The 43,157-nt window shown below is 67.9% G+C and carries 40 protein-coding genes; 20 read left to right on the top strand and 20 right to left on the bottom strand.

Features of this window, described 5'->3' with window-relative positions; genetic code table 11:
* On the top strand, positions 1 to 125 hold a 125-nt coding region (locus LWW96_RS09745), incomplete at its 5' end, for a transposase (protein WP_291486411.1).
* A 132-nt stretch (positions 126 to 257) separates the two neighbouring features.
* Positions 258 to 1,274 carry a tripartite tricarboxylate transporter substrate binding protein gene (locus LWW96_RS09740; protein ID WP_291486409.1) on the top strand — a complete coding sequence of 339 codons (1,017 nt, stop codon included), beginning with the start codon at positions 258 to 260 and terminating at the stop codon, positions 1,272 to 1,274.
* A 46-nt stretch (positions 1,275 to 1,320) separates the two neighbouring features.
* Here the strand turns inward: LWW96_RS09740 and LWW96_RS09735 are convergent, their stop codons facing one another.
* Positions 1,321 to 1,647 (bottom strand): DUF1840 domain-containing protein, encoded by a 327-nt coding sequence (locus tag LWW96_RS09735; protein WP_291486408.1) that lies wholly within the window; start codon positions 1,645 to 1,647, stop codon positions 1,321 to 1,323.
* The gene (locus LWW96_RS09730) at positions 1,608 to 2,945 is read right to left on the bottom strand and encodes a class I SAM-dependent methyltransferase (RefSeq protein ID WP_291486407.1); all 1,338 of its coding nucleotides are present in this window, start codon (positions 2,943 to 2,945) and stop codon (positions 1,608 to 1,610) included. Before LWW96_RS09730 ends, LWW96_RS09735 begins: the two co-directional genes overlap by 40 nt.
* A gap of 139 nt (positions 2,946 to 3,084) precedes the next feature.
* On the opposite strand from LWW96_RS09730, the gene LWW96_RS09725 reads away from it, so the two are divergent.
* Genes LWW96_RS09725 through LWW96_RS09700 form a run of 6 tightly spaced genes read left to right on the top strand, consistent with a single transcriptional unit; the run spans position 3,085 to position 10,153 of the window.
* Positions 3,085 to 5,520 carry a bifunctional salicylyl-CoA 5-hydroxylase/oxidoreductase gene (locus LWW96_RS09725; RefSeq protein ID WP_291486405.1) on the top strand — a complete coding sequence of 812 codons (2,436 nt, stop codon included), beginning with the start codon at positions 3,085 to 3,087 and terminating at the stop codon, positions 5,518 to 5,520.
* Between the two features lie 10 nt (positions 5,521 to 5,530).
* On the top strand, positions 5,531 to 6,010 hold the full coding sequence (locus tag LWW96_RS09720) for a MarR family transcriptional regulator (protein ID WP_291486402.1): 480 nt from the start codon (positions 5,531 to 5,533) through the stop codon (positions 6,008 to 6,010).
* Positions 6,007 to 6,861 (top strand): enoyl-CoA hydratase family protein, encoded by an 855-nt coding sequence (locus LWW96_RS09715; protein WP_291486400.1) that lies wholly within the window; start codon positions 6,007 to 6,009, stop codon positions 6,859 to 6,861. The genes LWW96_RS09720 and LWW96_RS09715 overlap by 4 nt, the downstream gene beginning before the upstream one ends.
* Positions 6,862 to 6,865: 4 nt before the next feature.
* Positions 6,866 to 8,062, top strand: a complete 1,197-nt coding sequence (locus LWW96_RS09710; protein ID WP_291486398.1) for an acyl-CoA dehydrogenase family protein — start codon at positions 6,866 to 6,868, stop codon at positions 8,060 to 8,062.
* Between the two features lie 4 nt (positions 8,063 to 8,066).
* Positions 8,067 to 9,743, top strand: coding sequence for an AMP-binding protein (locus LWW96_RS09705; RefSeq protein ID WP_291486396.1), 1,677 nt, complete (start codon positions 8,067 to 8,069; stop codon positions 9,741 to 9,743).
* 5 nt (positions 9,744 to 9,748) lie between these two features.
* The gene (locus LWW96_RS09700; RefSeq protein ID WP_291486410.1) at positions 9,749 to 10,153 is read left to right on the top strand and encodes a RidA family protein; all 405 of its coding nucleotides are present in this window, start codon (positions 9,749 to 9,751) and stop codon (positions 10,151 to 10,153) included.
* An 841-nt stretch (positions 10,154 to 10,994) separates the two neighbouring features.
* On the opposite strand, the gene LWW96_RS09695 is transcribed toward LWW96_RS09700, so the two are convergent.
* Positions 10,995 to 12,296: a DUF445 family protein gene (locus LWW96_RS09695; protein ID WP_291486394.1), complete on the bottom strand. Its 1,302-nt coding sequence runs from the start codon at positions 12,294 to 12,296 to the stop codon at positions 10,995 to 10,997.
* Positions 12,297 to 12,323: 27 nt separating this feature from the next.
* Positions 12,324 to 13,472, bottom strand: coding sequence for an aminotransferase class V-fold PLP-dependent enzyme (locus LWW96_RS09690; RefSeq protein ID WP_291486392.1), 1,149 nt, complete (start codon positions 13,470 to 13,472; stop codon positions 12,324 to 12,326).
* A 105-nt stretch (positions 13,473 to 13,577) separates the two neighbouring features.
* On the opposite strand from LWW96_RS09690, the gene LWW96_RS09685 reads away from it, so the two are divergent.
* Together LWW96_RS09685 and LWW96_RS09680 are read left to right on the top strand one after the other, a co-directional pair.
* Positions 13,578 to 14,396, top strand: coding sequence for an AraC family transcriptional regulator (locus LWW96_RS09685; protein ID WP_291486390.1), 819 nt, complete (start codon positions 13,578 to 13,580; stop codon positions 14,394 to 14,396).
* Between the two features lie 112 nt (positions 14,397 to 14,508).
* The gene (locus LWW96_RS09680; protein ID WP_291486388.1) at positions 14,509 to 15,120 is read left to right on the top strand and encodes a LysE family translocator; all 612 of its coding nucleotides are present in this window, start codon (positions 14,509 to 14,511) and stop codon (positions 15,118 to 15,120) included.
* A 15-nt stretch (positions 15,121 to 15,135) separates the two neighbouring features.
* Here the strand turns inward: LWW96_RS09680 and LWW96_RS09675 are convergent, their stop codons facing one another.
* On the bottom strand, positions 15,136 to 18,435 hold the full coding sequence (locus LWW96_RS09675) for a carboxyl transferase domain-containing protein (RefSeq protein WP_291486386.1): 3,300 nt from the start codon (positions 18,433 to 18,435) through the stop codon (positions 15,136 to 15,138).
* A gap of 85 nt (positions 18,436 to 18,520) precedes the next feature.
* Positions 18,521 to 20,131: an AMP-binding protein gene (locus tag LWW96_RS09670; RefSeq protein ID WP_291486384.1), complete on the bottom strand. Its 1,611-nt coding sequence runs from the start codon at positions 20,129 to 20,131 to the stop codon at positions 18,521 to 18,523.
* Positions 20,132 to 20,251: 120 nt separating this feature from the next.
* Between LWW96_RS09670 and LWW96_RS09665 the strand changes: the two genes are divergently transcribed.
* The 3 genes from LWW96_RS09665 (at position 20,252) to ltaE (ending at position 23,392) form a co-directional block, all read left to right on the top strand.
* Positions 20,252 to 20,983, top strand: coding sequence for a TetR/AcrR family transcriptional regulator (locus LWW96_RS09665; RefSeq protein WP_291486382.1), 732 nt, complete (start codon positions 20,252 to 20,254; stop codon positions 20,981 to 20,983).
* Positions 20,980 to 22,224, top strand: a complete 1,245-nt coding sequence (locus LWW96_RS09660; RefSeq protein ID WP_291486380.1) for a branched-chain amino acid ABC transporter substrate-binding protein — start codon at positions 20,980 to 20,982, stop codon at positions 22,222 to 22,224. The genes LWW96_RS09665 and LWW96_RS09660 overlap by 4 nt, the downstream gene beginning before the upstream one ends.
* Positions 22,225 to 22,324: 100 nt before the next feature.
* A complete protein-coding gene (ltaE, locus tag LWW96_RS09655) occupies positions 22,325 to 23,392 on the top strand; it encodes a low-specificity L-threonine aldolase (protein WP_291486378.1) in 1,068 nt (355 codons plus the stop codon).
* Between the two features lie 232 nt (positions 23,393 to 23,624).
* Here the strand turns inward: ltaE and LWW96_RS09650 are convergent, their stop codons facing one another.
* Positions 23,625 to 24,332, bottom strand: a complete 708-nt coding sequence (locus LWW96_RS09650) for a YggS family pyridoxal phosphate-dependent enzyme (protein ID WP_291486377.1) — start codon at positions 24,330 to 24,332, stop codon at positions 23,625 to 23,627.
* A gap of 39 nt (positions 24,333 to 24,371) precedes the next feature.
* On the opposite strand from LWW96_RS09650, the gene LWW96_RS09645 reads away from it, so the two are divergent.
* From LWW96_RS09645 to LWW96_RS09630, 4 genes are all read left to right on the top strand, one after another.
* Positions 24,372 to 25,415 (top strand): type IV pilus twitching motility protein PilT, encoded by a 1,044-nt coding sequence (locus LWW96_RS09645; protein WP_055398404.1) that lies wholly within the window; start codon positions 24,372 to 24,374, stop codon positions 25,413 to 25,415.
* A 71-nt stretch (positions 25,416 to 25,486) separates the two neighbouring features.
* A complete protein-coding gene (locus LWW96_RS09640; RefSeq protein WP_291486374.1) occupies positions 25,487 to 26,122 on the top strand; it encodes a cyclic nucleotide-binding domain-containing protein in 636 nt (211 codons plus the stop codon).
* An 85-nt stretch (positions 26,123 to 26,207) separates the two neighbouring features.
* On the top strand, positions 26,208 to 27,344 hold the full coding sequence (locus LWW96_RS09635) for a PilT/PilU family type 4a pilus ATPase (RefSeq protein ID WP_291486372.1): 1,137 nt from the start codon (positions 26,208 to 26,210) through the stop codon (positions 27,342 to 27,344).
* Between the two features lie 141 nt (positions 27,345 to 27,485).
* Positions 27,486 to 28,400, top strand: a complete 915-nt coding sequence (locus LWW96_RS09630; protein WP_291486370.1) for an NAD(P)-dependent oxidoreductase — start codon at positions 27,486 to 27,488, stop codon at positions 28,398 to 28,400.
* 213 nt (positions 28,401 to 28,613) lie between these two features.
* On the opposite strand, the gene LWW96_RS09625 is transcribed toward LWW96_RS09630, so the two are convergent.
* The 3 genes from LWW96_RS09625 to LWW96_RS09615 form a co-directional block, all read right to left on the bottom strand.
* Entirely contained in the window at positions 28,614 to 29,282 is a 669-nt protein-coding gene (locus LWW96_RS09625) for a BON domain-containing protein (RefSeq protein ID WP_291486368.1), read from the bottom strand.
* On the bottom strand, positions 29,279 to 29,881 hold the full coding sequence (locus LWW96_RS09620; protein ID WP_291486366.1) for an SIS domain-containing protein: 603 nt from the start codon (positions 29,879 to 29,881) through the stop codon (positions 29,279 to 29,281). Before LWW96_RS09620 ends, LWW96_RS09625 begins: the two co-directional genes overlap by 4 nt.
* 86 nt (positions 29,882 to 29,967) lie before the next feature.
* Entirely contained in the window at positions 29,968 to 30,384 is a 417-nt protein-coding gene (locus tag LWW96_RS09615; protein ID WP_291486364.1) for a YraN family protein, read from the bottom strand.
* Here LWW96_RS09615 and rsmI point away from each other — a divergent pair.
* Positions 30,384 to 31,319: a 16S rRNA (cytidine(1402)-2'-O)-methyltransferase gene (gene rsmI / locus LWW96_RS09610; RefSeq protein WP_291486362.1), complete on the top strand. Its 936-nt coding sequence runs from the start codon at positions 30,384 to 30,386 to the stop codon at positions 31,317 to 31,319. The genes LWW96_RS09615 and rsmI overlap by 1 nt on opposite strands.
* An 82-nt stretch (positions 31,320 to 31,401) precedes the next feature.
* On the opposite strand, the gene LWW96_RS09605 is transcribed toward rsmI, so the two are convergent.
* Positions 31,402 to 32,658 carry an Hsp70 family protein gene (locus tag LWW96_RS09605; RefSeq protein WP_291486360.1) on the bottom strand — a complete coding sequence of 419 codons (1,257 nt, stop codon included), beginning with the start codon at positions 32,656 to 32,658 and terminating at the stop codon, positions 31,402 to 31,404.
* Between the two features lie 647 nt (positions 32,659 to 33,305).
* Here LWW96_RS09605 and LWW96_RS09600 point away from each other — a divergent pair.
* The gene (locus LWW96_RS09600; RefSeq protein ID WP_291486358.1) at positions 33,306 to 34,514 is read left to right on the top strand and encodes a site-specific integrase; all 1,209 of its coding nucleotides are present in this window, start codon (positions 33,306 to 33,308) and stop codon (positions 34,512 to 34,514) included.
* Positions 34,511 to 34,765, top strand: coding sequence for an ogr/Delta-like zinc finger family protein (locus tag LWW96_RS22210; protein ID WP_366117934.1), 255 nt, complete (start codon positions 34,511 to 34,513; stop codon positions 34,763 to 34,765). The genes LWW96_RS09600 and LWW96_RS22210 overlap by 4 nt, the downstream gene beginning before the upstream one ends.
* A gap of 7 nt (positions 34,766 to 34,772) precedes the next feature.
* On the opposite strand, the gene LWW96_RS09595 is transcribed toward LWW96_RS22210, so the two are convergent.
* From LWW96_RS09595 to LWW96_RS09555, 9 genes are all read right to left on the bottom strand, one after another.
* Positions 34,773 to 35,591: a nucleotide-binding protein gene (locus LWW96_RS09595; RefSeq protein ID WP_291486356.1), complete on the bottom strand. Its 819-nt coding sequence runs from the start codon at positions 35,589 to 35,591 to the stop codon at positions 34,773 to 34,775.
* A 222-nt stretch (positions 35,592 to 35,813) separates the two neighbouring features.
* Complete coding sequence (locus tag LWW96_RS09590) at positions 35,814 to 36,599, bottom strand: DUF2971 domain-containing protein (protein ID WP_291486353.1); 786 nt, start codon at positions 36,597 to 36,599, stop codon at positions 35,814 to 35,816.
* 185 nt (positions 36,600 to 36,784) lie between these two features.
* Complete coding sequence (locus LWW96_RS09585; RefSeq protein WP_291486351.1) at positions 36,785 to 37,525, bottom strand: hypothetical protein; 741 nt, start codon at positions 37,523 to 37,525, stop codon at positions 36,785 to 36,787.
* A 23-nt stretch (positions 37,526 to 37,548) separates the two neighbouring features.
* On the bottom strand, positions 37,549 to 37,953 hold the full coding sequence (locus LWW96_RS09580; protein ID WP_291486349.1) for a hypothetical protein: 405 nt from the start codon (positions 37,951 to 37,953) through the stop codon (positions 37,549 to 37,551).
* A gap of 8 nt (positions 37,954 to 37,961) precedes the next feature.
* Positions 37,962 to 38,312, bottom strand: a complete 351-nt coding sequence (locus LWW96_RS09575) for a hypothetical protein (RefSeq protein WP_291486347.1) — start codon at positions 38,310 to 38,312, stop codon at positions 37,962 to 37,964.
* Positions 38,313 to 38,321: 9 nt separating this feature from the next.
* Positions 38,322 to 41,081 carry a hypothetical protein gene (locus LWW96_RS09570; RefSeq protein ID WP_291486344.1) on the bottom strand — a complete coding sequence of 920 codons (2,760 nt, stop codon included), beginning with the start codon at positions 41,079 to 41,081 and terminating at the stop codon, positions 38,322 to 38,324.
* A 101-nt stretch (positions 41,082 to 41,182) separates the two neighbouring features.
* Positions 41,183 to 41,914: a toprim domain-containing protein gene (locus LWW96_RS09565; protein WP_291486343.1), complete on the bottom strand. Its 732-nt coding sequence runs from the start codon at positions 41,912 to 41,914 to the stop codon at positions 41,183 to 41,185.
* Positions 41,911 to 42,603 (bottom strand): hypothetical protein, encoded by a 693-nt coding sequence (locus LWW96_RS09560; RefSeq protein WP_291486341.1) that lies wholly within the window; start codon positions 42,601 to 42,603, stop codon positions 41,911 to 41,913. Before LWW96_RS09560 ends, LWW96_RS09565 begins: the two co-directional genes overlap by 4 nt.
* A gap of 2 nt (positions 42,604 to 42,605) precedes the next feature.
* On the bottom strand, positions 42,606 to 42,830 hold the full coding sequence (locus LWW96_RS09555; protein ID WP_291486339.1) for a hypothetical protein: 225 nt from the start codon (positions 42,828 to 42,830) through the stop codon (positions 42,606 to 42,608).
* Positions 42,831 to 43,157 lie beyond the last annotated feature (327 nt).

Below are 43,157 nucleotides of genomic sequence, written 5' to 3'. Positions count from 1 at the left end.
TGCACACCGGACAGCTCGAGGGGATCAACAACCGCATCAAGGTCATCAAGCGCATGGCTTATGGCTACCGTGACTGCGAGTACTTCTTCCTCAAGATCAAGGCCGCGTTCCCCGGGAATGCGTGAAGAACCTTTTTTTTGGGTGCCGCGCGCAGAGGATGGGAGGCGGCCTTGGGGTAATCCCTCTGCACGGAACGCGACGGGCCGCGTAAAAAGCTTTGCATGCATACGAAGCCCTCCCCAAAGGAAAACCGCCCTATGACGTTCCCCACCGCCAGCCGCCGCGCGGCAACCCTGCTGCTGTGCACCGCCCTGGGTTGCGCCACGCTGCTGTCCGCTGCCCATGCCCAAACCCCCTGGCCCACCAAGCCCGTGCGCATCGTCGTGCCCTTTGCGCCGGGCGGCACCACCGACATCCTCGCGCGCGCCATGGCGCCCGAGCTGTCCAAGGCCTTTGGCCAGCAGTTCATCGTGGACAACCGCGCGGGCGCGGGCGGCAATGTGGGCGCGGAGGTGGTGGCCAAATCGCTGCCCGACGGCTACACCCTGCTCATGGGCACCGTGGGCACGCACGGCATCAACCGTGCGCTGTACGCCAAGCTGCCCTACGACCCCATCAAGGACTTCGTGCCGATCACCCTGGTGGCCGCCGTGCCCAACGTGATGGTGATGAACGCCGAAAAGGCCAAGAGCATGGGCGTGCACAACGTGCAGGATTTCATCCGCGTGGCCAAGGCCAACCCGGGCAAGCTCAACATGGCCTCCAGCGGCAACGGCACGTCCATCCACCTGGCAGGCGAGCTGTTCAAGAGCATGACGGGCACCTACATGCTGCACCTGCCCTACCGCGGCTCGGGCCCGGCCCTGATGGACATGGTGGGCGGCAATGCGGACGTGATGTTCGACAACCTGCCGTCGGCGCTGGCGCAGATCAAGGGCGGCAAGCTCACGGCATTGGCCGTGACGAGTTCCACGCGCTCCAGCGCGCTGCCCGATGTGCCCACGGTGGAAGAAGCCGGCGGCCCCACGCTCAAGGGCTATGAGGCCAGCTCCTGGTTCGGCCTGCTGGCACCGGCCGGCACGCCGCAGGACATCGTGAACCGCATCCAGCAGGAAGTGGCCAAGTCGCTCGCCACACCGGCCATGAAGGAGCGGCTGGTGGCCCAGGGTGCCATCCCGGGCGGCAACACGCCCGCCGAGTTCGCCAAGCACATCGACAGCGAACACAAGAAGTGGGCGCAGGTGGTGAAGACCTCCGGCGCCAAGGTGGACTGAAGGGCCGGGCGGCGGCAGCGCCGCCGCGCCGCCTGCGCCAAAGGCGCTACACGCCCCAGACGACGTCGACCCCGGCGGCCGCGCTGCGCTGGAGCATGTCGATGAGCGGCACGACCCGCTGGCGCAGGCGCACGGCGTCCTTGCCCGCCTCGGCCGCGTCTTCGTCGTCGCCGTCCTCGGCGGCCTGGGCTTTCAGGCGCGCCTCTTCTTCGGCCACGGCCGCCTCCAGGGCGGCAATGGCGGCCGGAATCTGCGCCACGGTCACGATGCCGCTGGCCCCGGGCGTCTTGCCCATGAGGGTGACGACCTGCCGGCCCTGGGGCTCCAGCATGATCAGGTCGGCGGCGGCGCGGGATTTGAATTTGTAGAGCATGCGGATGCGGCGTGAAGGTCAGGTCGGGAAAGCGCGCCGTACATGTAGTCGCGCGTGAACGGATAGTCCGATTGTGCCCCCACCAACGGGCCCGCGGCCGTGTCGCCGTGGGGCTTGGCGGCCAGCATCTGGTGCAGGGCCATCCAGCCGCGTTCAAAGCCCAGCGCACTGCCGGCGAGGTACAGGCGGTAGGCGCGCAGGACCTTCTCGGCGTCGCTGTCGCCGGCCGATGCCGCCAGCACGGCGCGCGCGGCGGGCAGCTGGGCCTCCAGCCCGTCCGACCACGCCCACAGGGTGCGGGCATAGTGCGGGCGCAGGTTCTCGGTATCCACCATCTCCAGGCCGGCGCGGGCCATGTCGTGCAGCACTGTGCTCACATGCAGCAGCTCGCCGCCAGGGAAGATGTACTGCTCCACGAACTCGCCCATGCCCGCGCCCAGCTGGGCGTTGTCCACGCCGCCCGCGGTGATGCCGTGGTTGAGCACCAGGCCGCCCGGGCGCAGCAGGCGCGCCACGGTGGCAAAGTAGCGCTCCATCTGCGCGCGGCCCACGTGTTCGAACATGCCGACCGAGGCAATCTTGTCAAAGGGCTGTGCCACCTGCAGCTCCCGGTAGTCGCACAGTTGCACGCGCACCCGCCCCTGCAGGCCGCGCGCCTCGATCAGCTGCTGCACGTGGGCATGCTGGTTGCGCGACAGGGTGATGCCCGTGGCGTCCACGCCGTAGTGCTCCGCCGCCCACAGGAGCAGCGCGCCCCAGCCGGCGCCGATGTCCAGGAACCGCTCGCCGGGCGCCAGGCGCAGCTTGCGGCAGATATGGTCGAGCTTGGCCTCCTGCGCCTGGGCCAGCGAAAGGTCCGGGCTGCGAAAGTAGGCGCAGGAATACACCCGGCGCGGGTCCAGCCACAAGGCATAGAACGCGTCGGACAGGTCGTAGTGGAACTGCACATGCCGCGCATCGTGCGCCAGCGTGTGCGCCGCCATGGAGCGCGCCCGCGCCAGCACGCGGTGCCACCAGCCGTGGTGCTCATCGCGGGCGGGGTCGCGTGTGAGCAGCCCCGCTGCGGCTGCCATCAGGTCGCGCATGCCGCCTTCCAGCGCCACGCGGCCCTCCACGATGGCGGCGCCCACGCGGCCGATCTCCCCCGTGGCCAGCGCCACCAGCGCCAGCCGGTCGCGAAAGCGCAGCGTCACTGCAGGGTTGGGCGCGCCCAGCTGCCGTCCGGCCGGCAGCTCCACCGCCAGCGGCACCGGCAGCGCGGCCAGCCGCCCCTCCAGGGAGTGGAGCAGGTGCTTCATGCCCGCATTGTTGGAGGGCGGCCGCGGTGGCGTCAACCACTGCAATGGCGGAGGCGGCGGCGTCCTACAAGGAAGGTCTTGCCACGGCACCGGGACGGCCCCATTGACACCACTTTGTTTAGGTCTAAACTATTTTGACATGAACATCCTCTGCATCGGCGGCGGCCCCGCAGGCCTCTACTTCGCGCTGCTGATGAAGCAGCAGAACCCCGCCCACCGCGTCACCGTGGTGGAGCGCAACCGGCCGTTCGATACCTTTGGCTGGGGCGTGGTGCTGTCGGACCAGACGCTCGCGAACCTGCGCGCGGCCGACGCGCCCACCGCCGCGCTGATCGGCGATGCGTTCAACCACTGGGACGACATTGAGGTGTTCTTCAAGGGCCGCAGCGTGCGCTCCACCGGCCACGGCTTTTGCGGCATTGGCCGCAAGCACCTGCTCAACATCCTGCAGGACCGCTGCCTGACGCTGGGCGTGGAGCTGGTGTTTGAAACCGATGTGACGGACGACCAGGCCTTGGCCGCCCAGTACAACGCCGACCTGGTGATTGCGAGCGACGGCCTCAACAGCCGCATCCGCACGCGCTATGCGGCCACCTACCAGCCCGACATCGACCTGCGCCAATGCCGCTTCGTGTGGCTGGGCACCAAGAAGAAGTTCGACGCCTTCACCTTCGCGTTCGAGCAGACCGAGCACGGCTGGTTCCAGGCCCACGCGTACCAGTTCGACGCTGACACCTCCACCTTCATCGTCGAAACGCCCGAGGCCGTGTGGAAGGCCCACGGCCTGGACCAGATGGAGCAGCCCGAAGCGATTGCGTTCTGCGAAACGCTGTTTGCGAAATACCTGGACGGCAACGCCCTCATCAGCAACGCCACGCACCTGCGCGGCTCGGCCAACTGGATCCGCTTTCCGCGCGTCATCTGCAACACCTGGGTGCACCGCGAAGCGATTGGCGGCAAGCAGGTACCCATCGTGCTGATGGGCGACGCGGCGCACACGGCGCATTTCTCGATTGGCAGCGGCACCAAGCTAGCGCTGGAAGACGCCATCGACCTCGCCAACGAGTTTGCGACCGGCTTGCCCATCGACGAGGTGCTGCAGCACTACGAGGCGCGCCGCAGCGTGGAGGTGCTCAAGATCCAGAACGCCGCGCGCAACAGCACCGAGTGGTTTGAAAACGTGGTGCGCTACACCGGCATGCCCATCGAGCAGTTCACCTACTCCTTGCTTACGCGCAGCCAGCGCATCAGCCACGAGAACCTGCGGCTGCGCGATGCCGCGTGGCTGGAGGGTTACGAGGCTTGGCTTGCGGCGGCACGCCCCGCCGCCGGGCCGCCCCAAGGCGGGGCAGCCCCCTCGGCGGGCAGCGCAACAGGCGAAGCCGTGAAGCGTGGGGGCTCCGCCCTTGCGGTGCCGCCGATGCTCACCCCATTCACTTTGAAGGGCCTCACGCTCAAGAACCGCATCGTCGTCTCCCCCATGGCCACCTACAGCGCGGTCGAAGGCGTGCCGCAGGACTTCCACCTGGTGCACCTGGGCGCGCGCGCCCTGGGCGGCGCGGCGCTGGTGATGGTGGAGATGACCAGCCCCACGCCCGAGGGCCGCATTACCCCCGCGTGCACGGGGCTGTGGAACGATGCGCAGCAAAGCGCCTTCGCACGCATCGTGCACTTTGTGCACGGCAGCAGCACGGCCAAGATCGGCCTGCAGCTGGGGCACAGCGGCCCCAAAGGCTCCACGCGCGTGGGCTGGGAAGGCACGGACGAGCCGCTGGAAACCGGCAACTGGCCCCTGCTGGCCGCCAGCTCCCTCGCCTACGGCGCGCAAAACCAGACGCCCGCCGCCATGACCCGCGCCGACATGGACCGCGTGACGGCCGCCTTTGTGGAGAGCACCCGGCGCGCCGTGGCCTGCGGCTTTGACTGGCTGGAGCTGCACTGCGCGCACGGCTACCTGCTGGCCAGCTTCTTGAGCCCCGCCACCAACCAGCGCACGGACGCCTACGGCGGCAGCCTGGAGAACCGCTGCCGCTATCCGCTGGAGGTGTTCACCGCGCTGCGCGCCGTGTGGCCCGCCGACAAACCAATGAGCGTGCGCATCTCGGCCCACGACTGGCTGCCCGATGGGAACACCGCAGACGACGCGATTGCCATCGCGCGCAGGTTCAAGGCGGCCGGTGCCGACCTGATCGACGTGTCCTCCGGCCAGACCACGCGCGATTCGCGCCCGGTGTATGGCCGCATGTACCAGACTCCGTTCGCCGACCGCATCCGCAACGAGGTGGGCATCGCCACCATGGCCGTGGGCGCCATCACCGAGGCCGACCACGCCAACAGCATCATCGCGGCTGGCCGTGCCGACCTGTGTGCCATCGCCCGCCCCCACTTGGCCGACCCGGCCTGGACGCTGCACGCCGCCGCGCAGCTCAGCCCCCAGGCCGCGGCGCAAACCGACTGGCCCGTGCAGTACTGGAGCGGCCGCGACCAGATGCTGCGCGAGGTTTCCAAGCAAAAACAGGCTGCAGCGCTTGCCAGCCCAGCGCAAACAGCTACAAAAATCGCAGCAATCGAGTAAACCCCCGCTTATGGACCTTGAAGCCCGCCTGCACGGCGCCGCCCCCAGCGAACACCCCGAGGCCCTGCGCCTGTGGCTGCGCCTCCTCACCTGCACACAGCTCATTGAAAAGCAGGTGCGCGGCCAGCTGCGCGCCCAGTTCGACACCACGCTGCCCCGCTTTGACCTGATGGCGCAGCTGGAGCGCGCGCCGGACGGCCTGAAGATGAAAGAGCTCTCGCGCCGCATGATGGTGACCAGCGGCAACATCACGGGCATCACCGACCAGCTGGTGGCCGAGGGGCTGGTCGAGCGCATGGACGTGGAGGGCGACCGGCGCGCCTACCGCGTGCGCCTCACGCCCCAAGGCCGCGAGCAGTTCAACACCATGGCGCGCCAGCACGAGCAGTGGATCGTGGAGGCCTTCGCCACCCTGGGCGAGCGCGACATCGCCACCTTGTACCGGCTGCTGGGCAAGGTGAAGGAACACACACAGGAGACCGCCGAATGAAGCACTACATCGGGGCGAGCAACCCCATGCGCGAGCAGTTCAACCCGCAGGCGAACTACGTGGCCGAGCATTTCAGCTGGAGCTTCGAAGGCGGCGTGGGCACCGTCACGCTCAACCGGCCGGACCGCAAGAACCCGCTCACCTTCCAGAGCTATGCCGAGCTGCGCGACTTCTTCCACGCGCTGCGCTTTGCCACCGACGTGAAGGCCATCGTCGTCACCGGCGCGGGCGGCAACTTCTGCTCGGGCGGCGATGTGCACGAGATCATCGGCCCGCTCACCACCATGACCATGCCCGAGCTGCTGGAGTTCACGCGCATGACGGGCGACCTGGTCAAGGCCATGCGCGCCTGCCCGCAGCCCGTGCTGGGCGCCATCGACGGCATCTGCGCCGGTGCCGGCGCGATGATGGCGCTGGCCTGCGACATGCGCTACGGCACCGAGGCCACCAAGACCGCCTTCCTCTTCACCCGCGTGGGCCTGGCCGGGGCCGACATGGGCGCCTGCGCGCTGCTGCCGCGCATGATTGGGCAGGGCCGCGCCAGCGAGCTGCTGTTCACCGGCCGCGCGATGACGGCGCACGAGGGCCTGGCCTGGGGATTTTTCAACGATCTGTATGAAAGCGCCGACCTGCTCGCCAACGTGCAGGCCACGGCGCGCGCGCTGGCCGACGGCCCCACCTTTGCCCACGGCATGACCAAGACCATGCTGAGCCAGGAATGGAGCATGACCATCGAGCAGGCCATTGAGGCCGAAGCGCAGGCGCAGGCGATCTGCATGCAGACGGAAGACTTCCGGCGTGCGTACGAGGCGTTTGCGGCCAAGCAGAAGCCGGTGTTTCAGGGAGATTAGGAAGATGCACGTCGCCACACCCCCAGCCCCGCACCCGCCCTCCACGGCGCACCTGGCCCTGCCCTTCTTCGACGATGCCCACCGCACGCTCGCCGAGGGCCTGGTGCCCTGGGCCGCCGCGCAAGAAGTCGATGAAGCCGACGACCGCGCCGCCTGCCGCGAGTGGGTGCGCCGCCTGGGTGCGGGCGGCTGGCTGCGCTATTGCGTTCCGGCGGCGCACGGCGGCGCGCTGCCGGCGTTGGACTCGCGCGCACTGGTGCTGCTGCGCGAGACACTGGCCTACCACTCGCCACTGGCGGACTTCGCGTTTGCGATGCAAGGGCTGGGCAGCGGTGCGATCACGCTGGCGGGCAACCCCGCGCAGCAGGCGCACTACCTGCGGGGCGTGGCGCGCGGGGAGCTGATTGCGGCGTTTGCGCTGTCCGAGCCCGAGGCAGGGTCGGACGTGGGCGCTATGCAAACCATAGCTTCCAGCGCTGACCCAGCAAGCGCTGCGGGCACTTTTTGCTTGAATGGCAACAAGACCTGGATCAGCAATGGGGGCATCGCCGACTTCTACTGTGTGTTCGCCAAGACCGACCCGGCCGGCGGCACGCGGGGCATCAGCGCCTTCATCATCGATGCGAACACGCCGGGCCTGGATGCCTCGCGCCACATCCACGTGATGGCGCCGCACCCGCTGGCCACGCTGCAGTTCACGGATTGCACCGTGCCCGCCCGCGCGCTGCTGGGCGAACTGCACGGCGGCTTCAAGCTGGCCATGCGCACGCTGGACATCTTCCGCGCCTCGGTGGCCGCCGCCGCCCTGGGCATGGCACGCCGTGCGCTGGCCGAGGCCGTGCACCACGCACGCCAGCGCCGGATGTTCGGCCAGACGCTCGCAGACTTCCAGCTCACGCAGGCCAAGCTGGGCGAGATGGCCGCGCTGGTGGACAGCGCCGCGCTGCTCACCTACCGCGCGGCCTGGCTGCGCGACACCGGCCAGGCGCGTGTCACCGCAGAAGCAGCCATGGCCAAGATGACCGCCACCGAAAACGCCCAGCGCGTGATCGACATGGCGCTGCAGCTGCACGGCGGGCGTGGCGTGGAGGTGGGCAGCAAGGTCGAGTCGCTGTACCGCGACATCCGCTCGCTGCGCATCTACGAAGGTGCCACCGAGGTGCAGCAGCTCATCATCGGCAAAAGCCTTTTGCAGGAGTGATTTCATGAAGTCCGCCCAGCCCGACCACTTTGTGCACGACCGCCTGCCGCCACCCGAAGCCTGGCCCACGCTGCGCTACGACCTGCCCGAACTGCAGATCGCAGACCAGGCGAATCTGGTGCATGCCCTGTTCGACCAGGCCGAGCGCGCGGGCAACATCGACCGCCCCCTGCTGCGCGGACCGCACCGCACGTACACCTACCGCGAAGCGCGCGCAGAGGCCGCGCGCATTGCCGAGGTGCTGACGCAGGACCACGGCCTGGTGCCCGGCAACCGCGTGCTGCTGCGCGGCGGCAACACGGTGGAGATGGCGCTGGCCTGGCTGGGCGTGGTCTATGCCGGGCTGATTGCGGTGGCCACCATGCCGCTGCTGCGCGCGGGCGAACTGGGCAGCATCATCGAGCGCGCCCAGCCCACGCTCGCGTTGTGCGACGGCCGCCTGCTGGCCGAGCTGCAGGCGGCGCAGGCGCAGCACCCGGTGCTGGCGGCCATCGTGCCTTTTCACACCGCGCCCGATGCGGCCGACCTGCTCCAGCGCGCGGAAGGCAAGCCCGGCACCACGCCGCCCTGCCCCACGGCGGCCGACGACATCGCGCTGATGGCCTTTACCTCGGGCACCACGGGCGCGCCCAAGGCCGCCGTGCACACGCACCGCGACGTGCTGGCGGGCTGCGAGGCCTGGCCGCGCCATGTGCTCAAGGCCACGCCGGACGACGTGGTGGCCGGCTCGCCGCCGCTGGCATTCACCTTCGGGCTGGGCGGGCTGCTGGTGTTTCCGATGTGGGCCGGGGCCAGCGTGTACTTTCCGGACCAGCCCTATACGCCCGAGACCATGGTGGTGCTGATGCGCGACGCGGGCGTCACCATCAGCTACACCGCGCCCACCTTCTACCGGCAGATGGCGCCGTTCGCCAAGAAGATCGGTCTGCCGCAGCTGCGCATCAGCGTCAGCGCGGGCGAGGGCCTGCCCGACGCCACGCGCCAGCTGTGGAAGGACGCCACGGGCATCGAGATGACCGACGGCATCGGCGCCACGGAGATGTTCCACATCTTCATCTCGTCGGCCGGCGACGCAGTGCGCCGCGGCGCTATCGGCAAGGTGGTGCCCGGCTACACCGCCAGGGTGGTGGATGACCAGGGCCACGAGGTACCGCGCGGCACCGTGGGCAAGCTCGCGGTGATCGGCCCCACGGGCTGCAAGTACCTTCAGGATGAGCGCCAGGCCAAGTACGTGAAGAGCGGGTGGAACTACCCCGGCGACGCTTTTGTGCAAGACGCCGACGGCTACTTCTTCTACCAGGCGCGCGACGACGACATGATCATCACCGCCGGCTACAACGTGGGCGGCCCCGAGGTGGAAGACGCCCTGCTGCGCCACCCGGCGGTGGCCGAGTGCGGCGTGATCGGCGTGCCCGACGAGGAGCGCGGCATGGTCGTCAAGGCGGTGTGCGTGCTCAAGCCCGGCCACACCGGCGATGCGGCCCTGGCGCGCGCGCTGCAGGACCATGTGAAAGCCACCATCGCCCCCTACAAGTACCCGCGCATCGTGGAGTTCGCCACCGCGCTGCCCCGCACCGAGACCGGCAAGCTGCAGCGCTTCAAGCTGCGCCAGGGTGCGGCGGCTCCGTCTCCTTCTCCTTCTCCTCCGCCTTCTTCTTCAGCAGCAGAAACAAAGCCATGACGACGATGAAACACACGCTTTTGCAACCCGAGGGCTGGGTCGCCCCGAAGGGGTATGCCAATGGGGTGGCAGCGCGCGGCACGACGGTTTTTACGGGCGGGCAGATCGGCTGGAATGCGCAGCAGCAGTTTGAAAGCGACGACTTCATCGCACAGACGAAGCAAACGCTGCTGAATGTGCGGGCGGTGCTGGAGGCCGGCGGCGCAGGCCCCGAACACCTGGTGCGGCTGACCTGGTATGTGGTGGACCGCAAGGAATACAACGCGCGGTTGAAAGAACTGGGCGCGGTGTACCGCGAGGTGCTGGGCAAGCACTTTCCGGCGATGGCGTGCGTGCAGGTGGCGGGGTTGATGGAGGAGCGTGCGAAGGTGGAGATTGAGGCGACGGCGGTGGTGCCGGACGGGGAGTGAATGCGCTGCACCGTGCGGGCTGAGTCTGTCGAAGCCAGGGCGGGAACGCTCAGTCGCTAATTTGAGCGGCGTGCTTTGTTTGAGGGTGGGAGCCGGGATGTCGCCCCGGCGGGCGAGTCCCTTTCTTTCGCGTCGCCGAAAGAATGGAACCAAAGAAAGGGCGACCCTACTGTCTGCGACCCCTTCGCTGCGCTACGGGGCAACCTGGGGTGCTCGGTCGCGGGGTGCACCGCAGAACTCGCTGCGCGCCTGCGGCGCTCCGCTCAAACAGCTGCGGTGAGTCAGACAACGAAGCATGGGCGCTCCGACGCCCATGCTACCCCGCGCCCTGCGCGCCCCAGGCGCTTACAGAAGGGAACCCGGGGAGCGGGCATCCATACGGGCCATTGCTTCGCTTCGCTGCGCTGCGCTCGGCCCCGAACGCGCAGCGCGTGGCGCTTGCGCCCGCGAAGGCGGGGCCGGGCGCAGCGATGGCCCGAAGGGCTGTTTGGCTATTCGGCTGTCCCACCCCTGCTGGCTGCGCCTGCGGCGGGGCGGGTGCGGGGGGGCACGGGCGTCGCCGCGCCCGTGCTTCGTGATCTGACTCGCCGCGGTTGTCCGAACGGAGCTGCAACGCAGCGCAGTGAGTTCTGCGGCGCACCCCGCAACCGCCCCGCCGCAGGTTTGCCCCGTAGCGCAGCGCAGGGGTCGCAGACTGGGGGTCGCCTTCTCTTTGGTGACTTTCTCTTGGCGAGACAAGAGAAAGTTACTCGCTGCCGGGCGACTCCCGGCCTCCGCCCTCAACCACAGCATGCTTTTCAAACCACGCCTTGGCTTCGACAAGCTCAGCCCGAACGGCCTATCAGCCTCCCGCCAACGCCCGCCAAATCCCCCCCGCGTTCGACACAGCAAACAGCACCAGCCCAATGAGCCCACCCACCACCGTCCCATTGATCCGTATGTACTGCAAATCCTTGCCGATATTCAGCTCGATCAGCTGGGTCATCTCCTCCACATCCCACCGCCGCACCGTGTCCTCAATGTGCTGCGCAATGAACGCCGACACCTCCGGCGCCAAACCCTCCGCCCAGCGCTCCAGCCGGTCATTGAACGACTGCCTGAGCGCCGCATCCCCCGCCAGCGACTCGCCCAGCCACAACCCCAGCTTGCCCACCTGCTGCGCCAGCACCGAGTCGGCATCGGCCAGGTCACGCTGCAGCGCACCACGCAGGTCCAGCCACAAGGTCTGCACATAGCCGCCCACCGTGGCATCGGTCTGCAGCCAAATGCGGATCTCTTCGCCCTTGCGCGCCCACGCCGGGTCGCTGCGCAGGCGCTCGACAAAGCGCTGCACAGCAGTATCGAACTGCGCCCGCAGCGCGTGCTGCGGGTTGGCGGCCACGTCGGCCATCAGGCTTTCCAGCGCGCGGGCCAGCAGGGCCGAGCCCTTGTCGCCCAGCCAGTCACTGGGCAATAACTTTTCGGTGCGCGGGTGGTCCTTCTTGAGCCAGGCCACGATGGACTGCGCGACCCACGTGCGGGTCTGCTCGTTCTGCAGCAGTTCGATGAGCTTGGCCAGCACGTCGTCCAGCAGGGCCTGGTGGCGGCCGTTGTGGGTCAGGGTGTCCAGCACAGCCGCCAGCGCGCGCGACAGGTCCACCTGCCCGATCAGGGTGCGCGCGGCCTTCTGGATGAAGTGCTCCACCTGGGCGTCCTGCACCATCTCCAGCGCGGCCGATGCCAGGCGCTTGGCCTGGTGGCCCAGCAGCGCAGCGTTGCCGGGCACGGTGAGCCACTGGGCCAGGCGCTCGGCCGGGTCGTGCCGGCGGATCAGCGACACCAGCGAAGGCAGGTCCAGGAACTTGTCGCGCACGAACACTGCCAGGTTGCGGCCGATGCGCGCCTGGTTGCGCGCGATGACCGCGGTGTGCGGAATGGGCAGGCCCAGCGGCCGGCGAAACAGCGCCACCACGGCAAACCAGTCGGCCAGCGCGCCCACCATGGCGGCCTCGGCCATCGCCTTGATGGCATTGAGCCCCAGGCCGCGCTCCACCACGCTGGTGGCCGCGAACACCGCCGTCACCAGCAGCAGCAGGCCCAGGGCCTGCCGCTGGGCGCGGCGCAACGCGCGGGCTGGGTCGGGAGGGGAGTCTTCCGGCGTCATGCGGCCGTGTGCACCCGCCGCCGGCCGTCAGGCAGCGGCGGGGGCGGCTGCGATCTGGTCCAGCGCCCGGGCCAGGTGGCCCACGCTGCGGTCCACGTTGTGCCACTTCTCCAGGCCGAACAGGCCGATGCGGAAGGTCTTGAAATCCGCGCCTTCGTCGCACTGCAGGGGCACACCAGACGCAGTCTGCAGGCCCACTTCCAGGAACTTCTTGCCGTTCTGGATGCCAGGGTCGGTGGTGTAGCTCACGACCACGCCGGGGGCCTTCCAGCCCTCGGCGGCCACGCTGGGGAAGCCGCGCGATTCGAGCAGCGCGCGCACCTGGGCGCCCAGCTCCATCTGCTCGGCGCGCACCTTGGCAAAGCCGTAGGCGCGGGTCTCCAGCATCACGTCGCGCAGGCGCACCAGCGCGTCGGTGGGCATCGTCGTGTGGTAAGCGTGCTGGCCTTTTTCATAGCCTTCCGCGATCTGCATCCACTTCTTGAGGTCGCACGAAAAGCTGGAGCTTTGCGTGCCGTCGATCGCCTGGCGGGCGCGCTCGCTCAGCATCACCATGGCGCAGCAGGGCGAGCTGCTCCAGCCCTTTTGCGGGGCGGAGATCAGGATGTCCACGCCCGTGGCCTGCATGTCCACCCACATCGCGCCGGAGGCGATGCAGTCCAGCACGAACAGCGCGCCCACCTCGTGCGCGGCAGCGCTCACGGTGCGGATGTAGTCGTCGGAGAGGATGATGCCGCTGGCCGTCTCGACATGCGGCGCAAACACCACCTTGGGCTTTTCGGCGCGGATGGTGGCCGCCACCTCGTCGGCAGGGCAAGGCGCCCAGGGCGCCTGCGGGCCGTCGCCCTGCTTGCGGGCCTTGCACACCACGGCCCCGCCACCCAGCCCGGTGTCGGCGTCAAAGATCTGGCTCCAGCGGTAGCTGAACCAGCCGTTGCGCACGATGAGCACTTTTTCCTTGTTGGCAAACTGGCGCGCCACGGCTTCCATGCCGAAGGTGCCGCTGCCGGGCACCAGCACGGCGGTGTGGGCGTGGTACACCTCTTTGAGGGTGGCCAGGATGTCCTGCATCACGCCGGTGAAGCGCTTGGACATGTGGTTGAGCGCGCGGTCGGTGTAGACCACCGAAAATTCGAGCAGGCCGTCGGGGTCGATGTCGGGCAAAAGGCCGGGCATGGCAGGTCTCCGCGAGGAACGTTGGGGGGATCGGGACGACTGGGCGCGTGGGCTCAGTCCAGCAGGCCAGCTTATCATGGGCCCGCGCCCTGAAGCCTGCGCGCCATGCCGCAAAAACCCTTTCAGTTTCTCCCCAGTGCCGTGCCCGGCGTCGAAGCGATGCGGGCCGACTCGCGCCACGCTTTTGGGCGGCACATCCACCTGCAGTTCGGCCTGGGCGTGATCGACAAGGGCGCCCAGAAATCGGCCAGCGGCCGGGGCACCGTGGAATCCGGCCCCGGCGACACCATCACCGTCAACCCGGGCGAAGTGCACGACGGCACACCGCTGGGAGACGGCGGGCGCGCCTGGCGCATGCTGTACCTGGAGCCGGCGCTGGTGGCGGCGCTGGCGGCCGACGTGCACCCGTGCAGGCCGGGAAGCCTCTTCGAATTTCGCGCGCCTTCGATGCGCGATGCGCGGCTGGCCGCCCAGGTCCGGGCGCTGTTCGGCGCAGCCACGCGCACGGCAGATGGCCCGGCCGCACGGCTGCAGGTGGAGGAATGCCTGCTGCAGGTACTGGGCCGCCTGCTGCAGCCCCGGGACGCCCGGCCGCCCGCGACGGCCGCCACCGCCACCATCGCCACCGCCCGCGCCATGATCGACGACGACCCCACCGCACCCTGGAGCCTTGCGCAACTGGCCCGCGAAGCGGGGCTGAGCCGCTATCAGCTCGTGCGCCAGTTCGGCCAGGCCACGGGCCTCACGCCGCATGCCTACCTGCTGCAGCGCCGCCTGCACCACGCGCGCCGCCTGCTGGTCGGCGGCACGCCGGTGGCCGAAGCGGCCGCCGCCAGCGGCTTTGCCGACCAGAGCCACCTGACGCGCCTCTTTGCGCGCAGCTTCGGCATCACGCCCGGCGCGTACGTTCGCGCACGCACCTGAACGCCTGACGGGCCGGGTGCCCTGCAATTTCGTTCAAGACCGCCGGCCGGTCGGTGGCGGATGCTGCAGACCTCACCACTCCTTTCGGCCGCCCCCGCGTGGCCCCTGCGCCATGGGCATTGAATTTCTCATCACCGCTTTCATCGTGGTCATCTCGCCAGGGCCCGGAACGCTGCTCACCGTGGCCGCAGGCCTGTCGGGCGGCCCCCGGGCCGCTGCCGTGACGGCCCTGGGCTGCACGCTCGGCATCGTGCCGCACCTGCTGGCCGCGGTGACGGGGCTGGCCGCCCTGCTGCACGCCAGCGCCACCGCGTTCGAGGTGCTGCGCTACGCCGGCGTGGCCATTCTGATGTACATGGCCTGGGCCACCTGGCGCTCCCCGGCCGCGCTGGCGGTGCACGCCGAGGCGCCCACGCGCGCAGCCGGCGGGCGCATTGCGCAGGCGCTGCTGGTCAACCTGCTCAACCCCAAGCTGTCGCTGTTCTTCCTCACCTTTTTGCCGCAGTTCATCGCGCCGGGCGAGGCGCAGCCGGCGTGGCGCATGGCCCAGCTCTCGCTGGTGTTCATGGCCATGACCTTCGCCGTGTTCATCGGCTATGGCGTCTTTGCCGCGCGGTTTCGCGACCAGGTGCTGCAGCGCCCCAGCGTGCTGGCGTGGCTGCGGCGGGGCTTTGCCGCGGCGCTGGTGGGGCTGGGCGCGAAGCTGGCGCTGGTGCAGCGCTGAGCAGACCCGCCCACCTCACCAGGTATCGACGCCGCGCGACCCCTGCGGCCGCACCTGGGCCGATGCCAGCCCCCGCGCCAGCCAGCTGCGGGTGTCGGCCGGGTCGATCACCGCGTCGATCTCCAGCGTGGCGGCCATGTGCATGGCTTCGCCGTTGGCATACGACTTGGCCACCAGCTTCTGGAACAGCGCGTCGCGCTCGGGCCCTTCGGGCAGCGCCTCCAGCTCCTTGCGGAAGCCCAGGCGCACCGCGCCTTCGAGCCCCATGGCGCCGAACTCGCCCGTAGGCCAGGCAATGGTGAACACCGGCGCGTGGAAGCCCCCCGCCGCCATGCCCATGGCGCCCAGGCCGTAGCCCTTGCGCAGCACCACGCTGAAGAAGGGCACGCGCAGGTGCGCGGCGGTGACGAACAGGCGGCTCACGTGCCGCACCTGGGCCGTGGTCTCCACCTCCGGCCCGACCATGAAGCCGGGCGTGTCCACCAGGCTCACCAGGGGCAGGCCGTGCGCGTTGCACAGCTGCATGAAGCGCGCGGCCTTGTCGGCGGCCGGCGCGTCGATGGCGCCGCCCAGGTGCAGGGGGTTGTTGGCCATCAGCCCCACGGGGCGGCCTTCGATGCGGGCCAGCGCCGTGTGGATGCCGGCGCCAAAGCCGGTGCGCAGCATCAGCAGGCTGCCGGTGTCGGCAATGCCCTCCATGGCGCGGCGGGTGTCGTACACGCGCAGGCGGTTTTCGGGCACCACGCTGCGCAGGGCGCGCGGGTCGGCGGCGGACCAGTCCGCCGTGCGGCCCTGGAAGTAGCCCAGGTACTGCCGCGCGGCGCGCACGGCGTCGGCTTCGGTGTCCACCAGCACGTCGATCACGCCGCTGGCGTGCTGCACGGTGCTCGGGCCGATCTGCTCCGGCCGGAACACGCCCAGGCCGCCGCCTTCGATCATGGCGGGGCCGCCCATGCCGATGTTGCTGGCGCGCGTGGCAATGATCACGTCGCTGCAGCCCAGCAGCGCGGCGTTGCCCGCAAAGCAGCGGCCGTGCACCACGCCCACCACCGGCACCCGGCCGGAGAGCGCGGCGTAGCTGGCAAAGGTCTCGACATGCAGGCCGGCCACCACGGGCACGTCGGTGTCGCCGGGGCGGCCGCCGCCGCCTTCGGCAAACAGCACCACGGGCAGCTGCTGCGCCAGCGCAATGCCCAGCATGCGGTCGGTCTTGGCGTGGTTGCGCGCGCCCTGCGTGCCGGCGAGCACCGTGGCGTCGTAGGCCATGACCACGGTGCGCGCCTTCTCGGGGCCGAACTGCGCGCCATTGACGCCGCCGATGCCGGTGACCATGCCGTCGGCCGGGGTGTTGGCGATGAGGTCTTCGCGGGTGCGGCGGCGCGTTTGCGCGGCAATGGCGAGGGCACCGTATTCGATGAAGCTGCCTTCGTCGCACAGGTCGGCAAGGTTCTCGCGGGCGCTGCGGCCGCCCTGGGCGTGGCGCTTGGCCATGGCCTCGGGGCGGGCGGCGTCGAGCGTGAAGGCGTGGCGGTCGATGACGCGCTGCAGGTCGGCGCGGATGTGGCCCAGGTCCTGCGCGGCGGCCTCGGCCTGCGCGGCTGCGTCGCCTGCGGCGTCCACGGGCTCCAGCACCACAAGCGGCTGGCCCGGCTGCAGGTAGCTGCCGGGCTCAGCCAGCCACTGGCGCACGCGGCCCGCGTGCGGGGCGCTCAGCACATGCTCCATCTTCATGGATTCGAGCACGGCCAGCTCGGCACCGGCGGCCACCACGTCGCCTTCCGCCACGCTGCGCTGCACCAGGCGGGCGGGCATGGGGGCGCAGACGGCGCCCTCGGGCACTGCAGACTGTTGGGCAGCGGGAGGATTTGAAAGAAATTGGCCTCCAGCGCTTTCTGGATAAGCGCTGGCAGCTATCGTTTTTGAAGCATCCAGCAGCGCCGGCAGCACCGATTCGAGCCAGCGCGTGTGCACCTGCTGCTGCGCCATCTCGGGGCGGGCGGCCAGGGCCTGCAGCAGCGCGAGGTTGGTGGCCACGCCTTCGATGCGGCATTCGGCCAGCGCGCGCTGGCTGCGGCGCAGCACGTCGGCAAAGTCGCTGCTTTGGCTGTGCACGATGAGCTTGGCCAGCAGCGTGTCGTAGTGCGGCGAGGGCGCGGTGCCGGCCACGCCGTGGCTGTCCACGCGCACGCCGGGGCCGGACGGCATGTCAAACCGCGCCAGCGTGCCGCTGCCGGGCGTGGCCTGGCCTTGCGCGTCCAGCGTCTCGGCGTTGATGCGCCACTGCACGGCATAGCCCCGCGGGCGCTGGGCCTGCGCCGGGTCCAGGCCCAGCGCGTGCAGCGGCCGGCCGGCGGCCAGCGCGATCTGCGTCTGCACCAGGTCCACGCCCATCACTTCCTCGGTGATGGTGTGCTCCACCTGCAGGCGCGGGTTGGCCTCGATGAACACCCAGGGCAGATCAGTCGAGTGCAGGTCCACCAGGAACTCGAAGGTGCCCAGGCCCTCGTAGCGCACCTCGCGCGCCATGGCCAGCGCGGCGGCGGTGATCTGCGTGCGCAGGGCCTCGGGCAGACTGGGGCTGGGGGCGATCTCCACCAGCTTCTGGAAGCGCCGCTGCAGCGAGCATTCGCGCTCGCCCAGGGCCAGCACGTCCTGCCCGTCGCCCAGCACCTGGATCTCGATGTGCCGCGCCTGCGCCATGAGGCGTTCCACATAGACGCCGTCCACGCCAAAGGCGGCTTGCGCCTCGCTGCGGCAGCGCGCGTAGGCGGCGGCCAGGTCGTCCCCGGCCTGCACGGCGCGCATGCCGCGCCCGCCACCGCCGCCAATGGCCTTGATGACGATGCCGGCGGTTGCGTGCTGCTGCCAGAAGGCCTCGGCCTCGGCCAGCGTGATGGCGTGCTGTGTGCCCGGCATCAGCGGCACGCCGCAGCGCTGGGCCAGCGCGCGCGCCTGGGCCTTGTCGCCAAACAGGGCCAGCTGCGCGGGCGTGGGGCCGATGAAGCGCACGCCCGCTTCGGCACACGCGGCGGCAAAGTCCGCGCGCTCGCTCAGGAAGCCGTAGCCGGGGTGCAGGGCGTCACAGCCGTGCTCGCGGGCGATGGCCAGCAGCCGCGCACCGTCCAGGTAGGCGGCCGGGCCGGTGGCGCCCAGGGCCACGGCGCTGCCGGCGGCGCGCACGTGGGGGGCTTGGGCGTCGTCCTCGGCGTAGACGGCCAGGCTGGCGATGCCCAGGTCGGCCAGCGCGCGGGCAATGCGCAGCGCCACCTCGCCGCGGTTGGCGATCAGGACTTTGGAAAAGAGGGGCGGGGTCATGGGGATGCTTCTGTTTTGATAGCTGCTGGCGCTTATTCTGAAAGCGCCAGCGACCAATTTGGCTCGATACCTGGAATCGAGCGGTTCAGTCCTGGTCCTTCAAGAGCCGGCGCAGCACCTTGCCGGCGCCCGTGGCAGGCAGCGCGTCGATGAAGCGCACCTCGCGCGGGGCCTTGTAGGGCGCCATGTTCTCGCGGCACCAGGCCACCAGGGCGGCGGCATCCACATCCTGGCCGGGCTTCTTGACGATGAAGGCGCGCACCACCTCGCCCTTTTCCGCATCGGGCACGCCGATCACGGCCGCCTGCGCGACGGCCGGGTGCTTGATGAGGATGGTCTCCACCTCCTCGGGGAACACGCTGTAGCCCGAAACCTTGATCATTTCCTTGAAGCGGCCGATGAAGGTGAGGTAGCCGTCCGCGTCGATCTTGCCCATGTCACCGGTGTAGACCCAGCCGTCCCGCAGCGTCTTGGCCGTGGCCTCGGGCTTGTTCCAGTAGCCCTTGAAGTTGCCGGGGCCGTGGATGGTGATCTCGCCCACCTCGCCAGTGGGCAGGGGCGCGCCGGTGTCGGGGTCCACGATGCGGATGGTGTTGCCCGGCACGGGCTTGCCCTGCGTGCCCCAGCGGATGGCATCAGCGGGCATGGCGGTGTCCACGGTGTGGGTTTCCGACAGCCCATAGGCCGCCTCGTGCGCGATGCAGTTCGGCGCGAACTGCTGCCACTGCTGCGCCAGCGCCTCGGTGAAGGTGATGCCGAAGCTGGTGACCGGGTTGCGGCGCAGCGCGCTCCAGTCCATGGCGCGCGCGCCGGGCACCTGCATGAGGGCGCCGTTCATGGGGGCGATGCTGTACCACCAGGTGACGCGGTGGCGCTCCAGCGCCTGGGCCACGCCCAGCGGGTCGAAGCGGTACAGCAGCACGGCGGTGGCGCCGGTGTACACGGGCAGGTTCACGCCCATCACCATGCCGGCGATGTGGTACAGCGGGGCCACGGCCAGCAGCACTTCCTGGGGCGTCATGCCGTTGCAGTCGGCCGAGGCGGCGGTCTTGAAGCTGGCGTTGCCGTAGCTCAGCATGGCGCCCTTGGGCAGGCCGGTGGTGCCCGAGGTGTAGGTCATCAGCGCCACGTCGTCCATGCCGATCGCCACCGGGCCGGGCCGCGCGCCGGTGCGCGTGGCAGCCAGGAAGTCTTCGCAGTTCGCCGGGACGGGCGCCATGGCCGCACGCATGGCCTGCAGCTCGGCGGGCACGTCGATGCTGGGCGCGCCCTCGGGCAGCAGCTCGGCATAGCGCACCACGAACACGTGCGCGAGCGCCGTCTTGGCACGCACCTTGTCCACCACGGGCAGCAGCACATCGGCCGCCACGATCACGCGGGCCTGCAGGTCGGTGAGCTGGTACTCCAGCTCATGCTCCTTGTTCAGCGGCCCGCAGGGGCAGACGATGGCACCGATCTTCTGGATGCCGTAGTGCGCCATCACGTACTGCGGGCAGTTGTTCATGAACAGGGCCACGGGCTCGCCCTTTTGCACGCCCAGCGCCTGCAGGCGGGCCGCAAACGCATCGCTGGCGGCGTCCAGCTCGGCCCAGGTGATGGCGTGGCCGTACCAGAGGTAGGCCGGACGGTCGGGGATGGTGCGCGCGTGGCGGCGCAGGTGTTCGTGCAGCGGCAGCTGCGGTGCGGTCTGTGGCATGGCGTTGTCTCCGAGGTGTCTGGAATCGCTGGTTCTTGGCAGCCACCCAGGGTTTTTGCTGAGTGCCCGCACCCGCCAGCGTCTTGCCAATATATACCGGTGGGTAGAACAATGCTACCCATGGGTATAACCAAAGCGACACCAACGCCCGCCACGCCGGCCGTGGAGCCCCCGCCCGTGAAGGCGCGCGGCCGGCAGAAGGCCTGGACGGCCAGCACGGACGAGAAGCGCGAGCGCATCCTGCAGGCGGCCGAGGCGCTGTTCGACGCGCAGGGCTATGCGCAGACCACCATGGAGCAGATCGTCCAGCAGCTGGGCGTGACCAAGCCCTACGTGTACTACTACTTCCACAACAAGCAGGAGATCTACGAAACCCTGTGCTGGCGCCCGGCCGTGGCCTGCTTCACGGCCATGGACTTCGCGGAGGACGACACGCGCCCCGCCCATGTGAAGGTGGCGGAGGGCATCGAGCGGTTGATCCGCGCGACCATCGAGCACCACCCGGCGGCGTTCTTCCCGTACCGCGAGCCGCAGGTCTTCCGCCCCGAATACCTGGCCATGCAGAAGAAGCTGGCCAACCATTTCTACGACCGCATGTGCGCGCTGATGGAAGAGGCCCGGGCGGACGGCATGCTGGACTTCAAGGAGACCCGGCTCACGGCCCTGGCGGCCTGCAGCCTGCCGGGCTTTCTGTACCACTGGTACCGGCCGGACGGGCGCCTGTCCCCGGCCGAAGTGGTGCGTGAACTTTCCCAACTGGCCTGGCGCGTGCTGGGCCTGCGCACGGCACGTCGGCGGCCTGCGCGTGCATCCGCCGACGAAAAACCACTACCACCGGAGACATCTTCATGAAAGCCTTGTTGTTCACGCCTTTGGCCGCCGCAGCCTTGCTCTGCGCCGGCGCCACTGCTGCCCAGGAGACCTTCAAGATCGCGTACATCGATCCGCTGTCGGGCCCGTTCGCCAACGTGGGCGAGCTGATGCTCACGCACACGCAGTACGCGGTGGAGGACATCAACGCCAAGGGCGGCGTGCTCAAGGGCGTGAAGCTGCAACTGCTGCAGTTCGACAGCAAGCTGTCGGCGCAGGAGAGCCAGAGCGCGCTGCAGGCGGCCATCGACCAGGGCGCCAAGGCCATCGTGACGGGCGGCTCGGGCTCGTCGGTGGTCACGGCGCTGGTGCAGGCGGCGGCGCGCCACAACCAGCGCAACCCGGGCAAGGAGATCCTGGTGCTGAACCACTCCTCCATCGACCCCGAGCTCACGGGCAAGGCCTGCAACTTCTGGCACTTCCAGTTCGAGGCCAACACGGCCATGAAGATGAAGGCCCTGGCCAACTACATCAAGAAGCAGCCCGACATCAAGAAGGTGTACCTGCTGAACCAGGACTACGCGCACGGCAAGCAGTGGGCGCACTACGGGCGCGAGATGGTGGGCCTGGCACGGCCGGACATCCAGTTCGTGGGCGAGGCGCTGCACCCCATTGGCCGCGTGAAGGACTTTGCGCCCTACCTCGCCAAGGTCAAGAGCAGCGAGGCCGACTCGGTCATCACCGGCAACTGGGGGCAGGACATGACGCTCTTGCTCAAGGCCGCGGGCGACGCGGGCTACAACCTGCGCTACTTCAACCACAGCGCGGGCTCGGTGCCGGGCACGGTGCTGGCGGTGTCGCAGGCCAAGATCGGCCAGCTGACCTGGGTGGCCGAGTGGCATCCGGGCCAGGCCGACACCCCCAAGGTCGATGCACTCGCCAAGGCCTACAAGGCCAAGACGGGCAAGGACTTCCTGGCTCCGCGCATCGACATGACGCCGCGCTTCCTGGCCGCCGCCATCGGCAAGGCCCAGTCCACCGAACCCGCCAAGGTCGCCCGCGCGCTGGAGGACCTGACGGTGGACACCGTGGTGGGCCCGCTGCGCATGCGCGGCGAGGACCACCAGCTGCTGCTGCCCCAGGTGGTCAACACCATTGCCCCGGTGGACGGCAAGGCGGTGAAGGCCGGGTGGGAAGGCACGAACTACGGCTTTCGCACCGACGCGCTCTACACCGGCAACGAACTGGCGCAAGGCACGGACTGCAAGATGTCCCGGCCCTGATTGCGGCGACACCAGGGGCGTGTAGCCCTCACACCGGCGTGTGTCTTCGTACGCCGTTACCATGGCCAGCCTTTGATACATGCACCGATCCAGGACGCCCATGCCCGACTTTCGCAGCGACACCGTCACCCAGCCCACGCCCGCCATGCGCGAGGCCATGTTCAAGGCCCCGCTGGGCGACGATGTGTTTGCCGACGACCCTTCGGTGAACGCGCTGCAGGAGCATGCGGCCCAGCTGCTGGGTTTTGAGGCTGCGCTGTTCGCCCCGTCGGGCACGCAGACCAACCTGATCGCGCTGTGGGGCCACTGCCAGCGCGGCGACGAGGCCATCGTGGGCCAGAGCTGGCACACCTACCGCTGGGAAGCCGGCGGCATGGCGGTGCTGGGCTCCATCCAGCCCCAGCCGGTGGAAACGCAGCCCGACGGCACGCTGCGCCTGGCCGACATCGCCGCCGCCATCAAGCCCGACGACCCGCACTTTGCGCGCACCCGCCTGGTGGTGCTGGAGAACACCACCGGCGGCCAGGTGCTGCCGCCCGCCTATGTGGCCGAGGTGGCCCAGCTGGCGCGCCAGCGCGGCTTGGCGCTGCACCTGGACGGCGCGCGGCTGTTCAATGCCGCCACGGCCAACGCGGCCCGCCACGGCACCGACGTGTACGACGAGGCGCGCACGCTGTGCGGGCATTTCGATTCGGTGTCGCTGTGCCTGAGCAAGGGGCTGGGCGCCCCGGTGGGCTCGCTGGTGCTGGGCACGCGCGACTTCATCCGCCAGGCGCGGCGCACCCGCAAGATCCTGGGCGGCGGCATGCGCCAAGCCGGGGTGCTGGCGGCGGCCGGGCTGTACGCCCTGGAGCACCATGTGCGCCGCCTGGCCGACGACCACGCCCACCTGGACCGTCTGGCCCAAGGCTTGAGCGAAGCGAACCGCAGCCACCCCGTGCTGCAGGGCAAGATCACCGTGCAGCCCTGGCAGACCAACATCCTCTTTACCGACCTGCACGCCGACGTGGCCCCTGCCTTCACTGCGTGGCTGGCGCAGCACAACGTGCGCGTGACCAGCAGCCTGTACGGCGGCGCCACCCGCCTGCGCTGGGTGACGCACCTGGATGTAAGCGCGGCCGATGTGGATGCCGCGCTGGATTGCGTGGGGCGGTTCACCAACCGTTAGGTAACCCAAGCCCCACGCCCTTCGGTACTGGCGCTAAACCAAGCCGGGGACCGCCGCGCAAGGGCCGCCCCGCCGCGCTGGCGGTGTCCCCCTTCCCGAATGGCGCAGCCATTCGAGAGAAGGGGCTGAGGGCCGCGGCTCCGAGCCTGCCTGTGCAGGCTTGGACAGCCCGAAGAGCTGCCTCCTCTGGCGGCCAGCACCGAGGCGCGCAGCGCCACAGGGGGTTGCCCTCTTACTTCCGGCCGCCGAAGATGCCGGTACCCACGCGCACCATCGTGCTGCCCGCCTGGATGGCCGCTTCCAGGTCGGCCGTCATCCCCAGCGAAAGCGTGTCAAACGCCTCCAGCCCCGGCTCCCGCAGGGCGGCAATCTCATCAAACAGCCTTCTGGCGCGGGTGTGGATGGCCAGCTGTGCTTCGAATTCAGGCGCAGGGTCCGGGATGGCCATGAGCCCGCGCACGGCCAGGCGTGGCAGTTTCGCGACAGCACGCGCCAGCGCCAGCGCTTCGGCCGGCGCGACGCCCGACTTGGTGGGGCCGCCGTCGATGTTGACCTGGATGCACACCTGCAGGGGCGGCAGGTCGGCGGGCCGCTGGGCGGACAGGCGTTCGGCGATCTTCAGGCGGTCCACCGTGTGCACCCAGTCGAAATGCTCGGCCACCAGGCGCGTCTTGTTGCTCTGGATGGGGCCGATGCAGTGCCACTGCAGCGGCGCGCCCGGCAGCGCTTCGCGCACGGCGGCGATCTTCTCCACCCCTTCCTGGATGTAGTTCTCCCCGAAAGCCTGCTGGCCTGCAGCGGCGGCCTGCACCACCGCGTCCGGGCCGAAGGTCTTGGAAACGGCCAGCAGGGACACCGCGCCAGGGTCGCGTCCGGCGGCCTGGCACGCCTGCGCAATCCGGCCCAGAACCTGTTGGAGGTTGTTTGCAATCGTGGTCATAATGTTTGGTCAAGCGTACCAAACGATAGAGGGACTTTCGTGGACATCACCCAACTGCTCGCGTTCAGCGTCAAGAACAAGGCCTCCGACCTGCACCTCTCGGCCGGTCTGCCGCCCATGATCCGCGTGCACGGCGATGTGCGCCGCATCAATGTGGACGCGCTGGACCACAAGACGGTGCACGCCATGGTCTACGACATCATGAGCGATGCGCAGCGCAAGACGTATGAAGAGTTCCTGGAAGTCGACTTCTCCTTCGAGATCGAAGGCCTGGCGCGCTTTCGGGTCAACGCGTTCAACCAGAACCGGGGCGCGGCCGCCGTGTTCCGGACGATTCCCAGCAAGATCCTGACGCTGGAGCAGCTCAACGCTCCCAAGATCTTCGGCGACCTGGCACTCAAGCCGCGCGGCCTGGTGCTGGTGACCGGCCCCACGGGCTCGGGCAAGTCCACCACGCTGGCGGCCATGGTCAACTACCTGAACGAAACCGAATACGGCCACATCCTCACGGTGGAGGACCCGATCGAATTCGTGCACGAATCCAAGAAGTGCCTGATCAACCAGCGCGAAGTGGGGCCGATGACGCTGTCGTTCGCTGCCGCGCTGAAGTCCGCATTGCGCGAAGACCCGGACGCCATCCTGGTGGGCGAAATGCGCGACCTGGAAACCATCCGCCTGGCCATGACGGCCGCCGAAACAGGCCACTTGGTGTTCGGCACGCTGCACACCTCCAGCGCCGCCAAGACCATCGACCGGATCATCGACGTGTTCCCCGCCGAAGAAAAGGAAATGGTGCGCGCGATGCTGTCCGAATCGCTGCAGGCCGTGATCTCGCAGACGCTGTGCAAGACCAAGGATGGCTCGGGCCGCGTGGCCGCCCACGAGATCATGCTGGGCACCAGCGCCATCCGCAACCTGATCCGCGAGGCCAAGGTGGCGCAGATGTATTCCACCATCCAGACCAGCAACAGCGTGGGCATGCAGACGCTGGACCAGAACCTCACCGATCTCGTGCGGCGCAACATCATCAGCCCGGCCGAAGCGCGCAGCAAGGCCAAGATTCCCGAGAACTTCCCCGGCTGATGGCGGCTGCGCCGTCCCCCTGACCCCTGCATTTCGCGGCCCTGCGGGGCCGCCGCACACCGGAGCACTGTATGAAAGGCATCCTGGGCCTTCTGAAAATGAAAACCCGCGGCGGGAAACCCGCCGAAGAGGGAACGGATTCCGTTTTCTTCTCCACCGCATTCGCCGGCCAGGGCGTGGACGACTCCATGCTCGTGCCCTGGGAGGCGCGAGCGGTCGAGATCGGGGCCAAGCGCCTTCCCACCAGCCGCGGCGGCAAGCTGCTGCAGGGGTTGTGGGCCAAGGACAAGTACATGGCGCACCTGGACAAGAACGCCGTGGAGCGCATGGAGCGCTTTTTTGAATTTGCCGCCGTGCCGTCCAACCGCGACGTGATCCGCCAGGACGAATACGGTAACTTCATGGTGGTGCTGCTCACCGGCACCATCGCGGTGGACCGCGTGCAGCCCTGGGGCGAGCACCTGCGGCTGGCCGAGACCCGACCGGGCGACATCCTGGGCGAGATGTCGCTGCTGGACAGCGGCATCCGTTTCTCGGCCTGCACGACCCTGACGGACTGCGAGATCGCCGTGCTGAGCGCCGAGGCCATGGACGACATGATGACCCAGGACCCGCAGCTGGCGGCCAGCCTGATTGCGCTGCTGGCCCGCAAGTTGTCGCTGCGCCTGCGGGTGGTAAGCGCCCGCCTGAGCGACAACCAGAAATAGCAACCAGCGGGCCGCCGATGTTGTCCACGCACCTGCACCAGACGTGCCGCCGGCCGGCCCACCATAAAACCGGGGAGAGAATCTGATGGAACGCGATCAGGCCAGTAAATTCATCAACGACCTGCTCAAGCTGATGGTGAGCCGCAACGGCAGCGACTTGTTCATCACGGCCGACTTTCCTCCGGCGATCAAGGTCGACGGCAAGGTGACCAAGGTCTCCCCGCAGCCGCTCACCCCGAACCACACGCTGACGCTGGCGCGCGCCATCATGAGCGACAAGCAGGTGGCCGATTTCGAACGCACCAAGGAGTGCAATTTCGCCATCTCGCCGGCCGGCATCGGGCGCTTTCGCGTCAACGCCTTCATCCAGCAGGGCCATGTGGGCATGGTGATGCGGACCATCCCGCTCACGCTGCCCACCATCGACGGGCTGGGCGTGCCGCAGGTGCTCAAGGAAGTGACCATGACCAAGCGCGGCCTGTGCATCCTGGTGGGTGCCACGGGCTCGGGCAAGTCGACCACCCTGGCCGCCATGGTGGACTGGCGCAACGGGAACTCGTTCGGCCACATCATCACGGTGGAAGACCCGGTGGAATTCGTGCACCCGCACAAGAACTGCGTGGTGACGCAGCGCGAGGTGGGCCTGGACACCGACACCTGGGAGGCCGCGCTCAAGAACACGCTGCGCCAGGCGCCGGACGTGATCCTGATGGGGGAAATCCGCGACCGCGAAACCATGGAACATGCGGTGGCGTTTGCCGAAACCGGCCACCTGTGCCTGGCCACGCTGCACGCCAACAGCGCCAACCAGGCGCTGGACCGGATCATCAACTTCTTCCCCGAAGAGCGCCGAGCGCAGTTGCTGATGGACCTGTCGCTGAACCTGCGCGCCATGATCTCGCAACGGCTGATTCCCAAGCAAGACGGCAAGGGCCGCGCCGCCGCCGTGGAGGTGATGCTCAACACCCCGCTGATCTCCGACCTGATCTTCAAGGGCGAGGTCTCCGAGATCAAGGAGATCATGAAGAAGAGCCGCAACCTGGGCATGCAGACGTTCGACCAGGCGCTGTTCGACCTGTACGAAGCCAATGTGATCAGCTACGAGGACGCGCTGCGCAATGCCGACTCGCTCAACGACCTGCGCCTGCAGATCAAGCTCAACAGCCAGCGCGCCAAGTCGCCCGACCTGGCGTCGGGGACGGAGCATTTCGCGATTGTTTGACCCCCCTGAGTCGCCTGCGGCGCCTTCCCCCCCAGGGGGACGACGCCGGTGGCCTGGCAAAGCCAGTTCCACGGCGTCTGCTGGTCTGGTTCGCGCCCCATGGGGCGTTTTGTTTTTTGATCCACCACACTTTTCATTTCCATGCCAAGCACCAACCCTCGCAACTACGACGCAACGCCTTCCCGCAAGGTCGCCTTTCTGGGCCTGGGGGTGATGGGCTATCCGATGGCGGGGCACCTCGCGCTGGCGGGGCATGAGGTCACGGTGTACAACCGGACCGCTACCAAATCAATAGCTTGGTGCGCAGAGTACGCCAGCGCAAGGGCCCCAAAACATGCTGCAACGCCGCGCGAGGCGGCAGCGGGCGCCGATTTCGTTTTTTGCTGCGTGGGGAACGACGACGATCTGCGCTCGGTCACGCTGGGGGCCGATGGCGCCTTTGCGGGCATGAAGCCGGGCGCGGTGTTTGTGGACCACACCACGGCCTCGGCCGAGGTGGCGCGCGAGCTGTATGCCGCAGCCCAGGCGCAGGGCCTGCAGTTTGTGGATGCGCCCGTCTCGGGCGGGCAGGCCGGCGCGCAGAACGGCCTGCTCACGGTGATGTGCGGCGGCGATGCCGCAGCGTTTGACGCCGCCCGGCCGGTGGCCATGGCGTTCTCGCGGGCGTTCACCCTGCTGGGTGCCAGCGGCGCGGGCCAGCTGGCCAAGATGGTCAACCAGATCTGCATCGCGGGGCTGGTGCAGGCGCTGTCCGAGGCCGTGGCCTTTGGGCAGAACGCGGGGCTGGACATGAAGCAGGTGCTGGACGTGATCGGCAAGGGCGCCGCCCAGAGCTGGCAGATGGACAACCGCGGCAAGACCATGGTGGACGGCCAATTCGACTTTGGCTTTGCCGTGGACTGGATGCGCAAGGACCTGGGGCTGGTGCTCGACGAGGCCAAGCGCAACGGCTCGCGCGTGCCGGTGACCGCCCTGGTGGACCAGTTCTATGCCGACGTGCAGAAGATGGGCGGCAACCGCTGGGATACGTCCAGCCTGATCCAGCGGTTGAAATAACCCCCCCTGAGTCGCCTGCGGCGCCTTCCCCCCAGGGGGACGCACCCGGTGGCCCGGCGGAGCCGGTCCACGGGTGCGCTGGCCTGCGCAGCGCCAGTTTCGAACCGCCGCGGTCGGTGGAGACTCCAAGATAAAACCCCGGCCGCTGGGTGCGCGCCGGGGTTTTTCGATTCAGCAGTCGTGGCGCAGGCCGCTCGGCCTGCCGAAGGGGCTTTAGCCGCCAGCAGGCTTGGTGTTGTCGGTGGTGACGGGCGCGGGCTGGGGTGCGATGCGGCGCAGTTCTTCTTCGGAGACGATCTCGAACACGCGGACCACTTTGCTCACGTCGCTCACGCCGCGTGCGATCTCGGTGGCGCGGTTGGCCTCGCGCTGGGTGACGCGGCCCATCAGGTACACGATGTTGCGCTCGGTCACCACCTTGAAGGAGTTGGCCGAGATGTCCCGCGCGTCCACCAGACTGGCGCGGACCTTGCCCGTGATGAAGGTGTCGCTGGAGCGCTGGCTCAGGCTGCTCACCGGCATCACGGCCAGGTCGTTGACGACGGAGCGCGTGTTCTCCACCTGCGCCACGATCTGTTCGGCCGTCTGGCGGTCCTGGGCGCTGGCGACTTCGCCGGTCAGCAGGGCCTGGCGGTTGTAGCTGGTCACGTTCACGTGGGCCCGGTCGCCCAGGGTTTCGCGGATGCGGTTGACGGCACGCAGCTCAATGCCTTCGTCCTCGATCTGCGTGCCCGCGGTACGGCGGTCCACCGCCATCACGCCGCCCACGACGGCACCGCCGACGATCAGCGGCGCGCAGGCTGACAGGCCCGCTGCGAACGCGCCCGCTGCGAGCACGGCACAGACCGCGCGCTGGGCGCGGTGCAAGGATGTTGGGTTCATAGTGGAATCTCCTGTTCACCAAGTAACTGGGTGTCCACGCCGTCACTCAGGCAGTGCAGCACCAGGCCGTGGACTTCCCGCACCCGCGCAGGGCGGTCGTGCGGCACACTGATCAATACATCGGTTTCGCGCAGCAACGCGGCCAGCTTGCCGCCGGTGCGGCCCGTGAGCACCACCACGGTCATGTCGCGCTCGTGGGCCGCTTCTGTGGCGGCCAGAAGGTTGGGCTCGTTTCCGGTGACCGACAGCGCCAGCAGCACGTCGCCCGCCTGGCCCAGAGCCCGCACCTGGCGCGCGAAATGCTGGGTCGCGTCCAGGCTGCCCGGCCCGGTGGAAGTGAGCAGCGTGCTGTCGGAAGTGAGTGCCAGGGCCGCCAGTTCGGGCCGGTCGCGCTCAAAACCCGCCACGCAAAACGCCGCGAACTGCTGCGCTTCGGCAGCCGATGGCCCGTTGCCACAAGCCAGCACTTTGCCGCCGCTGGTCACGCAGGCAAGGATGGCTTGCACGGCATCGGCGATCGGGTGGCTCAGGACCTGCGCGGCCTGGTATTTCAGGTCGGCACTGTCGATGAAATGCTGTTGGATGCGTTGCTCAAGCATGAGGGCCAGATGATACCCGCGGCGTGTTACAGCTTTTGTAGCAATGCGTAGAGAGCGCCCTTGCGCCAGCGCCCCGCGGGCAGCGGTCAGGAGGCGTCGAACGCGCCGCGGATCCACTCCAGCGACGCCTCCACCAGCACCACGTCAAACCGGCAGGGCGGGGGCGATGGCAGCCGCAGAAGGTAGTGCCGCGCTGCCAGCACGATGCGCTGCTGCTTGGTTGCACCGATGCTGGCGCCGGCGCCCCCGAAGGCGCCGCCGGCGCGGCTGCGCACCTCCACGAACACCAGGGTGCCGTCGCGATCGCGCATCACCAGGTCGATCTCGCCGCCGCCGCGCCCCGGCGTCCGATAATTGCGCTCCACCAGGCGCAGGCCGGCGGCCTGGAGGTAGGCCAGCGCCTGGTCCTCTGCCGCATTGCCGCGATCGCGCGTGGTGGGGGCCCGGGTCGCGCCGTCCTGTCCCGGTGGAACCGACGGCTTTCTCTTCGCAAGGAATCTCATTGAGCGCATCTTTCGCTTCAGCCCTGGGCGCCGCGCGCGACGCGGCGGCATCGCAGCATTATCCCGGGGGCACGCTGTACGTGGTGGCCACGCCCATTGGCAACCTGGCCGACATCACGCTGCGTGCGCTGCATGTGCTGCAGCTGGCCGATGCCGTGGCGTGCGAGGACACGCGCCACACCCAATCCCTGCTGCGCGCCTACGGGGTCGACAAAACCCCCGCGCAGCTGCTGGCCGTGCACCAGCACAACGAGGCCGAGGCCGCACAGGCGGTGGTGGCGCAGTTGCGCCAGGGCCTGCGGGTGGCCTATGTGAGCGACGCCGGCACACCGGGCGTGAGCGACCCCGGCGCCCGTCTGGTGGCGGCCGTGCAGGCCGCCGGCCTGCGCGCGGTGCCCCTGCCGGGCGCCAGCAGCGTCACCACGGCGCTCAGCGTCGCAGGGGCCGTGAGCCACGGTGGCGAGTCCGGTGGATTTGTCTTTGCAGGCTTTCTGCCGACCAAGAGCGCGGAGCGCGCCACGGTGATCGAGCAGCAGTGGGCGCGTGAGCCCCGCTGCGTGGTCCTGCTGGAAGCGCCCCACCGCATTCAGGACCTGGCCCGGGCCCTGGCCGTGCTGGGGGAGCGCCCGGTCACGCTGGCGCGCGAGCTGACCAAGCAGTTCGAGGAAGTGAGCACCCTGCCCGCCCGCGAACTGGCCGCCTGGCTGGACGCCGCCCCCCAGCGCTCGCGCGGCGAATTCGTGGTGCTGCTGCACCCCCTGGCCCGCGCGGACGAAGATGGCGGCGACAGCCTGCGGGTGCTGCGCCTGCTGCTGCAGGAGCTGCCCCTGAAAACCGCCGTCCGCATCGCGGCCGAGATCACGGGGGCCTCGCGCAACGCGCTGTACGACACGGCCCTGCAGTGGAAGCGCGATACGCCGGGCGATGCAAATTAAGGCAAAAATGGCTCGCAGCGCTTACCCATCAAGCGCTAGAAGCTATCAATAATATAGCAATCCAATCAATACCACCGCCCGCTCACCGGGAGACCGCCAGCCCGGCAGCCACGCCGCCGAACAGGTCGCCTTCCACCTGCGGCGTCGCCGGGAACGCCGCCGCCAGCGCATGGCGCAGCGGGCGCAGGGCGGAGGAGCCGCCCGTCAGGTAGATCGCCTCCAGCCCCTGGGCGCCCAGGCCGGCCTGCGCCACGCAGTCCCGCGCGCAGGCCACCACCTGTTCCAGCAGGGCCTCCAGGCCCGCGGCCAGCCCGCCCGGCGAAAGCGCCGCCCCCAGGCCCGGCTCAATCCAGTCGAGGGGCATGGCCGTCGATGCCTCGGGTGTGGAGGACGCCGCGATCTTGGTGCGCTCCACCGTGTCCGCCAGCCGATGGCCCCAGCGTTCGTGCAGCACCCGCATCAGCCGCCCATGCAGGCGCACGTCCGAGTAGTCATTGCGCAGGTTTTCGGCGTCGCGCAAGGCGCGGGGCGAATACAGCCACTGGATCAGATGCCAGGTCGAGAGATCGAAGAACACCCGGCTCGGCACCTCCCGCCCGGCGGGGCCCCGGTGCCGCAGTCCCAGCAGCGGCATCGCAAGGTCCAGGCTCAGGCGGCGGTCGAAGTCCGTGCCGCCCACGTGCACGCCCGTGGTGGCCAGCACGTCGCGGGCGCGGTCCGACTGCCCCGCGCGGTCCGGCCCCAGCCGCACCACGGTGAAGTCCGATGTGCCGCCGCCGATGTCCACCACCAGCACCAGCGCCTCGTGCGCCAGCCGCTGCTCGTAGTCGAGCGCTGCGGCAATGGGCTCCAGCTGGAACGACACCTCGGCAAAGCCCGCCCCGGCGGCAGCAAGCCGCAGAGCGGCCTCCGCCTGCCGGTCACGCAACGGGTCGTCGTCCACGAAATGCACCGGCCGGCCCATGACCACCCGCGCCGGCAGGCCGCCCAGTTCAGCCTGGGCGGTGTCGGCCAGCCGGCGCAGAAACAGGCCGATGATGTCCTGGTAGCTCACCAAGGTGTTGTGGACCGCCGTCTTCTCCTGCAGCAACGCGCTGCCCAGCAGGCTCTTGAGCGAGCGCATCAGCCGCCCTTCGGTGCCCGACAGGTACTGCGCCACCGCGTCCCGCCCGAAGTGCGTGCGCTGCTCCTCGGCGTTGAAGAACAGGGCCGTGGGAAGCGTGGCCGCGCCCCCCTCCAGCGCGATCATGCGTGCGGCCCCCCGGCCCTGGCGCACGGCCACGGCGGAATTGGAAGTGCCAAAGTCGATACCCAGCGTGGTGTCCTGCAGAAGGGGCATGAAGATGCTTCGAAACAATGGGGGAACAGACGCCCGGTCTCGCACCACGACTTGCGTGTGGTGCTGGTCGCACCGTGGCGCGCGGATGCCCTGGGCTGGGCGCTGCAACGGCAATGCAGGGAGCGCCGGCAAGAAAGAAAAAGCCCTTGATCGCGAAAATCAAGGGCTTTTGTTTGGTGGCTGGGGCTCTACCGAAAGAACGCCGTAACCCGTTGTCGCAATTGAATTTTCGACTTTCATGGAACGGAAGTTGCCCCCAGAGTTGCCCCCAGCCCTGCTTTGTAAGCGCCCTGGTTGGGAGGCGCGATTCTACATACAGGCTCGCGCTTGGACGGCCGGCAAACCCCTCAAAGCCTACAAACCCCACCAGTCGGCCCTGGTCTACGTGCCCCGAAAGCAGGCCGCTGCCGTTTTCACTTGCTCGCGCTTGGACGGTCGGTAAACCCTCCAAAGCCTACAAACCCCACCAACCCGCACAGCCCGTGGGTCTGCGAGTTGCCCCGCTGCTTTTTCACTGGCTCGCGTTTCGTCGGAAAAAAACCCTTCAAAACCCACCAAACCCTACCAAGTGCCTCCAGTCGGATGGCACACTGATACTGTGTTTAATTACAGTTTTCTGGGGATAGCCAGGGAGCTGCACGGTATCCATGCCCAAAAGAATCCTCGAAAAAACCTCTCTGGAAGTCTGCCGCCTGCGCAGTGACGGCTCTTACGCCGTGGGTGGCGTGTCGGGCCTGTATCTCAAGATCGAAGGCGGTTCGCGCTCCTGGGTGTTCCGTTATGTGCACGATGGCCACCGCCGCCGCATGGGCCTGGGCAGCTATCCGCTGGTCGGCCTGGCTGAAGCGCGCGAGGCCGCCCGCAATGCCCTCAAACTGCGCCTGGGCGGTGTTGACCCGCTGCAGGCTCGGCAGGCCCAACGCGAAGCGGCCCGGCTGGCCATCGCGCGACAGGTGCGCTTTGATGACGCGGCCGAAGCGTTCATTGCCGAACACGAAGGCACATGGCGCAGCCTCAAGCATGCGAAGCAATGGCGCAGCACCCTGGCCACCTATGCATTCCCCCATATCGGGCACCTGCAGGTGGCAGACATCGGGCAGGCCCACGTGCTGCAGGTGCTGGCACCTATCTGGAAGACCAAGACAGAAACCGCCTCGCGGCTGCGCGGCCGCATCGAGCAGGTGTTGGACTGGGCCACGGCCCATGGCCACCGCACCGGCCCCAACCCTGCCCGCTGGCGCAGCCAGCTCGAACACATCCTGGCGGACCCGAACAAGCTGGCGCCGGTCAAACACCACGCGGCCGTGCCCGTGGCCATACTGCCCGACACCTACCAGCGACTGCTGGCCATGGACGGGCAAAGCGCCCGTGCGCTGCGCTTTCTCATCCTCACGGCCGCACGCTCGGGCGAGGTGCGGGGCATGGTGTGGAGCGAGGTCGATCTGGAGGCCGGTCTGTGGACGGTGCCCGCCGAACGAATGAAGTCCAACAGGGAACACCGCGTTCCCCTGTCGCGCCAAGCGCTGGAACTGCTCAGGGCGCAGCCGCGCATCCCATCGGTCGAGCATGTGTTCCCGTCCAACCGAAAAGGCCCGCTGTCCGATATGGCCCTGACGGCCGTGATGCGGCGGCATGAACTGGGCGCAGTCCCACACGGCTTTCGGTCAACGTTCAGGGACTGGGCCGGGGAGATGACGCACCACGCGCGCGATGCCGTGGAGCTGTGTCTGGCCCACGCGATCGACACCCGGACCGAAGCCGCCTACAGGCGCGGGGACATGCTGGAAAAACGCGCGGCCATCATGCAAGAGTGGGCCGACTTTGCATCGGCAGAGACAACGGAGATGGCGCGATGAAGATGAACTGCCCCCACTGCAAGTGCATTGCGCGCCTGCATTCGCTCCACGCGGCCGGCCTCTTGTTCAGGGAGCATGTCTACTGCTGCTCGAACCCGTTCTGCGGGCACAACTTCATACTCCGCAGCGAGGTCGGACACACCCTCACGCCTTCAAAAATACCGGACCCGAACGTGCACATTCCCATATCGGCGCGCGCACGCAAGCGCCGGGAGAACAAAGAAAAGCGTGAAGCTGCCGCAGCAGCTTGACTAACCTTTAGGCATCAAGGAGCCTGTTGAAGTCAACTTCATATCCAGCAGCCCTCATTTCCTTCGCTATCTCGAATTGCCAATTCGTGTCGTCAACGTAAACCACTCCACTTATGTCACTAGGAAGTTCTATTTTTCCGCTTACCAGCGGGACAACGTGAGCTCGTGAAAGCTTCGCCATTAGGTATCCGTGCTCAAAGATCACGTTCTGCCGGGCTCTAGGGAGAAGTTCCCCCTTTGCGGCCGCACTGGTGGTGTTACCTTGATCATCCGGTGAGTAAAGAACGATCGCGAAGTCAACGTCCGTATGAGCTTCGATCTTCTCAATGATTGTCATCCCCCGACTCGCCTGTTCGTGAAGAATGACAGCGTCGTAACCCAGCTTCTCTATGAAGCGAGCCGTCTTGGTCTTCAGCAAGTCGTCATGGCCGTGGACCACGAAGATTCTCTTGGCCTTTTTCTCGCTTTTTGCCTTCGCCCGCTCATCCGCCTTGATTGGAACAAACTGCTCCTCGAACTCTCCGTTTTGAATGTCGAGTATTAAGGAGTCTATGAAGGCGGCGCAGGGCTCTCCATCCTCACGCATGAAGACATCCAGATCGCTCTCGCTTCTACCTCGATAAAAGACACTCTTGCGAAGATTGGCAGCAAGACGCGATGAAGTTCCGGGAAGACTCGCGTCTAGGAACTTCTCAAATTGCCGTTTCCATGCGGCAAACCGCTCGCTACCGAAATCGCTACCTCGGTGCTCGTAGGCCGGTGCCACATCTTGTTCCAAGCGGCTACGGAAGCTATCTAGTTGCGCGATGACATCTTTCTTATTCATCTGTTTTCTCAAGACGATTGAGTTGATAAAAATCCGATCAATCCCAAAAAACCTTCGGGATTCACTGGCCCGCGCTGAATATGCAGCACTTTGATCGCTCTCGGAAGCGGCTTGCAGGCCAGAGCAAAGATAGAAATTAGAAAATCGACGGCATCAGTAGAAGCCGCGAAGAAAGAGACGCAGATCTACCACGTCCACGCAATCGATCGGTTATGGAATAGCTCACACATAACCGCAATCGTGTCGATGAATCATGCACATACCAATGTTCAATGCATGTATCGACAAACGATTTAGATCGTTGCTCTTCGGACCAAGCCATATCTCTGGAATAACTACTGCAAGGGCGGAAGCCCTTTCATCATCCGGCCAGATTTTTGCATCTACATAAGGAATGATCAGGTCTCGCGCCGAGCGCATCTTCACTTCACCCATCTTTCTACACCAGACTGCCCGAAGCTCAAGTTCTTCCGCGAAAGCGGGGTTCTTTAGTGCGATCAGATCCTCAACAACACTGTAGAAACTGGAGCACTGAGCCTCCACCCAACCCATAAAGTCGTTCTCTGCGCGATGAAGCTGTGACGCGTCATATACCGCTCGGATAAAGCCATCGTGCTTGACCACCAGTTCGGCTGCGTACTTGTCATGGTCTTCATATTTACATTCGACAAGCGAGAGGCCGGCGTACTCAAGGAAAGCACGGTTTAGCCCGAGTGCGATCCCTGCGCCATCCGAAGCGTAGGCTCGCCATTGACTGAGAATTTTCGGGGATCGAGAGAGACTGAAAACGCAATGATGGTTCTGGATGTCGTGCCACTGAAAGGCACGTCTGAACGAGGCCTGCTGCTCCTTCGGAATTTTTGAGAGGAAGCTATCCAAGCCTTGACGCAGTTCTAACCGGTCATTGAGAAAGCGATAGTCCGTGAGCCAAACTGTGCGAGACGAGATTATCGCCAAGGCACCAGCCACTGATGTGTAGTGATAGTAGCAGTCGGACTTGTACGTCATAAATAGCAGAGACAAAACATCGGAACGAATTCGCTTGGTCCATGACCTTGGAAATGACCGCTCCTGGCGGCGATGGCAGCCATGTTATCAACAGCCCAGCCACTCAACCCCAGGCCAATTTCCCCAATAGAAAAGCGCGAAGCAGCCACCGCCACTTCGCGCTTTTTCTCGCCTGACCCTGCGCCCTACAGCGCCACTTCCCCACCGCGCTGCACCTTGTGAATCTGCGCAGGCGTCAACACATCCTGCGCCGTCAGCGCCCCCAGGTCGAACACCCCCAGCACCTCCACCTGCGGCCGCGCGCCGTACTCCGGCAGCCCTTCGGCCATAGCTCTCAAGCCATCGAGAATGAACGCCCACCGCGCCGCCACCATCTCCTCGCGCATAGCAGCAGAGCTGGCCGGGCGCCCCAGTGAATCCTCATGCGCGCTGGTGCTGCAGGGCGCATGCGCCGCCAGCGCCATGGCCCTGGCCACAGCCTCCCCGGCGTCCTGCAGCACCTTGTAGCCCTCGGCCCTCGCGTGCGCCGTGTAGGCCCGCTCATACGCTGCCGCATACGTGTGCGCCTGCCTGCTGGCCTCGGCCGCGAGTGCCTGCAGTTCCTTGGCTCCCTTGGCATGCGCCACCCGCATCACCTCGGCCATCGCCTGCGCATCGTTCTTGCGGTTGAGCGCACTGCGCGTGGCTGCATCGCTGCTCTCAAACCCACCGCTGGCGAACGCAGCATGGAACGCATCCGAAGCCGCATCTGCTTCCGCTTCTGCCGCCTTGATCTTGCGCCCCAGCAGCTCCTGCGCTGCCTTGGCCTGGCCAAACCTCGGGCCTGCATCGTTGTCGTAGGCCGTGCGTGCGCGGGCCAGCTCGGCCAGGGCTTCGTGCAGCGCAGCCTGGGCGCTGCGGGCGTGTTGTTGAACATCGAATTTCATGAATCACTCCTTGTGGACTGGGGTTAAAAAAACACGCGGGAAGAAAGGGTTGAAGGCGGCGCGGCCGCAGGCTGTGGCGGTTCCTCGGGTGCAAGCCACTGCCCTGCCCCGCAGCCCTCCAGATGCCTGCGCACCACCTGCTGCGCGGCCGGGGTGAGCTTCGGAATCAGGGCGCGCACGGCCTCACGCAATTGCTGCAGCTCGCCCTGCTCCGACTGCATCGCATCGATACGCGCCTGCAGCGCTGCGGCCGTGCGCGTGGCCTTGTCGAGCTGGGCCGCGAGGCGCTGCACGTGGGCCACGCTCTCGCGCTCCTGTGCTGTGGCTGGCACTACCGCGCGCAGCGCCTGCAGCTCGCGCTGGCGCTTGAGCCGGTGCTTGCGCTGCCGCTCAGCATCGGTCATGGCCGTGGGCTTGTCGGTGTGCATGGCCATGCTCAGTACGGCAGCGCGCAGAACCGGTGGCAGCGCTGCAGCACGTCCTTGTGCGGCGTGTACCACTCGGGCACACCGGGCAAACGCCCCTGCGCAGCCATGGCGCAATTGCCTTTGCGTTGCAGGTGGTAGCAGTCGCGGCAGCGGTGGCGGTCGTCTTCCAGCACATCCACGGCCGGGGCCGTCAGCAACGCCAGCAGGCCGGGCTTGTGTTCTCTGATGGCTTCGCTGGTGGCTTCATCGAGCCACACGGCGGGCCACACCTGCAGCGCGCCCTCGGCCGTGGCCGACAGGTGCAGGCCCTTGTGGCGCAGGCGTTCCAGCAATCGGGCAGCGGTTTGGTTGTCGCTCATGCCGCCCCCTCAGAACGTGGCCACATCGTCGGCCGCAGGCATGCCCATAGCGTCGGCCGCAGCCATCGGCCGCAACGCCGCCGATTGGTGCACCGCCCAATGCAGCAACCCCGCCCGGTGCCCGATGCGCACGAACCTTTTGCCGTCCACAATGCGCCCCTGCATGCGCTCGATCCAGCGGCCCAGCATGCGCGAATTGATCTTGCCCGCCTGCCCCGCAATGTCATCCATGGCCATGGCCAGGAGCGCATCGGTATCGCTGCGCCGGATGGCGCCGCCCACGGTGGTCTGGTCCGGCCCGAAGGCTGCAAACCATGCCTCCACCAGCGCGCGCAGCTTGGTGGTTTCCGGGTCTTGCTCAAAGGCACGCGCGGCCGCTTCCATGGGGTCTGCCAGCGTGGGCAGGCCCTGTGCTTCGGGTGTCCCTGCCAGCGTGGCCACGTGCTGCGCCAGCCAGCAGATGGGCTGGCGCACCAGATCATCCCAATGCTCAAAGCTGGCCGTGCGGCCCTTGGCCATCTTTGGCCGCCCTGCGGTGATGTAGGCCCGCACGATGGTCAGAGCCGCCACCACGTAGGCGAGGCGGTCCGTCTGCACCATCTGCGCGGGATCAAACGAGAAGTCCCGCGTATAGGGTGTCTCGCTCTGCGCATCGATGCGCGCCGTCAGCACCCTTCGGCAGGTGTCCGACGTCATGCGCAGGTTGTTGCCCGTGGCGATGAACAAAGCCCGGTTGGGCAAGGTGACGGTTTCGCTGCTGCCCAGCACCCGGTCGGCAAACGTGGGGGCCGTCAGGAAGGCATCCAGCGAGGCTGAGCCCAGCGGCTCGCGCACGTTGTCCCAGAGGACGACGCGCTGGCCTTCGCGCAGCACCGCAAACAGGCGCTTGCGCGTTTCTTCGTCGGTGTCGGCCGGGGGCAATATCGAAGGCTCGGACCCCATGGCCAGGATGCCGATGCAGCGGGCCAGCAACGTCTTGCCGCTGCCTGCGGCCGGGGCGTCAAACCCAACACCGGGTGCGGTGGGCAGGCTTGCCCGCAGCGCGGCCGACAGCAGGCCATGCAGGGCCACGCCGTTAGCTACGGCATCCACCAAGGGGAACAGGGCCAGCGGCGCCCACAAGAATTTGAGCGCAGCCAGGGCGTCCTGAACAGTCGGGCGCACTGGCACGCGCGGCGGGTTCGGGTGTTCGCTGTAGAACAGCAGGCCCGATGCCTCATCGTGGCCGGGGCGGTCCAGGATGCTGCCGTCGATGCGCAGCGTCGGGGCAGTGACCACCGCCACCAGCTTCTTGAACCCGCGTTCGCCATGCTTGGCAAGGATGGCGCGGGCTACGCTCAAGGGGGCATCTTCCGGGCCTTCTTCGGGCGCTTCCTCGCCATCGGCTTTTCTGCGGTGGCGCATCGAGTAGAACTCGCACACGCGCCCCATGTGGTCGGTCAGCCAGTCGGGCGTGACCGGGCGCGCCTTGCCGTCGCTCACATAGGCCACGGCGCCCTCGCCATAGTCGAACAGCTCCCCGCGTTCCTGCAGCACGGCTAGGACGGCATCGGTCGTGGCCACGCGCATGCCCCGGCCCACCTGAATGCGGGCGCTCTGGCGCAGCAGCTCAAAGCGCATGCCGCCGTGGCGGTGGGTGAACAGGTACGGGCGCTGGCCGCTTTTGAGATTCACAACGGCCACGCGGGTATCGGTGTCCGGGTCCAGCGGGTCGGCAAACTGGGCGTTGTGCCAGCGCTCGGGGCGGTCGAGGATTTCTCCAACAGATACCGGCTTGCCCTGCTCGGCCATCAGCACGAAGTCGCCCATCAGAACGCGCTGGGCGCTGGCGCGCTGCAGCACGTCGCGGGCCTTGTCCACGGGGATGCCCCGGCGCTTGGCCAGGGCCGGGGCGTTGGTGGCCACCCAGCGCTCGCGCTGGGCTGCGCACTGGCCTGCGAGCTGCTGCCGGGCTGCCTTTTTGAGCGCCTGGGCTTGCTTGTGCGTGTCGGCATCGTGCGGGATCAGCGCGAGGTCGAACAGCGCGAGCGGGTCGCCAAAGATGCGCGGGGCGGCGTGCGGCCGCTGCAGGCTCTTGCCCAGCAGCGGTGGCGCGCAGAAGTCCAGCCGCTCGGGCTGCCACACGCTGGCATCGATCAGGGTGCGCTCCAGTGCCTGCCCTGCGCGGCCTACGTCGAACCAGCCGTGGCCAGCGGCCCAGAGCAATTGCACCAGCGCCCTCCCCGCTTCTGGAATGCGCGAGGCATCGCGCACCGGGATATACAAACGATGCCGGGTCAGCGCCGACAGCTCGCGGCCGTCAGCGGTGCACACTCCGGCGGAACAGCTCGGGCGCCACAGCATGGGCGCATCGGCCAGGGCCGGGCAGGCTTCTATCAAGCGCTGGCGGAACACATCCGCAGACAGCTCGCCATCGGGCGCGCCGTCATGGTCCAGCATCATCACGCCAGGGCCCACGGGGTAGGCAAAGTGCCTGCGGGTACGGGAGATGGCGCCCGGTGTCTCGGCCACTTCGCGCTCAGGGACGATGGGCACAGGATTGCCTACGCTGCCATCGCACACGCCCCAGCTTGTGGCCTGCGCGGGGTCGAGGGCTTCCAGCACATCGGCCAGCTCCTGCAGGCTGTGCACCACAGAGCGCACCGCGCTGCCGCGCATCATGTTGGCGGCGCTTTCCTTGTGCAGCGTGCCATCGGGGGCCAGGGTCAGAACCTTGGTCAGGCGGTCGGGAACCGTGGCGGTGAAGACGGTGAATTGCAGGGCAGCCACGGGCGCTGCGGCAATCGCAGCGGGGGTGGCTGGTCGGGTGTTTATCGCCGCGCCCGTGCTTGGTGCGCTGGCCTTCTTTGTAGCCATGGTGGGATCGTTTTCTAAAGCCGGGTGGCGGTGAATCGGGGGGTGTGGTGGCTGCCGTGGGCGTCTGCCAGATCAGCCACCATCGGGAAGACCTGCAGGCCGCAGGCGCTGGCCTTGCGCGCCAGTTCGGCCGCGCTGCGCCATTGGCCGGGGTCGCGGGTGTCCACGAACACATGCAGGCTGCGCAGGCCACGGGGCCAGCGGGCATGCGCCAGCAGCGCTGCGTCGGGCACAGCCCACACCGGCATGCGTGCTGCCTGGGCGATGCGCAGCGCGGTGGCGATGCCCACGGCCATGCCCATCACGCGGCGGGCGCTGTCTGCAGGGGCCAGCCGCGCGCAGGCGCCCAGCGCGGGGCCTGCCTTGCCGGTCAGCTTGACGGGCGCAGGCACCGGGGCCAGCGAGCCATCGGCCGCAAGGTAGATGCGCTGCAGCGCGACCGCGTGGGGCACAGGCGCGCCTTGCAGGCCGCGCGGGTAGGTGTCCACCTCGAACAAGGCCAGCAGCGCGGGGAACTGGCCCAGGCACACCGGCGTGCGGTCTGCCTGCATGTGCCAGTAGTCGAGCGCGGGATGCAAGCGCAAGGCGGGTGGGTACGCGCTGCCCGGCGCTGCGCTCGCCACACCGCTGCGCGCGAGGTAGCGGCCGGCCGCGTCGCCCTCCGACACCGGCCGCGCTTCGGCCCACAGGCTGGCGATGCGCGCACGGTTCACTTCGTAGGCATGCCTTGCGCCTGCTGCGCTCATGCTGGAGGGCCTTCCTGCACCAGCACGGCATGCAGCGCATCGAGCATGTCGTCCATGGCGGCGGTACGTTCGGCCATGGCGTCGGCCAGCAGGCGCAGCGCGGCTGCAAGGTTCTCGCCCGTGAGGGTGTCGGCCGCGCAGGGCGCCATGTCGGCCACGGCTTCGAACGCGAGCTGGGCTTGGCGCATGTGGGTGTGCTGGTCGGTGGCGTCCATGGCCAGATGCCTTGCGCGGTCATCTGTGTGGCGCACGCCGGTGGCCGTGCGCAGTGCGTCGATCCGCGCGCCGATGGCGTCCAGGCGCTGCTCGATGGCGTCGCTGTGCAGGTGCAGCAGCTCGCCCAGGCCGTCCATGTTGACGGTGGCGTGTGGGTTGGTGGCGCCCGCGGCCAACGCTGCAACGGCGTGGCAGGCGCGCAGCACGGTGCGCAGGGATTCCGTGAAGTCCTGGGCTTCGAGCACCAGTTGCGGCAAGGTGGGCAGGCCCTGCGGCTTCGGTGCCTCTTTGACCAAGCAAGGCTTGGCGGTGTTGGGGCACACGGTGCAGGCGCTGCGGCGCACCAGATAGCCGTGCACCACATGCTGGTCGAACACGTCTGCCGCCTCGGGCAACGGGAAGTTGTCGCGGCAGTTTTGGCAAGGCTTCGCCTGCACTGCCTCGCGGGCAGCGTTGTGGGTGGTCGTGTGCATGGTTACCCCTCCAGGCTCAAGGCCATGTCCAGGCCGCGCAGTGCGGCCAGGGCCTGCATCACCTTGCGGCGTGCGCGGGCGGCGTCCACGTGCGGCTGGCGCAGGTGGTGCAGCGCAGTGCCCAGCGCGTTGTGCGCGGTGGCGTGCAGCTGGATGGGGTCGGGGGTGCCCGTGGTGGGCGAGGTGGTGCGCGCGCCAAGTGCGCGTGCGGGGATGCGGTCAGCCATGGTGGCCTCCAAGCGGTTCGATTTACTAAAACCGACGCCATGGCTTCCAAACAATGGCGGCGGCTCGAACGGGTTGGAAGACCGGGAACCGCTTGCGCGAACCGGCGAGCCTTGCGACTCCCCATTCGAGCCACCATAAACTGGGGGCGCGAACAAACAAGCCGCAGGTGCTCTGCGGTAGAGACTGCGGCTTGCGTCGCAGCGGTTCAACGGGCTTCCAAACCCGATCACGCCTTTTTTTGACGTGACGCGGCAGTGTAGCGTGCGGGCAGTGCGCGGGGCAAGTGGGTGCATCGTGAATTTCCTCACGCTGCAGCGCTTGTTGCG

This window comes from Acidovorax sp., assembly GCF_021287135.1.
Classification (GTDB): Bacteria; Pseudomonadota; Gammaproteobacteria; order Burkholderiales; family Burkholderiaceae_C; genus Acidovorax.
Note: the sequence above shows the minus strand (reverse complement) of the source record. Positions and strands in the feature narration are given on the sequence as shown.

Excerpts from the sequence above, each read along its gene's own strand:
- LWW96_RS09650 (WP_291486377.1), bottom strand. The coding sequence starts at position 24,332 with ATGACCACGATTGCAAACAACCTCCAACAGGTTCTGGGCCGGATTGCG.
- LWW96_RS09575 (WP_291486347.1), bottom strand. The coding sequence starts at position 38,312 with ATGAGCGACAACCAAACCGCTGCCCGATTGCTGGAACGCCTGCGCCAC.
- LWW96_RS09590 (WP_291486353.1), bottom strand. The coding sequence starts at position 36,599 with ATGACGTACAAGTCCGACTGCTACTATCACTACACATCAGTGGCTGGT.
- LWW96_RS09730 (WP_291486407.1), bottom strand. The coding sequence starts at position 2,945 with ATGAAGCACCTGCTCCACTCCCTGGAGGGGCGGCTGGCCGCGCTGCCG.
- LWW96_RS09620 (WP_291486366.1), bottom strand. The coding sequence starts at position 29,881 with ATGCTTGAGCAACGCATCCAACAGCATTTCATCGACAGTGCCGACCTG.
- LWW96_RS09565 (WP_291486343.1), bottom strand. The coding sequence starts at position 41,914 with ATGAGCGCAGCAGGCGCAAGGCATGCCTACGAAGTGAACCGTGCGCGC.
- LWW96_RS09680 (WP_291486388.1), top strand. The coding sequence starts at position 14,509 with ATGGGCATTGAATTTCTCATCACCGCTTTCATCGTGGTCATCTCGCCA.
- LWW96_RS09685 (WP_291486390.1), top strand. The coding sequence starts at position 13,578 with ATGCCGCAAAAACCCTTTCAGTTTCTCCCCAGTGCCGTGCCCGGCGTC.
- LWW96_RS09555 (WP_291486339.1), bottom strand. The coding sequence starts at position 42,830 with ATGGCTGACCGCATCCCCGCACGCGCACTTGGCGCGCGCACCACCTCG.
- LWW96_RS09580 (WP_291486349.1), bottom strand. The coding sequence starts at position 37,953 with ATGCACACCGACAAGCCCACGGCCATGACCGATGCTGAGCGGCAGCGC.
- LWW96_RS09660 (WP_291486380.1), top strand. The coding sequence starts at position 20,980 with ATGAAAGCCTTGTTGTTCACGCCTTTGGCCGCCGCAGCCTTGCTCTGC.
- LWW96_RS09725 (WP_291486405.1), top strand. The coding sequence starts at position 3,085 with ATGAACATCCTCTGCATCGGCGGCGGCCCCGCAGGCCTCTACTTCGCG.
- LWW96_RS09695 (WP_291486394.1), bottom strand. The coding sequence starts at position 12,296 with ATGACGCCGGAAGACTCCCCTCCCGACCCAGCCCGCGCGTTGCGCCGC.
- LWW96_RS09720 (WP_291486402.1), top strand. The coding sequence starts at position 5,531 with ATGGACCTTGAAGCCCGCCTGCACGGCGCCGCCCCCAGCGAACACCCC.
- LWW96_RS09735 (WP_291486408.1), bottom strand. The coding sequence starts at position 1,647 with ATGCTCTACAAATTCAAATCCCGCGCCGCCGCCGACCTGATCATGCTG.
- LWW96_RS09630 (WP_291486370.1), top strand. The coding sequence starts at position 27,486 with ATGCCAAGCACCAACCCTCGCAACTACGACGCAACGCCTTCCCGCAAG.
- LWW96_RS09690 (WP_291486392.1), bottom strand. The coding sequence starts at position 13,472 with ATGCCCGGCCTTTTGCCCGACATCGACCCCGACGGCCTGCTCGAATTT.
- LWW96_RS09635 (WP_291486372.1), top strand. The coding sequence starts at position 26,208 with ATGGAACGCGATCAGGCCAGTAAATTCATCAACGACCTGCTCAAGCTG.
- LWW96_RS09615 (WP_291486364.1), bottom strand. The coding sequence starts at position 30,384 with ATGAGATTCCTTGCGAAGAGAAAGCCGTCGGTTCCACCGGGACAGGAC.
- LWW96_RS09560 (WP_291486341.1), bottom strand. The coding sequence starts at position 42,603 with ATGCACACGACCACCCACAACGCTGCCCGCGAGGCAGTGCAGGCGAAG.
- LWW96_RS09670 (WP_291486384.1), bottom strand. The coding sequence starts at position 20,131 with ATGCCACAGACCGCACCGCAGCTGCCGCTGCACGAACACCTGCGCCGC.
- LWW96_RS09625 (WP_291486368.1), bottom strand. The coding sequence starts at position 29,282 with ATGAACCCAACATCCTTGCACCGCGCCCAGCGCGCGGTCTGTGCCGTG.
- LWW96_RS09600 (WP_291486358.1), top strand. The coding sequence starts at position 33,306 with ATGCCCAAAAGAATCCTCGAAAAAACCTCTCTGGAAGTCTGCCGCCTG.
- LWW96_RS09595 (WP_291486356.1), bottom strand. The coding sequence starts at position 35,591 with ATGAATAAGAAAGATGTCATCGCGCAACTAGATAGCTTCCGTAGCCGC.
- LWW96_RS09705 (WP_291486396.1), top strand. The coding sequence starts at position 8,067 with ATGAAGTCCGCCCAGCCCGACCACTTTGTGCACGACCGCCTGCCGCCA.
- LWW96_RS09605 (WP_291486360.1), bottom strand. The coding sequence starts at position 32,658 with ATGCCCCTTCTGCAGGACACCACGCTGGGTATCGACTTTGGCACTTCC.
- LWW96_RS22210 (WP_366117934.1), top strand. The coding sequence starts at position 34,511 with ATGAAGATGAACTGCCCCCACTGCAAGTGCATTGCGCGCCTGCATTCG.
- LWW96_RS09675 (WP_291486386.1), bottom strand. The coding sequence starts at position 18,435 with ATGACCCCGCCCCTCTTTTCCAAAGTCCTGATCGCCAACCGCGGCGAG.
- LWW96_RS09710 (WP_291486398.1), top strand. The coding sequence starts at position 6,866 with ATGCACGTCGCCACACCCCCAGCCCCGCACCCGCCCTCCACGGCGCAC.
- LWW96_RS09715 (WP_291486400.1), top strand. The coding sequence starts at position 6,007 with ATGAAGCACTACATCGGGGCGAGCAACCCCATGCGCGAGCAGTTCAAC.
- ltaE (WP_291486378.1), top strand. The coding sequence starts at position 22,325 with ATGCCCGACTTTCGCAGCGACACCGTCACCCAGCCCACGCCCGCCATG.
- LWW96_RS09640 (WP_291486374.1), top strand. The coding sequence starts at position 25,487 with ATGAAAGGCATCCTGGGCCTTCTGAAAATGAAAACCCGCGGCGGGAAA.
- LWW96_RS09585 (WP_291486351.1), bottom strand. The coding sequence starts at position 37,525 with ATGAAATTCGATGTTCAACAACACGCCCGCAGCGCCCAGGCTGCGCTG.
- LWW96_RS09665 (WP_291486382.1), top strand. The coding sequence starts at position 20,252 with ATGGGTATAACCAAAGCGACACCAACGCCCGCCACGCCGGCCGTGGAG.
- LWW96_RS09700 (WP_291486410.1), top strand. The coding sequence starts at position 9,749 with ATGAAACACACGCTTTTGCAACCCGAGGGCTGGGTCGCCCCGAAGGGG.
- LWW96_RS09740 (WP_291486409.1), top strand. The coding sequence starts at position 258 with ATGACGTTCCCCACCGCCAGCCGCCGCGCGGCAACCCTGCTGCTGTGC.